This is a genomic window from Archangium sp. (genome assembly GCF_057119385.1).
Genome location: NZ_DBNGVP010000192.1, coordinates 1 through 53,043, shown reverse-complemented (window position 1 = coordinate 53,043; position 53,043 = coordinate 1). Strand labels below are relative to the sequence as shown.

Sequence of the window (53,043 nt, the reverse complement as noted above, 5' to 3'; positions counted from 1 at the left end):
TCACCCAGAAAGCGCTGGCCTCGTTTCCACTCGTGCTCGGCTCGCTCGACGACCTGCCCACCTTCGAGCTGGGGAGCGAAGGCGGGACGGCATACCTGGTGAACGTGTCCTCCGGGCTGGTGCCCACCAAGCGGGTGGCGTCAGAGGCGTGGGACGCCAAGGAGGGAGTGAGCCTGGAAGCAGAGCCCGCGCTGCCCCAGGAGGCAGCAGGGGCCTCCCAACGCATGGCCCTGTACTTCGAGCCGGTGAAGCACAGCTTCCAGGCCCGCTACGGCTCCTCGACGGAACCGGGCACACGCAGCCGCGCCTTCCACCCGCTGGAGTGGGTGCGCGTGGAAGTCCACGGGCCACAGCCGCGCACCCAACTCATGACGGCCATGGAGTTGGCCCTGCACGCCTCCCTGCCAGACAAAGCGCTTGTCTGGGCGGCGGTCATCCGCATCATCGAGATGCGCACGTTCTACCGCGCCCTGTATGCCTTGACGAAGGCACCGCTACCGCCCGTCTTGCCGGCGACCGCCGCGGAAGGCAGCGCCCTCGCCGCGGCGCAGAGGACGGCGGTACGTCAGTTCGTGGGCCGCACGGCCCTGCTGACGACGCTGGCGGTGGTGGACACCTGGCGCGCGGAGCTGTCGCGGACGGCGGAGGGACGGTCCTTCCTCGCGGTGCATGACCTGGCACTGCTCGCACTGGCCGGGCGAGACATGTCCAAGCTCCTCGACTCGGGCATATGGCGCGAGCTGGCGTACCGGGGCGGGCTGCTGCTCAGTCCGTCTGGCGCACGGGCCTCGGCGGGACTGCGCGAGTCCGTGGAGTCCATACAGGCCCTGGCCAAAACGTTGGAGCGGATGCTCGCCGAGGGCAAGGCCGTTGCGACACCGGACGGACTGCGGTTTTCCCTTCCTGGCGGCGCCGAGGCCTTCAAGCAGGCCTTCTTCGCCATACGCGGAGAAATGGCCGCCGCACGGGCCCTCGGCGGCATTCGCGGCGCGGGGCTCGCGGCAGAGGGAGCCGAGAAGACGCTGGAGGCGTTGAAGCTACTGGCGGCGGAGAGCCAGGAGATGGCGCTCGCCCACGGTGCGGTGGCGCGGCGCGCGGCCGCGCTGCCGGCCGACAAGGCCCAGGCGTACCTCGCCGCCGTGGAATCGCTGCGCGCCGCCACGCGCGCTACGGCGAAGCCTGCGCTGGCGCAGGTGCTGAGGCGCTCCGGGGCCTCGAGCGTGGCGGACCCGCTCGCCTTCCTGAAGGAAGCCGAGTGGCTGGTCAGCCACCCGGAACTTGAAGCCGAGGCCGTGGCTACGCTGGCAAGCAAAGCTTGCAGGGGCAGGGTGGACCTGGGCTGGCTACGCACGACAGGACTGACCCTGGAGGATCTCAACGCCATGGCCAGGGACAGAAATACGCCCTGGAGGCTGTTTCAGCGGGCAGCGGCGGAACCGGGGAACCTGGCGAAGCAACTGCAGGCGCGTGAACAACTCCGAGGCATCGCAGCTGAACTACTGACAGAGCGCAATGCGCAGAAACTCTTCCCGGGCTTCCGGATGACCGGGCGGCAGGTGCCTTTGAAAGGAGGGCACATCATTGATCGCGAGTTGACTTCGATAGACGGCTTGAGACTTCAACACGGGGTAGAAGTCAAAGGATGGAGCGACAACAAGTGGCGTACGGCGCTCGACGCATGGACGGCCAAGCAGCGCGCCAAGACCCTCAACAAAGGGCAGCAAGTGCTGATCGATCAACTCCAGCGCCTTCTCGACCAACTCACCGACGCGGCGAACGCCCCACGAGGGACGCCGTTCCTGGTCAGCACAGACACACTGAGCGGGCCGACGAAGGTCAAGTTGAACAATTTCCTAAAGGAGAAGGCACCAGGAGTTCCGCACATCGAGATAAATGAGGCTCAAATTCTAGAGAAGACAAAACAATGGCGCGCGGCACTCCGGCTGCCAGAGGACTTGTCCGGAGGCAAACCATGAGCCGCATTCCTCTCTGGGCGGTCCTGACTCCCGGCGAGCCGACGCGGCTTGCGAGCCGTGTCCGTATCGCGTTGATGCTGGACGAGGACGAAGCTGACGGGACAGAACCGTCCTTCGAGCTCATCCAGGGCAGCGGCCCCTACCACGCCATCGTGGGATTCAATCTCATGGACGTAGGCGTCGAAACGCAACTCGCCGAGGAAATTTCGCTCGAATGCGATGAGCCCGTTTACTCGATCGATCAGGCTTCCGATGCTTGGACAATCTTCTCATTTCGGAAGGGAGTGGAAGAGGTCGAAGAGGTGAGCCCAGAAGCCCTTGCGAAGTCTCTCGGATGCCCTCTTCCTGGAGGCGCTACGACTTCCGAGGACCCTGCGAGAACTCCGCTGCGAACGGTCGCACTGATAGAGGGAGTCACAACAGAGGAGGCACGACGCGCGTTGGAAGAAGACCATGGCGAACCACTTCCCGCGGGGCACTATCACTTCAAGGACACACCGCAAGGCCTCGTGCTCTCGGGAGGAGCAGGGGGCATGAATTTCGCACACATCACATTGTCGGAACGCTTCCCGCATGCAACTGTATATGGGGTGACCGCATCTCCCGCGCTGGATGAGTTCTCTACAACTGTAATCAAGGGGGGCGAGGGCATTGAAGAATTCTCGCGTCCGCCCCAGGCATTCCCATCATTCCCTGTTGCTAGCACTATCAAGGGAGAGAGTTCACCCGAGCGGATTCTCGCGGCGCTGGGCATCCCAGCCGAGTGGTTCCAGGACGAGTGAGTGGATTGCGCGCCAGAAGCTCGAGGAAACCCAGGTCCGCGTGGGCCACCGCGTCTGGCTGCCCTTCGTCCGCGCCTGGCGCTCCATGCGCTCGCGCCAGTCCCTCCTCGACTCTTCTCTCACCCAGCTCTACCGCTCCGCAGAGCGCCACCGCTCCTGAGCCACCACCTCACGGCTGGTGGACCGTTCCCACCGTCTCGCCCCGCAGGAAGCGCTCCACGGCGTGGAGCACCTCGCGATCGGACGTGAGCGCCACGTGCTCGGCGGCGCTGTCCACGCGCTGATACGTCATGGGCAGCACCGGCACCGCTCGCGCGGACAGCACCGAGCCATCTCCATCCGCTCGCGCCGGGTGCTCCACGTCCAGCTTCCCATCCACCCACCGCATCCCGCTCACCGTCGGCCTCCCCGTCCCCACCACCACCAGCGTCTCGAATGGAGCCGCCGGCAGCCCCGGCTTCGGCCCGAGTGCCTCGTGCAGTTCCCGGTGCGCCTCCAGCATCCGCACCAGCTGCGCCCGGTATGCCTCGTCCTCCCGCAGCGCCGCGTCCGCGAAGGGCCCCCAGCCCTCCTTCCACCAGACCGCTGCATCAAAGGCATCCAACTCGACGGGCCTCCCCTCCGCGTCCACGAAGAAGTCGCTGCGCGTGGACAGCAATTGGAACGCGGACGCGAAGGTGAACAGCGCCTCGGGCGCCAGCAGGGCCCGGTTGCGCAGCGTCTCCGTGCCCACCTGCAGGTCATCGAAGAGCCCCGGGCCTCCCGTGAACGGCGTGCCGAGGATGACCACCCGCTTCACGTGCTCGGCCCCCACCCACGGGCGCTCACCCGTCCGCGCTCCCCCGTGCAGCAGGCAGTGCATCGTCACCAGCCCGCCCATGCTGTGCGCCACGATGTTCACCTTCCGCTTCCCTCCCCCTTCCGCCACCAGTTGCTCGATGCGCTCGCACAGCGCCCCCGCGCTCTCCCGGATGTCCTTCCTCCAGTCGTACGAGAACGGCACGAACCCCGGCAGATGGTCCCTGCCGAACTCCATGAACGAGCGGTACGCATCCACCGACACGAAGAACGCCGACAGCTGCGTCATCGGCCCATCCGGCCGCAGCGGCCCATGGCTCGGCACCGGGCGCTGGCCCGGAAACGGCAACGCCAGCGTGCGCTCCCCTCGCGACAGCGCCTGTCCCACCGTGAGCCAGGCCCGCTCGGGCTCGGGGCCCTCGGTGACGAGGAAGCTGCCCCGGTAGCCGGGGACGAGAATCGTCACCTCCTCCCCCGTGGGCGGAGGCACGATGACCCGCGCGGCACCGCATCCAGCGAGGAGCACGCCCCACAGCAGCAACACGACACACGAGCGGTGGACTGTCTTCATGGCGCGCAGCTTCCGGGGGAAGCCCCCCCCTCGCAAGGCTCCTGTCTCCCCGCCCGGCGGCCGGACACACGAGGCTCCCTCCTCCCGCCCTGGCCCGCTGACGCCGCCCGGCACCGTTCGCACCTTCGGGCAAAGGAGAGTCCAATGGCGAACGATCCCCTGGAGAAGATGCACCAGCGCGAGCGTGAGCAGGAGCGGGAGCGGTTGCGCGAGCTGGAGGCGAAGGACCTGGAGGTGGAGTCGAAGCGGGGCCCGCGCCCGCTCGAGGGTTACGCCGGAGGCCACACCACCTGGGCGAGCAAGCAGGACGATGAGGCCGCCGCCGAGGTGCATGCCCACGACGCGGAGGACTCCTGGTCCGAGAGCCAGCAGCAGGTGGCGCGGCTCTCTCCCCGCACCGAGGCCCCCGCCCGCAAGGACGAGGAGCCCCAGCAGTAACCGCCCCCGTCAGGGCACCATCACCTGCTCGGGTGTGAGCATGAAGGTCTCCCGGGGACAAGCCTGCGCATCCCACCTTCACGCCCCCAGCGAGGGAACGGCCCTCCCGGCAGCGCCCGCTCCCTCGCCCGGTACGGTGGGAATTCTGGAAATATCGAATCCTACCGTCTTGCTGAATTCTCAGGGAATGAGTTAGCCACGGGGGAAGCCCTTCACCCCTGGAGGCGAGCCCATGCTCACCCGCCCGTGGTCCCTGTTGCGTCCCCTGCTGTTGCTCACGCTGTTGCCCACGCTCGCCTGGTCCCAGGGCCTGCGCTTCACCACCCTGGACATCGGCCAGGGCGACTCGGCGGTGCTCATCGCGCCCGGCGGGTGCGTGGCGCTCTTCGACGGTGGCCCCACCGGCTCGGGCCCCACCATCAAGGCCTACCTCAAGTCGCTGGGGGTGACGAACATCGACATGGCCTTCGTCTCGCACATGCACGCGGACCACATGGGCGGCATCGACGAGGTGGACGTGGGCACCGACGCCGTCTCCATCGACGCGGTGTACGACCACGGCGGCACCTACAACTCGAGCGCCTATGACGCCTACGCCAGCCACTTCAGCGGCCGGCGCAACACCGTGTACCGCGGGCAGAGCTTCTCGCTGTGCGGCGAGGTGACGCTCACCGTGGTCGCCGCCAACGGCAACGGCGTCTCCAGCACGGACGAGAACACCAAATCCGTCACGGTGAAGATCTCCTACGGCGCCTTCGACGGGCTGGTGGGCGGAGACCTCACCAGCACCCCGGACGTCGAGTCCACCCTCCTCTCCGACGTGGGCGAGCTCGAGCTGTACAAGGTGCACCACCACGGCTCGCGCAACTCGTCCGGCAACCCGCTCCTGGACGTGACCAACCCCACCGTGTCCTTCATCTCCGTGGGCCGCGACAACACCTACGGCCACCCCACCGCCGAGTGCTTGGATCGGCTGACGGCGCACGGCTCGGCCATCTGGCAGACGGAGGACCCGGCCACCAACAGGGTGCTGGGCCACATCCAGCTGAGCTCCTCCACGGGTGACACCTTCACGGTGACGCAGGGCACGCGCAGCGTCTCCTATGCCTCCAAGGGCGTGGGTCCGGACACCCGGCCTCCCTCCGTGCCGGGCGCGCTGGTGGCCAGCGCCACGTCCTCCACGGAGATCTCCCTGTCGTGGAATCGCTCCACCGACGACGTGGGCGTGACGGGCTACCGGGTGTACCGGAGCACCAACGGCGGCGCCTACGCGCTGGCCGGGACGTCCACCACCACCGGCTTCGCGGACCTGGGCCTGACGGCCGGCGTCACCTACGGGTACCAGGTGACGGCCGTGGACGCGGCGGGCAACGAGTCCTCGCCGGCCAGCGCCTCCACGCGCACGCCCGCGCCCGGCATCACCGTCACCGGCCCCAACGGCGGCGAGAGCCTGGCCGGCGGCGGCGCCAGGGCCATCACCTGGACGTCCCAGGACATCTCCAACGTGAAGCTCGAGTACACGCTCGACAACGGCGGCTCCTGGCAGGTCATCGCCAGCAGCGTGGCCGCGTCCACCGGCAGCTACTCGTGGACGGTGCCCAACTCGTCCAGCACGGCGGCCCGGGTGCGCGTCACGGATGCCTTCGGCTCCGCCTCGGACATGAGCGATGGCACCTTCACCATCACCGCCGTCGCCACGCCCGCCAGGGTCATCCTCAACGAGATGCTCGCCAACGAGCCCGGCAGCGACACCGACGGGGAGTTCGTGGAGCTGGTGAACGTGGGCAGCGCGTCCATCGACATCAGCGGGTGGACCATCTCGGATGCCACCTCCGTGCGGCACACCTTCGCCGCGGGCACGGTGCTCGGCGCGGGCAAGGCCATCGTGGTGTTCGGCGGGGCCACCGCGATTCCCTCGGGGACTCCCAACGCCGTGGCCGCCTCCAGCGGCGCGCTCAGCCTCAACAACAGCAGCGACACCGTGACGGTGAGGAACGCCGCGAAGACGAGCATCGACTCGTTCAGCTACACGAGCAGCCTGGCCAGCCAGGACGGCGTGTCCATGAACCGCAACCCCGATGCGAGCCCCACCGGCGGCTTCGTGCTCCACACGAGCCTCTCCACCCGGAGCGCGTCACCGGGCCTGCGCGTCAACGGCAGCGCCTTCTGACCCCAGCTCCAGCACCGCCGCGCCTCGCACGCGCCCTTCCCGCAGTGCCGCCAGCGCCTCGTTGGCGGCCTCCAGCGGGAAGGGCTGTACCTCCGTGTGCACCGGCACCCGCGGGGCCAGCGCGAGGAAGTCCAACCCGTCCTGCCGCGTGAGGTTCGCCACCGAGCGCACGGTGCGCTCGCCCCACAGCAGGGAGTAGGGAAACGCGGGGATGTCGCTCATGTGGATGCCCCCGCACACCACCGTGCCTCCCTTCACCACCGCCGCCAGCGCCACCGGCACCAGGCTCCCCACCGGCGCGAAGAGGATGGCCGCGTCCAGTGGCTCGGGCGGCAGCACGTCCGAGTCCCCCGCCCACTCGGCCCCCAGCCGCAGCGCGAAGTCCTGCGCGGCCACGTCTCCCGGCCTCGTGAAGCCGAACACCCGCCTCCCCTGGTACCTCGCCACCTGGATGAGCACGTGCGCCGCCGCGCCGAAGCCGTACAGGCCCAGCCGCCCGGCGTCCCCCGCCATCCGCAGGCAGCGGTAGCCGATGAGTCCCGCGCACATCAGCGGCGCCGCCTGCAACGGTGGGTAACCCGGTGGAATCGGGAAACAGAAACGGTGGTCCGCCACGGTGTACTCCGCGTAACCGCCGTCGATCTGATAGCCCGTGAAGCGCGCGTTGTCGCAGAGGTTCTCCCGGCCCGTGAGGCAGTAGCGGCACGTGCCGTCACTCCACCCCAGCCACGGCACCCCCACCCGCGTCCCCGGCGCGAAGATGCCCGCACGCTCGCCCGCCTTCACCACCGTGCCGATGATCTCATGCCCCAACACCAGCGGCAGCTTCGGCCTCGTCAGCTCCCCGTCCGTCACGTGCAGGTCCGTCCGGCACACCGCGCACGCGTGCACCTTCAGCAGCAGCTGCTCGGGACCCGGCTCCGGGATGGGCCGATCCTCCAGCCGCAACGGCTCTCCCGGCGCATGCAGCACCATCGCTCGCATGGGACCTTCCCACCCGGGGCTCTCGTTCTCTGGGTTCTCGTTCTGGGCTCTCGAAGAGGAGCGCGTCCGGCACGGGCTCGCCTGCCCCACACCCACCATCCGGTACCCACCCCGTCCCGCACCGGACATCAACTGATCGTCCCGTGCCGGGCACGCATCTGGAACCTGGGGACGGTTTCTCCGGTGGGAACCCCCTCCACAGAGGCACGGCCGAGGGGCGGAGATCCAACCCGGGGCTCGCTTCCTTCCTCACGGTGGGGAGCACGGGGACGGATACCCTCACCCCGTCCCTCTCCCGGAGGGAGAGGGGAGATTGGCTCAGATCTGCAGGCCCGCGATCAGGCCCGGCCACGTCTGGACTCGCACCCGCTCCGAGTCGTAGACCGCGCCCAGCTTGAAGCGGTCCACGCCCCGCACCTCTTCATCCACGAAGGACACGAGCGTGTTCGCCGTCAGTCCTCCGAAGATCGCGAAGTGGCGGTACGGCTGCCAGCCCGCCATGACTCCCGCGCACACCGAGACCTGGAGCTTCATCGCCTGACCCTTCCTGGAAATCACAGCCATCGGCGACTGAAACACCGGCACCCCGCACACCTGTCACCTGCTCCCTTCATCCCCCATGCTGACGCGCACCATTCGATGGGCCACGGGCCCCGCCACCCGCAACCCCCGCCACCTCGAGGACAACCTGCGCGCGGGCTCCGGGCGCCTGCCCGACGAGAAGACCCGGGCCCGCAGGGTGCAATACCTCGGCCCGTAGCCGCGCTCAGGCTTCTTCGATCTGCGGCTCGTACACGAGCTCGCCCTGGAGCGTGAAGACGAGGCCGGTGCCCAGCTCGCCCTCCTCGTCGTCACGGCCCACCTCGAGCTGCTGCGTGTCCTCGTCCCACTGGCCCGCGTAGTACTCGCCGCCCGCCGCCATCCACGCCCTGTCTTCCGCCACGAGCGTCTCCACCGTCTCGCCCTTGTCGCTGGTGGCCAGGTAGACGCTCCACTCCACGCCATCCTCCTTCAGGTGCGACACCACGTCGGCGAGCTCCTCGTCCTTGGGCGTGCCCCCCTCCTGCGCCGGCGTCACCTTCCACTTGCGCTCGTCCGCCTTGGGCTTCTGCGCCAGCCAGCCGCGCACCAGCGCCCGCATGGCCTCCTCGGCCTTCTCCTGCAGCCCCTTCATGTTCCCCGGCAGCCCCACCTCGTCCAGCGCCATCAGCGCCGTCTCCAGCTGGATCGCCTTCAGGGCCCACTCGTTCATCGCCGTATGCAGCATCGCCGTCCATCTCCTCGGGCCAGGTGCGGCCCGCACTTCCATCCCGGGGCACGTCCCGCGGGCAGGGCGCTGCCCCCTATCACGTTCCCTCCCCACGTGGGGCCCCTCCTCCGCCTCCGACTCCCGTCCAGATGCCCTGTCCACCCGCCAACGCCAACACCGGCCAACGGAGCGCGTCCGCCGAGGCTCTCGCCAAGAAGCCGGGCACTGCGCACCTTTACGGACATCCGCTGCGCGTGGGGCGGAGGGAGGGGCGCATGCTGGGGGGCGAGCGACAGGAATGGAGCCTCGGTGCGCTGGCCATGCCCCAGGCAGCGCGGGTGTTGGCGGTGCTGCACCCGGTGTGCGCCGTGTTGGGCGTGGCCCTGCTCGCGGTGCTCGTGCAGCGCGCGGGCGCCGAGGAGCTGGGACGATTGATGGCGCATGCGGCGCCGTGGCTGCCCCTGGTGCTGCTGCTGGAGGTGGCGCGCCTGTCCCTGGACGCGGTGGCCACGCGGGCGGCGTACGGCGGCCGGGCGCGGGAGGTGCCCTGGCGCTGCCTGCTCCGCGCGCAGCTCATCGGCACGGCGGTGGCCAGTGTGGCGCCCGCGGGACGCGCCTCGGGCGAGGCGGCGAAGGCGGCGCTGCTCAGCCCATACACGGGCGGGGCCACGGCCCTGGCGGCGGCGGCCACCTCGCAGGCGGCCTCGCTGGTGGCCGGAGGCCTCCTCTGCCTCGCCTGTACCTTCGCGGCGTACCTGCGCACGGGGGCCTCGTGGCTGACGCTCGTGCTCGGCGTGCACGCGCTGGGGCTGCTGCTCGTGGGCCTGGGCATGCACGCGGGGATGCACGGCCGCGCGCTGCCGCCCCTCGGGCCCCTCGTGGCCTCGCTCCTCGGCCGGACGCTGCAGGCCGTGCAGTACGGCACCCTGGCCCTGGCCGTGGGCATCGACACCACCACGGTGGAGGCGCTCCTCGCCGAGGGGCTCCACCTGGTGTCCCTGGTGGTGGGCGCCCTGGTGCCCGGAGAGTTCGGCGTGCGCGAGGGTGCCTTCGCGCTCTCGGCCGGGGCCTTCGGCACCACCCCGGCCCGGGCCATGTCCGTCGCGCTGCTCGCCCACGGCACGCAGGGCGTGTTCGTCCTGCTCGGCTCGCTCACCCCCCTGGTGTGGAAGGTGCATCCCCCTTCCTGGGCCCCCCATGCTCGTTAGGGCTCCAAGGGAAGACAGCGGCGTCCCCCGGCTGGAGGGCGCAGGGACTGCACGGCCCGGGGTGCGTCCGCGCATGAATTGCGCCCAACACTCGCCGCGCCCGGGTGCAGCGGTTGGCACGCATCTTCCAGTAAGTCATGAGCATGAAAGGAGGCCTTCCCATGATGGTGGAAACAGTGCCTGGCCCGGCGGACGTGACGACACAACCGCTGGCTCCCCGCCTCGAGCTCCAGGGAGCCTTCGATGTCCGGGCGGCCCGGAGCGCCCTGGAGACGCTCCGGCGGTATACCGGCACGGAGGCGGTGCTCGTGGACTTCAGCAAGGTGAATTCCTTCCAGGACTGCGCCCTGGACCTCTTCACCCGGGAGCTGAGCCAGTTGCCGGAGCTCCGCCTCCAGACGCGGGGACTGCCCGGCCACCCGGCGCGCATCCTCCAGTACCTGCGCATCGACCCGCGCACCCTCGCGCCGCTGAGGATGAGCCGCCGCCTCCCCGTGGTCCGCTCGCCCTGGGACGACCACGACTTCGACGACTGAGCACGAGGGGGTAGACTGCCCCCCCTCGTGACCAGAGCCCTGCTCCTCGGCCTCGTCCTCGTCTGTCTCCCCACCTTCGCGCAGGAGGCGCCCCCCGCCGAGCCCCAGGGACTCGCGGCGGTGCGGGCCCGCGGCGAGCTGCTGTGGGGCGCGGATGCCCAGGGCGGTGCCCCCTACGTCTTCCAGGACCCCATGGACCCCAACCGCCTCGTCGGTTTCGAGGTGGACCTGGCGGAGGCGCTCGCCGCGAAGCTGGGCGTGCGCGCGCGGCCGGTGCTCGGCCCGCTGGCGCGCGACGGCACGCTGCGGCGCATCTACGAGCGGTGGGGCCTGTGGAACGCCGAGACGGCGCAGTTGCTGGGTGACGCGGACCCGAGCCCCCGGGGCGTGCCGGAGCAGTACGAGGCCTGGCGCGCGGCGGTGGGCCGGGTGCCACCCGTCCTCGAGCGCGTGAGGGAGCGCTACCCGGCCACGCTGTCGCTGTTCGCCCGCGGGGCGGTGATGACGCTGGGCGTGTCGCTGCTGTCCATGGCCCTGGCGGTGGCCGCGGGCGTGGTGCTCGCGCTCACCCGCGTCTACGGCCCCCTGCCGCTGCGCTGGCTGGCCACCGCCTATATCGAGGTGGTGCGCGGCACGCCGCTGCTGGTGCAGCTCACCCTGGTGTACTTCGGGCTGCCGCAGCTGGGCCTGCGCCTGGAGCCCTTCACCGCGGGCGTGCTGACGCTGGGGCTCAACTACGCGGCGGCCGAGGCGGAGAACTACCGGGCGGGGCTCGCCAGCGTGCCCGCGGGCCAGCACGAGGCGGCGCGGGTGCTCGGCCTGTCGCGCTGGCAGACGCTGCGGCACGTCGTCATGCCCCAGGCCGTGCGCATCTCCCTGCCCCCCATGACGAATGACTTCATCGCGCTGCTCAAGGACAGCTCCCTCGTGTCCCTGGTGACGCTCACCGAGCTCACCCGCACCTATCTCAACCTCGCCAACGCCATGAGGGACCACCTGGGCCTGGGCCTGCTGGTGGCCGCGCTGTACCTGCTGCTCGGCCTGCCCTTCGCGCGGCTGGCGCGCACGGTGGAGGCGCGGCTCGGCCGGCACCTGAAGGAGGTGCCGAGATGATACGGGTCGAGGACCCGAGACCGTGCTCGTGCTGGACCACGGCCACCTCGTCGAGCAGGGCCCGCCCGCACAGGTGTTGGACGCGCCGCTCCACGAGGCCACGCGCCGGCTGCTCGCCCAGGCGCATGACTGAGGGCGCCCCACCCGTCACCATCCAAGCCGAAAAATTACCCTAGAATCGAACTACGAGTAAAACTAGAATTCTCTTGGAATTCGGTGCAGCCTCCCGCCGCCTTCTCGAAGGCACTGACTCCGGAGGTGCTCACCACGGCCTCCCCCCTCCAGGTCTCACACGATGAGCCCGCCTGGAGGCTCCACCCCCTTCCCTGAATGGGAGCAACACGCATGAGCTCGCAATCGCTGTTCCGCGCTCTGGCCGCTGCTGGTCTGTCGCTCGCCGTCGTCGCCTGCGGTCCCCAGGAGGAGCTGTCCTCCCACGAGATGAACCCGGCCGCCATCGGGGCGCCGCTCGCCAGGCAGCGGCTGAGCCCGGTCGAGGCGCGCGCCGCGGCGGCCGCCGCCATCTCCGGCGTCATCACCACGGATGAGGTGCTCGGCATCTCCTACGTCCGTCCGCACGGGGTCCGCCCCGCGATCGTCGCCGACGAGGTGCCCGCCTACGAGGTGTCCGTGACGTGGGCCGACAGCACCGGCGTGCCCGTGCGGGAGCTCGTCTACGTGGACCTGTTCGACGGCTCCGTGCTGCTCCGGGTGCCGCTCGACTGAGGGAGTCCCGCCCCCAGGGGGAGGGGGAGGGCATGGCGCCCGCTCCCCCGCCTGGGGCCGGGGCACACCGGGGGGCGATCGCGCTCCGGTCCCGGTTGCAACGGCTGCGCACCGTACTCAATGACGAGGGAGGCCGCTCATCCTGGAGCGGCCCCCGGGAGACGGAATGCGGCAGCGGATCGACGACTACGCGTTGCTGGGGGACTGCCACTCCGCCGCCCTGGTGGGCCGGGATGGCTCCATCGACTGGGCCTGCTTCCCCCGGTTCGACTCGCCCGCCGTCTTCTGCCGCCTCCTGGACGTGGGCCGGGGCGGCTCCTTCCGGGTGAGCCCCGAGGGCCCCTGCCAGTCCACCCGCCGCTACATCGACGACACCAACGTGCTCGTCACCACCTTCACCACGCCGGGCGGGGTGCTGGAGGTGACGGACTGCATGCCCGTGCGCACCGGCATGTCCCACAGCCCCCGCGCGGGGACGCGGCATGCGCTGCTGCGGCGGCTGCGCTGCATCGGCGGCGAGGTGCGGGCCCGCGTGGTGGTGGCGCCGCGCTTCGAGTACGGCGCCTTCGTGCCACGCATCCGCCTCACCTCGCCCCAGACGGCGGAGCTGGTGGGCGGCGCGGACGCGCTCTGGGTGACGGCCACGCGTCCGCTGGTGGCCCACGAGAATGCCGTGCGCGCGCACTGGCCCATGCGGGCCGGGGACGAGGCCTGGGTGGAGACGGCCTGGACGCCCTCGCTCGTCGAGCGCGGCCCGGCGGAGATGCCGGACCTGGCGGCCATGCGCCGCCGGCTGGAGCAGACGGTGGCCTTCTGGCGCGAGTGGATTTCCCACTGCGCCTACGAGGGCGAGTACTCGCACGCGGTGCGGCGCTCGGCGCTGGTGCTCAAGGCGCTCACGTACGCGCCCTCGGGCGCCATCGTCGCGGCCCCCACCACCTCCCTGCCCGAGGAGCCGGGCGGCGTGCGCAACTGGGACTACCGCTACACCTGGCTGCGGGACACCACGCTCACGCTCATCTCGCTGATGCTGCTGGGCTACCAGGAGGAGACGCTCGCCTTCGAGCACTGGCTGGCGCGCACCAGCGCGGGCCGGGCCGAGGACGTTCAAATCATGTACAGCATCCGCGGCCACCGGCTGCTGCCCGAGGTGGAGCTGGCGCACCTGGCGGGCCACCGGGGCTCGAGGCCCGTGCGCGCCGGCAACGGGGCGGTGAAGCAGCTGCAGCTCGACGTCTTCGGGGAGATGCTGGAGGGCGCGTGGCTCTTCTCGAAGATGGGCCGGAGCATGCCGCAGCGCAACTGGGAGTTCCTGCGCGGGCTGGTGGACAACGTGTGCGAGCGCTGGCGCCAGCCGGACCAGGGCCTCTGGGAGGTGCGCGACGAGCCCCGGCACTTCATCCACTCGAAGCTCTTGTGCTGGGTGGCGTTGGACCGGGCCATCCGCATCGCCCGCTCGCGGCGGCTACCGGCTCCGGTGGGGCGCTGGGTGCGCGAGCGCGCGGCCGTGCGCGAGTACCTGCTGAAGGAGGGCGCGCGCCAGGGGTGGTTCCCCCAGTCGGTGGGCTCACAGGTGCCGGATGCGTCGGTGCTGCAGCTGCCGGCGCTGGGCTTCCTCCCGTCGGCCCACCCGCTGGTGAGCCGCACGGTGGAGGTGGTGCGCCAGCGGCTGGAGCGGGGCGGGCTGCTCTACCGCTACCACTCACCGGACGGGCTGAGCGGCGGCGAGGGCACCTTCCTGCTGTGCTCCTTCTGGCTGCATGACGTGCTGGTGCACTCGGGCCGGACGCAGGAGGCGGAGGAGCTGCTGCGCTACCTGCTGAGCCTGGCCAACGACGTGGGCCTCTACGCCGAGGAGGCGGTGCCGGGCACGGGCGAGGCCATGGGCAACTTCCCGCAGGCCTTCACGCACATGGCCCTGGTGGCCTCGTGCGCGCAGCTGTCCGCGGGCCGGAGCTTCCAGCTGCCGAGGGCGGGCGCGTACGACTACGCGGACTTCGCGCTCACGTACCACCTCGGCCGGCGCTCCGTGTTCATGTCCCACTTCTCGTGGGAGGCCGTGCAGTGAGCGCCAGCCGCTAGTACTGCAGGCGCGGGTCGTAGCGGGGCGCCAGCAGCGAGGCCACCACCAGCTCCGTCACGTCCTTGCCCCCGTGCAGGTTGGTGGAGAGGCACAGCGGCGTGTAGATGAAGCCCCACGGAATGCCCCACCAGCCGAGGAACAGCGACAGCAGCGTGTAGCCGAGGCTCAAGCCGAACGTGCCCTGTCCGGCCCGGACGAAGTACACGTCCGAGGAGCGCCTCATGGTGGTGACGAAGAAGGAGACGCAGTACTCGAACACGACGAATCGTCCACCGCGTCGCAGCTCTTCCTGCACCTGCGCCGTGGACAGGCCCTCCATTCCCAGAATGCCAGTCATACAGGCCCCCTGTCCGGAAACAGCGGCCAAGGCCGCGAAGAACAGAAAGACAGCCTACATGGCACATGCCCCGCTGCACAGCGACGCGGAGAGGGGAGAAGCGGGACCACACGAGAAAAACCAAGCATTCAATACGCTACGTATCCCAAACAGCGGGAAACGCTCGCACGCGTGAAGATCCCTACTCTCGCAGTCCAAATCCCCCCCCTGCACGGGCCATGGATGTCTTGTGGATGTTGTCTGGGAGGCAACAGGCGGGGATGTTGCCTGGGAGGCAACACGCGATGCGGGGCATACGCATGGTGCGCTTGAGGAGCAACCCGCCCCGCGGGCTCCCCTGCCGTGAGGCCAGGAGGGCGGACCAGGCGCTCCTGTCAGGCCCTCCGTCCCTGCTTACCGTGAGCACACGGGAGGCAGGAATGGCCACGAAGAAGACGGACAAGAAGGACCCGGTGGTGCACCTGGGCGAGCTCATCCACGGCATCAAGGTCGCGATGATGACGACGGTGGAGGAGGACGGGACGCTGCGCAGCCGGCCCATGTGGACACATGACCGGGACTTCGACGGGCAGCTGTGGTTCTTCACCCGGGAGCACTCGCCCAAGGTGGACGAGGTGGAGCGGGACAGCCACGTGAGCCTGTCCTACTCGGACACGGCGAAGGACCGGTACGTGTCCGTGAGCGGCGTGGCCCGGCTGGTGCGCGACAAGGAGAAGGCGCGCGAGCTGTGGAATCCCACGCTGAAGGCCTGGTTCCCGGAGGGGCTGGATGATCCCGAGCTCGCGCTGCTGTGCGTGACGGTGAACAAGGCCGAGTTCTGGGACACGCCGAACAAGCGCATGGTGCAGCTCGTGGGCTTCGTGAAGGGCGTGCTCACCGGCGAGACGTACCGCCCCGGCGAGAACGAGAAGGTGAACCTCGACGAGTCCGGCGCGGCGATGCACTGAGGGCCCGCGTGCGGCTATGCTGCGCGCCCCATGACTTCCCCCTTCGCCGAGCACTTCCCCGCCTTGCGGTCGGGTTTCGCCTACCTCGACAACGCCGCCGGGGCCCAGGTGCCCTCGCACACCATCGACGCCATGACGCGGTTCCTCACCCAGGGGAGCTGCAACGTGGGCCAGCCCTACCCGGCCTCCGTGCGCGCCACCGAGGTGAAGGCCCAGGCTCGCGCCGCCACCGCCGAGTTCCTCAACTGTCTGCCCGAGGAGGTGATGCTCGGCACCAGCGCCACCGCCCTCACCTTCCAGCTCTCGCGCGCCTTCTCCCGCATCTTCCAGCCCGGGGACGAGGTCATCATTTCGGAGCTCGAGCACGAGTCCAACGCCAGCCCCTGGCGCTGGCTGGAGGCCCAGGGCGCGGTGGTGAAGCCGTGGAAGGCCCGCTGGCCCGAGGGCCGCCTGGAGCTGGCGGATCTCCGCCCGCTGCTCACCGCGCGCACCCGGCTCGTCGCGGTGACGGCCGCCGCCAACTCGGTGGGCACCGCGCCGGACGTGACGGCCGCGGCCACCCTCGCCCATTCCGTGGGCGCCTGGCTGATCGTCGACGCGGTGCACGCCAGCCCGCACCTGCTGCCCGACGTGAAGGCCTGGGGCGCGGACTTCGCCACCTTCTCGCCCTACAAGGTCTTCGGCCCCCACATGGGCTGCCTGTACGTGCGCCACGAGCTGCTGCCCCGCCTGCCCGCGGACAAGCTGTGGTTCGTCCCCGAGGACAGCCCCCAGAAGTTCGAGCCCGGTACCGCCAACCACGAGGGCCTCGCCGGCTGGCTGGGCTCGCTGCGCTACGTGCGCGAGGTGCTCGGCGGCGGACAGCCCGGGCGCGCGGGGCTGGAGCAGGCCTTCCGCCGCATCGAGTCCCTGGAGCGTCCGCTGCTGGAGTCCGCGCTGGAGCGGCTGCGCGCCCACGAGCGCGTGCGCCTCTACGGCATCCCCGAGCCCAAGGGCCGCGTGGCCACCTTCTGTTTCAACGTGCAGGGCGTCCCGCCGCGCGCCGTGGCCGAGCACCTCGCCCGCAACGGGGTGGGCGTCGCCGCGGGCCACTACTACGCCACGCTCGCCATGCAGGCACTGGGCCTCATGCCCGAGGGCGCGGTGCGCGTCTCGCTGCTGCACTACAACACGCTGGCCGAGGTGGACCGGCTCATGACCAGCCTGGACGCGCTCCCCTGAGCGCCACTTCCCACGCAGGAGGACACGAATGCAACCCGAGGAGCTGCGACACCTGAGACACTCCATCGACCTGGCCCGCAAGGCCCGCGAGCGGGGGAACCATCCCTTCGGCGCGGTGCTGGTGGACAGGAACGGGCGTGTCCTCCTGGAGGGGGAGAACACCGTGGTGACGGAGCGGGACTGCACCGGCCACGCGGAGTCCAACCTCATGCGCGAGGCCACCCAGCACTACTCCCCCGAGCAGCTCGCCGGCAGCACGCTCTACGCCAGCACCGAGCCGTGTGCCATGTGCGCGGGCGCCATCTTCTGGGGTGGCGTGCGGCGGGTCGTCTTCGCGTTCTCCTCCGAGCAGCTGGGCCAGCTCAACAGGCCGACCGAGCCCACCCTGCGCCTGTCCTGCCGCGAGGTCTTCGCCCGCGGCTCCGCGCCTACCGAGGTGGTGGGCCCGGTGGAGTTGCCGGAGGCCCGTGCGGTGCACGAGGGCTTCTGGTCGTAGGCTCACGCCCGGGCAGCGGCGCGAATCCCAGCCGGAAGGCCCAGGCTGGGAGGGCCGTCGCCGCGAGGCCCGCGCCGGTGCCGTACAGCAGCTCATCCAGTGGCACGCCGAGGAAGTGGCCGCGCAGCAGCAGGCTCGGCCGCCACGTGCGCTCGAAGACACCGGGCACCAGCCCCTCGAAGAGCAGGCACAGCCCCAGGTAGATGAGGCACGAGAGCGCCGCTCCCAGGAGACTCGGAAGCACCAGGTCCGGACGCGCCACCAGCACGCCCAGGGTGCCCACCCCCATCGCCGCCACCGCCGCGTAGAGGATGGGCACGCCCACCGCGAGCAGCAGCCCCGTCAGCGCCAGCATGCCCGCGATGGCCCCCAACACCCGGAACCAGGGCCGCGTGCCGCTCCCCCGGGGCACCACGGTTTGGCGGAACGCCACCGCGTAGGCACACGAGGAGAAGGCCCCGAGCCCCACGACGAAGAGCACGTCCTCCACGCCGAAGCCGATGCGGTCCGCCAGGTCGAACAGGAAGCGCGGCGTCCAGTACGCCGGATAGAACAGCCACTCGGTGGCCGCGAATGGGAGCGAGGCCAGCATCGTCCTGCGCATCAGCCAGCGCAGGTCCGCGCGCACGAGCCAGAAGACGGCGCCCGGCACCAGGAACAACAGCGCCATCACCAGGAACTCATACGTCATGGCGGACTCAGGTTCTCACGAGGGCGAGGAGGGGAAGCGCGACCGTGGCCAGCGTGGCGGTGATGGCGGCGGCGACGCGGACCTGCACACGGCGGGAGCCGGGCGGCGAGGGACGCACCAGGAGCACCACGAGCGAGGCCCCCGCCGGCACCAGCCACTCCAGGCCCACGCTCAGACCCAGGACCCCGAGACCCCACGGCGCGAGCGCCACGGTGAGGCCGTTGAGCAACACGATGACCCGGGCGGCCCGCTCGACGCCCACGCGCGCTGGCAGCGTGAGCTTGCCGCTCTCCCGATCCGAGGGCTCGTCGGGGAGCGCGGTGGCGATGGAACAGGCGAGATGCGTGGGCAGCAGCAACGCGACGAGCGCCCACGGAAAACGCCCCGGATCCCCGCCCTGCGCGACATAGCCATAGAGCGGCAGCACCCCGGCGACCCCCACCATCTGCAGCAGCTCGCCCCCGCCCCGGTACGAGAGCCGGAAGGGCGGATAGCTGTAGGCCCACAAGAGCCCCAACGCCGCCACCGCCAGCGGCACCAGCAGCGGTGCGCCCCGGAGCACCGCCAGCCCCACGGACAGGGCCAGCAGCAGGAACGCGCACACGACGGCGCCGAGCCCGAGCGCACGCGGCGGGAGCCGGCCCTCGACGAGCACGCGGGAGCCCCCGGAGAAGAGGGTGGCCGTCTGGTTGCGGCGATCCGTCTCCTGGTCCGCCCAGTCGTTGGCGTAGACGATGAAGAGCTGGTCGAGCACCCCGAAGAGCTGCACGGCCACCAGCGTCCCCACGTCCAACGCCCCGCCACGCAGGTGCACCGCGACGAATTGCCCGAGCAGCAAGGGGAGCGCGAGGTACGACTGCGAGGGCAGCCGCGACGCCTGGAGCCAGGCCCGGAGCGTGCCCCACCCGTCCTTCACGAGGAGGCCTCGCGCACCAGCCCGAGCCGCCGGGCGGCCTCGGTGCGCAGGTCGGTGAAGGGCAGGTCCCAGCGGCAGTCCCCATCGAAGCGCCAGGCCTTCACGGGGATGAAGTCCGCCTGGGCGAGCACCTGATGCAGGTGCGCCTCCTCGCGAGGCTCCCGGCAGAAGCCGAAGGGGTTGCGGAACTCCTGGCCCTGGAGCTTGCCGTACTTGTCATCGTTCTCGGCGATGAGCTCCACGAGCGTCTGGAGCCGGCCCTCGAGGTAGTCGAAGAACGCCAGGTCGAAGGGGCCGATGGTGGCGCGCTTCTCCGGCTGGCGCACCACCCAGCGGGCCCAGTCGTAGCCGTACAGGAAGTCATGGGCGTAGCGGAAGCGCAGCTCCGACTTGTTGCCGAAGCCCCGGCACACCGTCACCACCCGGCGCGAGAAGCCGAGCACCGCCTCGGGCCCTCCGGCGTTCCACATGCGGCAGGCCAGGAAGTCCAGGTCCCAGAAGATGTTCTCCGGGAAGTCCTCCGCGAGCGCCCGCACCACGTGGCCCAACCCCTGGGCGAAGGCCCGGGCCTTGTCCTCCCCGGCGTTGCCCTCCACCAGGCGTGCCGCCAACTCCACGGGCAGCAGCGCGCGCGGCCGGCGCGTGTCCAGCGAGGCCGCCTCTCCCAGCAGGGGGGACAGGGGCTCCAGCCCGGCGAGGATGTCTTCTGGAAGTCTTCTCACTTCCACCCTCCCAACCCCACGGCGAGCACCCCTGCCGACAGCGTGAACGTTCCCCACCAGATGGCACGGTGGAGCTCCGCCTTGTATGCCGATTGCGCAACGAAGGCATTCGTCACCGCGGACGGGCTCCTCCTCACCAGACGCACGGTGAAAGGTAATGCGAACCCCACGGCCGGCACCACTGCCACGAGCGGGGGGGCGTCCTCGGCCAGACAGGACACCGCGAGCCAGAGGAGCAGCCCCGTCCCCAGGGACACCTCCGCGCCCCGGCGGACGGCCGCGTTGCCCCACAGGGTGGTGAAGGTGCGCTTGCCTCCCGCGCGATCACTCTCCTCGTCGGACAGTCCGCTGGCCAGGGCGCTCGACAGGGACAGCGCCAGCAGGCCCGGCGCCAGCCACACCCACCCCGCGGGAGCCCACTGGCCGCACTGCGCATACACATGCAACGTGGGAAGCACGCCGCCCACCCCCACCATCTCCAGCAGCTCGCCCCCGCCCCGGTAGTTGAGCCGCAGCGGTGGCAGCGTATAGGCGGCGAACATGAGCAGGCCCAGCGCGGCGAGCGGCAACAACAACGGCCGCCCCAGCACGAGGCCCGCGCCCCACGCCAACACCAGCGCCACCGCCCCGGCCCCGAGGCCCGCGGCGAGCAACGCCCCGGCGGGGAGGATTCCGTCGGGAATCGTCTTCGGCGAGCAGCCCTGGGGGAACATGCGGCGCTTGAGGGTGTCCACCTCGCGGTCTCCCCAGTCGTTGAGCAGCACGATGAAGGAGACGTCCGCCACCATCCACAGCACGCCGAACCCGAGCGCCCCCCACGACAGGTGGCCGGCGGCGGCGGCACCCACGGCCTGGCCGAACAACGCGGGCACGAGCACCTTCGGCCAGCTCGCTGGCTTGAGGGCGTACCACCACCGCGCCGAGGGGCTCATCGACTCCACATGCACCCGCTTCACCTCCCGTTGGCAACCTCTAACACGGCCAACCTCCCCAATCAGGTCGGTCGAGCTGTCCCGACCCTGAAGTCAGCGGGTGAGCGCGGTGGCGATGACGTTGAGAACCTTGAGCTGGGCCGGGGACAGGTTGCGCAACGAGCGCGACAGCCGCCGCAGATCCGGGGAGCGCTCCTCCTTGGCGGGCAGCGAGTCCACCCAGGCCGTCACCTCCGTGTGACTCAGGCTCAACAGCGTGTCGGAGGGAATCTTCAGGACGATGCTCAGCCGTCGGAGGGTGGGGACGCTGGGCATCATCCCCCCGCGCTCGATGCGGCCATAGACACCCGGGGCCAGCCCCACCTTCTCGGCCGCCTCCGCCTGGGTGAGCCCCGCGCGCACCCGGGCGGCACGCGCCGCGGCCCCCAGGGCGAGGGCCAGCTTGTCATCCATGCGCTGCTGCGAGGGGGGCGGGGGGGTACGTTTCGAGACCATGGTGCGTGACGTCCAAAGAGACGTTGGAGGACATTACCCGAGAGGCCAACCCAAGCCTAGGGACTTGCTTCATGGGTCGTGCAAGCCCCCCCAACCAGGGGCGTCCCCTCTCTTCCGCGCGGATGGAGAGCGTCCAGGAGGGCAGGCGCCTCCTGCGGGGCACGGGCTCGCGTGCCCACGTTCCAGCTTCAAGCAGCCCACACCCCTGAAAGACGACGTGCGCGACGAGGACGAGGGCGTCCTCCAGCCGGGCGTGAACGACGAGGGGCTCGACCACAACGAGGGCCAGGTGGACGAGGACACGATTTCCCCGCCGGGCGCGCGCCCACAGCCCGAGGAGTCGCTAACCCGCGGGACGCCTCCCGGGCTCCGTCGTCCCCACGTCGGAGCCCGGAGGCCGGGTGATGCGCAGGATGAGCTCGCGCCGGTACCGGGCCATGTCCAACCGGCGCTCGAGCGCGGTGCGCTCCTGACGGACCTCGCGCGGCTGGGTGAGGGCGCGGGCCGAGAGCGCCAGGAGCCGCTCGTTGATGGCGCGCAGCTCCTCGTCGATCAGCACGGGCTGGATGTGACGCGGCACCCGGTCGCGGCCGAGCGCGACGTAGTGGTTGTTCTCGATCCACACCGGCAGCACGGACACGCCCTCGAGCGACACGGGCGCGCCCGGCTGGGGACGGGTGAGCGAGAAGCGCAGCAGCACGGAGTCGCGCTTGCTGCCATCCGCCTCCCCCGCCCGGCGGTGGACGTAGTGCCGGTCCTGGTTGGCGATGAGGTTGCCCAGCGAGAAGGCCACGAGCGTGTCCCGTCCGGAGGAGGTGCGGTACGACTCGACGGGCTGGAGCACGTGGGGATGGTGGCCGACGATGGCGAGCGCGCCGGCCTCCAGCAGGGCGCGGGCCAGCTTGCGGTCCTCGGGGTGGGGCGAGTGCGAGTACTCGGTGCCCCAGTGGATGGCGACGATGAGCGCGTCACAGCGCCGGGCCGCGGCGCGCACCAGCGCCACGGCCGACTCGGGGGACTGCCAGTTCCCGCTCACCTGGCCGCGGTAGGGCACGTAGGCGACGTGGGGCGAGGTCTCCGGCGCCTCGGGATTGCGGGCGCCGTTGAGCCACCGGGTGAAGGACAGGAAACCGATGCGCATCCCCCGCTTCTCCACGATGAGGGGCTCCCACGCGGCGGCCTCCGAGGGGCCCGTGCCCACGCTCTTCAGGCCCGCCTCGGCCAGGTGCTTCCACGTGGCCTCGGCCCCGGCGCGGCGCTGGTCGAAGACATGGTTGTTGGCGGTGGACACCACATCCACCCCGGCGGAGGCCAGCGCGTGCAGCATGGCGGGCGGCGCGTCGAAGAGCAGGGGCGCGGTGCGGGCGAGCGGATTGCCGGTACTGGGCGTCTCCAGGTTCACCATGGCGACGTCCGCCGAGCGCATCACGTCGGCGAGGGGCCCGAAGACATGATCCCACCCCTCGTGGTTGATGGAGCGGGCGGGGCCGGCATCGCCGGAGTCGGCGCGGGCGTGGTCCGCCGCGGCCTCCTTCACCTCACCATGGGGAATGACATCTCCCCCGAAGACGAGCTCCACGCGCTCGGGGGGAGCGGCGTGGAGCAGGGAAACGAGCAGGAGCGCCTGGGCAAGCACGCTCGCATGCTACCCAGGCCATTGGCCCGGAGGACAGACCCCCCTCCCGGGAGGGCCTCCCTTCACGAGGAGCCGGGGGCCGGCTTCCGGGCGGAGGAGGCCTTGAACGAGGGGCGCGGGGAGCGGAGGGCGCGGGTGAAGGGGTGCTTGGGCTCTCGCAGGAACCAGGGCGCGCTGATGACCACGATCTGCGGCCCGCCCCGGAACAGCAGCATCATCTTCAGCAGGGTGGCCGTGTGGCTGTGCAGCAGGTAGTGGTACCAGCGGTGCTCGATCAACTCCGGCACCAGCACGGCGATGAACCGGTCCGGATGGGCGGCGGCGAGCTTGCGGACGTAGCCGAGGAGCGGATCCACCACCTGGCGGTACGTCGACCGGAGCACGACCAGCTCGGGCACCGGGAGCCCCGCCTCCTTGAGAGGAGCCTCCACCCGGCGCTTCCAACTGGCACGCAGCTCCCCGCCCTCCTCGGGCTGCGCGCGCACCTGGACGGCGTGGACGTCGGGGGAGATGGTGAGCGCGAACTGGAGGCCCTTCTCGGCCACGAGATCCAACCGCTTGAGGGGAACCACCACCAGCGGCGCGGCGGCACGGACCACCCGCATGGGCCGCTCGGTCTCGATGGCCTTCTCCACCGTGTCGTAGTGGCGGCGCGTGGTGCGGAACAGGAGGAAGGCCAGGGGGATGAACAGGAAGGACATCCAGGCCCCCTCGGCGAACTTCGACACTGCCACGACGCAAAGCGTGAGCCCCGTGGCCGTTCCGCCAATCGCATTCACCACCAGGAAGTGCCTCGCGCGCGGCTCCTGGCTCTTGCGCCAGCGGGCCACCATGCCGAACTGCGAGAAGGTGAAGGCCGCGAAGGCGCCCACGGCGAACAGCGGGATGAGGTGGTCCGTCACCCCTCCGAAGGCCACCAGCAGGGCCGCGGCCATGAGCGAGAGGACGATGACGCCCGTCGAGAACACCAGCCGGGGACCGGCATGGGCGAAGGCCGTGGGGAGGTGGCCATCGAGCGCCAGCATGCGGCACAACCGGGGGAAGTCCGCGAAGCTCGTGTTGGCGGACAGGCACAGCACGGTGAGGATGGAGGCGATGGTGACGGAGTAGAACACCCCGCGTCCCGCCACGGCGCCCACGAGCTGGGACAACACGCTCTGGAAGCCCGCCTGGCCCGGAGGGGTCGCGCCGATGCCGTAGGCATGGCACAGCACCGCCACCCCGCCGAGCAGCACCACCAGGATGCCGACGATCCCCGCGAGGGTCCGCTGGGCCCCCCGGACACGGGGCTGCCGGAAGACGGGCACGCCATCGCTGACCGCCTCCACGCCCGTCATCGCGGTACACCCGCTCGCGAAGGCGCGCATCAGCAGCCAGAGGCTCACCGCGGCTGTACCGGCCGGCAGGTGGGGCGGGGGCACCACGGGGACCGGATGTCCCCCGGAGCTCACGAACTTCACCACGCCCACCAGCAAGGTCACGCCCAGACAGGCGACGAACAGGTACGTGGGGAGCGTGAAGAGCATGCCCGCGGTGCGGATGCCGCGCAGGTTCACCAGGGTGAGCAACGCGAGCAGCCCCAGGCACAGCGGGAGCATGTGGGGGAGGAGCCTGGGGAGGGCGGACACCAGCGCCCCCACACCCGCGGAGATGGCCACCGCCACGTTGAGCACGTAGTCGAGCGCCAGCGCGGCGGCGGCGAGCAGCGCCGGCTTCGTTCCGAGGTTGTCGCGGGTCACCAGGTAGGAGCCGCCCCCTCCCGGGTAGGCGGCGATCGTCTGCCGGTAGGAGAACTGAACGATGAGCAGCAGCACCGCGATGATGGCGATGATGGGGCCGAGGTAATGGCTCCCGCCCGCCCCCAGGACGAGCAGCACGGTGAGCGCGGCTTCCGGTCCGTATGCCGCCGAGGCGAGTGCATCCAGCCCCAGCACGGGTATTCCCGTCAGGGGACCAATCTTCTCCTCCTCGGCCTCGTCATTCGGGATGGGCTTTCCGAAGAGCACCTCTCTCAGGGACATACCGGAACCTAGTAACGGGGCAGGCGGGGGGAGATGGGACCCCGGAACCCAGGACCCGTGCCGTCGGCCCGGGAGCATGGGTAGCCGTCTCCAGGGCGGGCGGACGAGGGACGGCTCCCGAGCGTGGAGGCCCGGGAGGGGAATGGCTTGCGACGCTCCGGAGGCATTCACACGCTCCTGAGAGGGGAAGGGGAAGGGCCGTGCTGTCACCGCGTCTGTCGAAGCTGTGGAACTCGATCAAGGCGAGTCTCTGGTTCCAGCCCGTGCTGTTCGTGACGCTGGGCCTGGTGCTGGGCGTGGTGCTGCCGATGCTGGACCGGAGCTGGCCGTCGCTGGGCCCTGGACTGCGCGCCCAGTGGTGGGGCGACTATGTCCCCTCCACACCGTCCACCAGCCGGGAGGTGCTGCTGAGCATGGCGGCGACGCTCGTCACCGTCATGACGGTGACGGCCTCCATGACCATGGTGGCGGTGCAACTGGCCTCCACGCAGTACACGCCGCGGCTGCTGGGGCGATTCATGGCGGACCACGGCACGCAGCGGGTGCTCGGCACCTACCTGCTCACCGTGGTGTACCTGTTGCTGCTGCTCGGGCTGGTGGGCACCCAGGCGGAGGAGCAGCAGAGCACACCGCTGCCCGTCCTATCGCTCGGAGTGGCACTGGCCCTCACCCTGCTCTGCCTGTTGCTGCTGCCCCACTTCCTCCACCATGCCGCCCGCTCCGTCGAGGCGAGCACCCTCATCGTCAACATTGGCCGGGAGATCATCCAGGAGCTGGAGCGGTTGGACTTCAAGAAGACGCGGGAGCTGGGCGAGGCGCTGCCCGGCCCCGAGCAGGAGGCCACCGTCATCACCGCGCGCGAGACGGGCTACGTGCAGTTGGTGGACCATGAGCGGCTGCTCTCGGCCCTGCCGCGAGGCGTGCACACCGTGCGGCTCGAGGTGCGCACCGGGGACTTCCTCATACCGGGGCTGCCGCTGATGGCGCTCTGGCCGCGGGTGGCCTTGAGTGAGCAGCAACAGCGGCGGCTGCACGGTGCGCTCGCCGTGGGGCGCACCCGGACCACGCAGCAGGACGTGCTCTATGGGGTGCGGCAGTTGGTGGACATGGCGCTCAAGGCCCTCTCGCCCGCCATCAACGACGTCACCACCGCGGTGATGGTGATCAACGAGCTGGGAGCGGTGGGCCGCGTGGTGGCGAGCAAGGGACGGCTCGGCCAGGGCTGGTGGATGGAGTGGCACCAGGCGGTGACGCTGCTGCGGCCCGGCTTCGGGCTCGTGCCCTTCCTGCAGGACGCGTTCGGGGAGATTCCGCTCGCCGCGGAGGCACAGCCGCGGGTGCTGGTCCGCATCCTGGAGGTGCTCGCGGAGCTCGCCAGCGTGGAGCCGGACACGGCGATGCGCGGGGCGCTCGTGCAGACGGGGCGGGCGGTGTACGAGGCCTCCCGGCTCGCCGAGCAGCGCGAGCGGGACGTGCGGTTCATCGAGGAGCGCTGGGACCAGCTGCGCAAGAAGGCCACCCAGCCGGCCACCCTCCCCTGCGAGACCGTGCACTGAGCGGAGCCGGGCCCGAGTGCCTTGACCCGGCTCGCGCTTCCGCCAGACTCGCCCGCGCGGTTTTCCTCGCACGGCATCTCACCACCAACATCATCACAGGGCACATGAATCACCGCTCCTCCACCCCCCGGCACGGGCCCGCTTTCCGGCGGAAGTACGGAGCCGTGCTCGCCAGCGTGCTGCTCCTGGCCAGCCAGGCCTCCGCGCAGTCCCTCGACTCGGCCTCGAGCGCCTGCCGGACCCAACCGGCCCTGTGCGCCCGCGTGGCTGGAGAGGAGACCGTGATACCGCAGGCCGCGCAGCGCCTCGCCGAGTTCGGCGCCTCCGTCACCGCGACCGCGGTGGTGTGGAATGAAGCGCACAAGGAGGCCATCGAGCAGAAACTGACCTGGTGCGCCAACATGGCCCGCGAGAAGGTGCTCCGCCAGCACATGGGCGGCAGGAGCCCCACCCCGGCGGAGTGCCGCGAGACGAAGGAGTTCGGAGGCAAGGTGAGGACGCGGGCCATGTTCCTCGGCGAGGAGATGCACAAGGTCGCGCTCGCGTGTGCGGAGATGGAGTTGGGCGCGCTGCGTCCAGGCGGATTCAGCCGGGAGCCGCGTTACCGCTACAACACGGACACCCGGCAGCGCGAGTTGATCAGCCCGGAGAAGGAGGAGGCGCTACTGGAGGAGGGCTGCTACAGCGAGCTGCGCGGCACCATCAAGCCAGACATCGTCATCCACGCGGGCAATCCGCTCTTGCCCCTGTTCGTCTATGACTTCAAGTTTCCTTGCGTGAGTAGCGAGAGCAGAAAGAGAAATGGTTGGTGCCAATACACCCAGGGGCCTTATGCGGGCCGTTACCAAGACGAAGTGTACAAGGAAATCCTGGGCCCATTCGTACGCGCGATCAAACCCTGGCTGGGAGTCACACCTTGAGCTCTCATTACCCGCGCATCCGCATCTGCGCGCCGAACGGGCACCTCCTGGTCCGTGAAGGCTTGAGCCTCTGCTTCTACATCCGCCGTGCCCATCAGGAGATAGCACGAGCCGTCCTCACCTCCTTGGACACCTATCTGCACGCGATAGAGCCAGAGACGCTTGGCTGGTATGTGGATGTCGATGGAGAGGAGCAAGCTCTTGATGACGCCGGGTGGAAGCACATCCGGCGAGAGCTCACCGAGGGGACGTGGCCGAACATCCAGCTGGCACAAGCATCCGGAGAGCCGCAACGTTACGATTTCGACTACTTCGGCAAACCATTGGGAGATCCACGCCTGGAGGACGATCCGGACGCATCTTCCGCACTGAGCATCTCGCTCCCCACCGAGTACCTGGAAGAACACGGCCCGGGCCACGTGCGTGAACTGGCACTGAAGTTGGCCGCTCCTCTGCCTTTCCACTTCGGACAGGTGGGTCTCGCCTTCAACGGCCAGCTAGACCTGATCGGTATCTCGCGGCAAATCCGCGCGCGGTGCTTCCGCTACCCAGGCATGGACATCCCGGATACGAGCTGGCATTCGTGGAAACTCGGCTTCCGGGTTCGTGGCCCTTCCTGGCTCACCTTCCTGGGCCAGCCCATCCTGGGCGAGCTGGGCGGCGCGTCGGGTCTGCGCTCACGCCTGTCCTCACCAGGCACCACCGTCCAGGAGCTGGAAGGGGAGCGCGCCGTCGTCACCCTGGGCCCCTGGCCCGAAGCGGGAGACACCGAGCAGGGCCAGACGCTCCCCGCCTACCGGGAGTTGGCGCGCGTCCTGGAGCCGTGGCTCTACCATGAGCGGTTCCCAGAGCCCTGGCCCTATCCCGAGCAGAGCAATTGGGAGCCCGACTTCTCGCCAGAGGACAATCGCCGCTGGGAGCGCCGCTTCCTGGATTGAAGGACCCCGCAACGCGCCGCCGCCTCGGGCATCCTGGAGGGCATGTCCAACCGACTCCTTTCCCTCACCGCGGCCGTGCTCGTGCTGGGCACCGCCGCCGTCTCCGCGGAGCGTGCGATGTCCTTCCATGACCTGCAGTCCAAGCGGCTCAACGGCCAGCCCGTCAACCTCTCCGAGTACAAGGGCAAGGTGGTGCTCGTGGTGAACACCGCCTCCGAGTGCGGCTACACCCCCCAGTACGCGGGCCTCGAGAAGCTCTGGGGCCAGTACAAGGACAAGGGCGTGGTGGTGCTCGGCATCCCCTCCAATGACTTCGGCGGCCAGGAGCCCGGCACCTCCGAGCAGATCGCGAAGTTCTGCGAGCTCCGCTACAAGGTCACCTTCCCCATGCTCGAGAAGGTGAAGACCAAGGGCGAGGGCCAGTCCCCCATCTACGAGTTCCTCGCGCGCAAGCACGGCGAGCCCAAGTGGAACTTCCACAAGTACGTGGTGGGCAAGGACGGCCAGGTGCGCGCCGCCTTCTCCAGCTCCGTGACGCCGGAGAGCACCGAGCTCAAGGGCGCCCTCGACAAGGCCCTCGCCGAGTAGTCCGGGCACCGGCCCATTCCACTTGTCACCGGTGACAAGTGAAACGGGGCGGGTCCATTCCACTTGTCACCGGTGACAAGTGAAACGAGGCGGGTCCATTCCACTCGTCACCGGTGACCAGTGAAACGGGGCGGGGTCTCAGGTGGATGTGGCCAGGCAGCCACAGCCCCTGGAGCCCCGCCCTCAGTGTTTCCGGGCACTTGGCTCATCCCGGGCGCTGGCCCGCGGGCTGCAATACCTCGGCGCGTACCCACCCCGTCCGAGGAATTCCATGCGAGCCGCACTCGTCGCGCTCTTCGTCTGTCTTCTGTCCGTCCCCGCCTCCGCTCAGGAGCGGGACGCCGCGGAGACCCCCTGCCCCGCCCCCGTCTCGCCCCTGAGCTCCGGGGCCATCACCCAGGGCACGCTGGTGGCGAAGCTCCGCCGCCACGCCTCCGCCCAGGGCTGCCCCGAGTCCCAGCCACAGCACTTCAGCCTCAAGCACACGGACGTCGACGCCGAGGTGAGTGGATTCCTCGCCAGCGTCACCGTCACCCAGGTCTTCGAGAACCCCTACGCCGAGCCGCTCGAGGCCCTCTACGTCTTCCCGTTGCCGGAGAAGGCCGCCGTGGACGCCATGGAGCTGGTCATCGGCCAGCGCGTCATCCGCGGCGTCATCCAGACGCGCGAGCAGGCGCGTGACACCTACGAGCGCGCCCGCGCCGAGGGCAAGACGGCCGCGCTGCTCGACCAGGAGCGTCCCAACCTCTTCACCCAGTCGGTGGCCAACATCCTCCCCGGCGAGGAGCTCCGCGTGCGCATCCACTATGTGGAGCGGCTCGTCTACGAGGACGGCAAGTACAGCTTCAACTTTCCCATGACGGTGGGCCCGCGTTACATCGGCGGCGAGCCCCTGGCCTTCCGCCAGGGCGAGGGCACCGCGCCGGACACCACCACCGTCCCCGACGCGAGCCGCATCACCCCGCCGGTGCTGCCTCCCGAGGTGCGCAGCGGCCGGGACATCCGCCTCCACGTGCGCCTGGACGCGGGCGTGCCCGTGCACGAGCTGCGCTCCACCTCGCACCGTGTGACGGCGACGCGCGAGGGCCCGAGCCGCGCCCGCGTGGAGCTGGCCCCGGACGACCGCATCCCCAACAAGACCTTCACGCTGGAGTACCGCGTGGCCGATGCGCTCATCCGCCCGGCCGTGCTGGTGCACCGCGAGCCCGGTGCCGATGAGGGCTACTTCCTCGTGCTGCTCAACCCGCAGCTGGCGCCGAAGCAGGAGGAGGTGGTGCCGCGCGAGCTTTACCTGGTGCTCGACACCTCGTGCTCGCAGTCCGGCCCGCCCATCGAGAAGTCCAAGGCCCTCACCGCCGAGGTGCTGCGCCACCTGCACCCCGAGGACACCTTCCAGGTGCTCAACTTCGACACGCAGGTGACGAAGTTCGCCCCCGCCGCGGTGCCGGCCTCGCCGGAGAACGTGGCGCGCGCCCTGCCCTACGTGGCCAACTTCTGGGGCGGTGGTGGCACGGACGTCCGCGTGGCGGCCCAGGAGGCCATGGTGCCCGCCAACGACCCGGCCCGCCTGCGCATGGTGCTGCTCATGACGGACGGCTTCATCGGCAACGATGACGAGGTGCTCGGCACGCTCCAGCGGCACCTGCGCGAGGAGACGCGCGTCTTCAGCGTGGGCGTGGGCAACGACGTCAACCGCTACCTCGTCACGAAGATGGGCGAGGTGGGGCGCGGCGCCTCCACCTTCGTCAACCTGAAGCGTCCCGAGGACGAGGTGGCCCGCGAGTTCGAGTCGCGCATCCGCGGCCCGGTGCTGACGTCGGTGCGCGTGGGGACGGATGGCCTGCCGGTGTCGGACGTCTACCCGCGCACCCTGCCGGACCTCTTCAGCGGCCAGCCGCTGTTCCTCATTGGCAAATTCCACGGCACGGGCCAGGGCCTGCTGCGCATCACCGGCCGCGTGCGTGGACAGGAGCGCCACTTCGAGGTGCCCCTCACCTTCCCCGAGTCCGCGCCGGAGCACGCGTCCCTGCGCAGCCTCTGGGCGCGCCAGCGGATTGAAGAGCTGACGGTGGAGAACTACCGCGGCGAGAAGCCCGAGGTCGTCCAGGCCATCACCGCCACGGCGCTCCAGTACGGGCTGATGAGCAAGTACACCTCCTTCGTGGCGGTGGAGGAGGTGGCGCGCACGAAGCCCGGCGGCGACTCGGTGCGCGAGCTGGTGCCGGTGGAGCTGCCCGAGGGCACCTCGTACGCGGCCGTCTCGGGTGAGCTGAGCCGCGAGGAGATTCCGCCGGGAGACCCCATCATCTCCGTGGTGGCGCCGAGGAACGCGCGCCGGGTGACGGCCTACTTCCCCTTCGGCCTGGTGAAGCCGCTCACCTTCGACACGGTGTCGGGTTACTGGCGGGGCCGCTTCCTGGTGCCGCTCTGGGTGGAGGACGGGTACTACGACGTGCTGGTGGCGGTGGAGATGCCGGACGGCACGGTGCGCCGGCGCGAGGTGCGCTACCGGCTGGACTCGAAGGGCAACGACTTCGAGGTGACGCTGTCCTCGCGGCTGCTGGCGCCCGGCCAGACGCTGCGGCTGGAGGTGGACGCGGTGGAGGCCACCCAGGAGGTCAGCGTGTACGGCGAGCCCTTCGGTGACGCGCAGCACCTGCTGGAGACGCGCGATGGCCTGCGCTTCACCCGCGAGCTGAGGGTGCCCGCCGGCACGGAGCCCGGGGAGTACGAGCTGGTGCTCGTGGCCCGGGACGCGGCGGGCAACCGGTTCGAGCGCCGCGAGAAGGTCCGCGTCGCCCTCACCGTCGAGGAGTAGCACCGCCGCTCAGTGCACCGGCTCCACCGCCTGCACGTCGACGAGGATTTCGTTGCGGCGCAGGAAGGGGGGCATGAAGGGCGAGTTGTACTGGGCGAGCACCGGCTCGCCCACGGGGCTCAGGCCCTGTGCGCGCAGGTCCTCCAGCAGCCGCGCCTGCTCGGCCTTCGCCACGGACTCGGGGGCCGAGCCGGAGAAGCTCCGGACGGCCACGCGTCTGCCCGGTACCGTCTCCAGGCGCACCCGCGCGTCCACCGGCTCCGGCAGCGTCTCCAGCGTGTACTCCGAGGGCATCACGAAGGTGATGCGCCACACCTGGCCGCTGCGCTGCATGCCCACCGGGGCCGTCATGGCGATGCGCTCGCTCTCCCCGGAGCCGCTGGCGCGCTGCACGCCCACCGGCGCCGTCATGGAGATGGACTGCTTGCTCCGGTTGCCTCCGAAGATGTAGCCCGCGATCCGCCGGAAGCCCTCGTTGAGGCTCGCGTCGAACTCGCCCTCCACCTCCGTCACCGCCACGAGGGAGGGCACGTACTCGCGCAGCTCCACGCCCTGCTTCACGCTCAGCACCCGGTACCCGGGCTCCTCGAGGTTCCTCTCCTGGAGCAACCGCCAGCCCGCCCACCCCAGCGCGCCCGCCAGCACCGTCCCGGAAGCCCACAACACCGTCCGCGTCTGCTTGTTCATGCGGAGGAGGTAGTCACTCCCTCTGATTCCAGAGCCCTGCCCTCGCGGACATGGCGGCGTCGGCCATTCGCCACTCCCCCGGCCACCCGGTGCTGGCGCCCGGCCACACTCCGAGGCCCGAGGGAGACGCAGCCCAGGAATTCCGAGCGGTTACGCGCTGGCCCGGGCTTCGCAATGCAGCCAGGCATGCTGCTCTCCACCCTGACCGCCGCCCTGCTCTCCGCCACCGTCACCAACACCGAGCTGGTGCATGACCTCGCCACGTACAACGGCCACGTGGTGGCCTGCACCGAGGGCGGCCTGGAGCTCTTCCACCGCTCGGGCCGAGCGGTGCGCACGCTGACGGTGGAGGACGGCCTGCCGAGCCACTTCTGCCGCGCGCTGGAGGTGGCGGGGGACGAGCTCTTCGCGGCCACGGACGAGGGCGTGGTGGCGGTGGACAAGCGCTGGCGCGTGCAGCCGGTGGTGGGGGCGAAGTGGCACGCGCTGCCGGCCGAGGGCGGGATGAACGCGGAGCTCTACCGCGCGGCGCTGGGCTGGCTCTCGGAGCGGCTGCCCGCGGGCCCCACGTACACGGCCTTCACCGAGGGCTACCTGGGCACGGCGGACGGGCGGGTGATGGCGCCGGGCTCGGGGCGCATGTGGACGGTGCCGGGGCCGGTGCGGATGCTGGAGGAGACGGACGGCGCGCTGCGCGTGGGCACCACCGAGGGCGCCTTCACCCTGGGAGCCGAGGGGCTCGTGTCGCTGCCCGTGCCCGCGGGCCCGCTCGCGTATGCGAAGGATGCGAAGGGCGGGACGCGGGTGCTCGGCGCCGAGGGCGAGGCGCGGCGGTGGGGCGAGCGCTCCGGCGAGGCCCGGGCACTACCCCCGGGCACCACGAGCACCGTGGAGCTGAATGGCGTGGCGTGGGCGGGCACGCGGGGCCAGGGCGTCTTCCGGCGTCAGGGCGCGGAGTGGAAGCGGGTGACGCCCACGGGCCAGCTGTGCGGCAACCACATCACCGCGCTGACGAGGCACCAGGGCCTGCGGGTGGTGGGCACCTTCGACAAGGGCGTGTGCTGGGAGCAGCCCGACGGGAAGTGGCGGACGTTCCGCGCGCCCCACCTCCCGAGCAACCACGTGCTGGGCCTGGCCAGCGACGGGCGCAACCTCTACGTGGCCACCATGTACGGACTGGGCCTGTATGACGGGAAGACGTGGACGCCCATGGCGTACGGAGGCCGCAATCCGGTGGCGCTCGGCAAGCTGTCGGTGCTGGCGGCGGTGCCGGACACCGAGGACGGCGTCGCGCTGGTGGATGGGCGGGGCACCTCCTTCGTGAAGCGGGCGAGCCAGCCGCTCGAGCTGGCGAAGCGGCTGCCGCTGCCCGAGGGTTGGAGCACGCATGTCTCGGGGGCGCACGGCGCCGGGCGCTACCTCTGGGTGGCGAGCGAGGACCGGGGCCTCTTGCGCTGGGACGGCACGCAGTGGACGCGCTTCCACGACGGCAAGCACCTCACGGACAACTGGGTGACGGCGCTCTCGGCGGACGCGGAGGGGCGCGCGGTGGTGGGCACATGCCAGGACGGCTTCAGCTACTTCGACGGCGAGCGCTGGGCGCGGGTGCGCGACGCGGAGGGCCTGCCGAGCCGCTACGTGGTGTCGGCGGCGCTGGTGCCGGGTGGCGCGCTGCTCGGCACGCTGCTGGGCGCGGCGCACTACGACGCGCGGAGCGGCACGGTGCGCCCGCTGCCGAGGCTCGCGGATCCACGCGTGTACGCCCTGCTGGTGGAGGAGGGCACGGTCCTCTTCGGCACGGAGGGTGGCCTCTCCCAGCTGGACTGGAGCGCCCCGGCCGCCCTCACCCGGCGCTGAGCGGCCCCCCTCCGCCCCGGGCCCTCGGGTGCGGGCTCAGCCGGCCTTGAGGACACTGGCCGGCTGGGACGCGCCCTGCGACTCGCCGGAGGAGCCGGACGAGAGCACGAGCACGGCCGACTGGCTCAGCGCCGCCTGCCCCAGGGTGTTGAGCTGCTGCTGGTTGGCCACCGCGTTCTGGAACGCCAGGCCGAGCGCCTGCGCCGCCGCCTCGTAGACGGTGGCCAGGGCCCGCGCGCGCGCCTCGTCGGGGTGGGCCGAGGGCGCGCCGGACTCCGGAGCCCGCTCCGCCGGAGCCACGGACTGCGCGGGCTCGATGGGGGGAAGGGAGGCGGACTTCGACTCGGGCGCGGGGCCGCGCACGGACTCACTGGCCACGCGCGCATCCACCACGAGCTGCAGGATGCTCCGCTGCTGCTGCGCGGAGACCTCGTTGAGCTTCGCCAGCACATCGGCCACCGCCGTCCCGAGCCGCACCAACTCCGCCTCGGCGCCGAGCGTCGCCAGAATCACCTTGTCGCCATCCGCCATCATGTTCCTCCTGGGAATGCGGGGCACCGCGGTGCCACCACCTCCCCGGGAGTAAAGCCCTCCAGCCCGGCGCCGTCGAGCGGCCTTTCATGGCACACTGCGCCTTGCCCCCATGCGACTGAGCCACGTGCAGGCGTTGCTGGACACCTCCTTCCAGGGCATGGAGGAGGGCGCCGCCCGGATGTACGAGCCCGAGGACCCGCGCTTCGACGAGCGCCTGAGCGCCGTGTGGCTGGAGTACCGCTGGTACGTGCACGAGCGGGGGCTCGCCGAGGTCTTCGTGAAGTGGAAGCGGGTGCAGAAGGAGGCCTGCGCGCGGGAAGAAGTGTCCGTGCTGCGTCTGCACCTGCTCGGGCACTCGGCGGCGCTGACCACGAGGGCCCGGCGGGTGCTGGAAGCGGGCACGCCCTCCGCGGGGCGGCTGCTGGAGCTGCTCGGCGAGGACGGGGTGAAGCGCGAGTGCAGCGCGGCGGGGCCCACCGGCATCACGCTCGAGCACTGGCCCCACCCGGCACCTCGACCGCTGCTGCCCGAGGAGACCTTCCAGGCGCTCTCCGCGGTGCTGCTGCACCCCGAGTCCTCCTTCGAGGAGCGGCACGAGGCGGTGGACCGGCTGTGCCGCGAGCGCAGCCCGCGCGTGGTGCACACACTGCTGGCCGCGCTGGAGGTGGGCCCCTCGCTGTCCGCCCTGCGCCGGCTCTCCGAGTGGTGCGAGCCCGGCGCCCTGCCCCACCTGGAGCGGGCGCTCGCGGCCGTGGCCCCGGACAACCCCGCCGACCTCTGGACACTCACCGCGCTGCAGCGACGGTTGCAGGCCTGGACGCGCATGTTCCAGGGTATGTAGCGCGCATGCGAATCCTCCACACCATGCTGCGCGTGGGCGACCTGGACAAGTCGCTCGACTTCTACACCCGCGTCCTCGGAATGCAGTTGCTGCGCCGCAAGGACTACCCGGACGGCAAGTTCACCCTGGCCTTCGTGGGCTACGGCCCCGAGGACACCCACCCGGCCCTCGAGCTCACGCACAACTGGGACACCTCGAAGTACGAGCTGGGCAATGCCTACGGCCACATCGCCCTGGGCGTGAAGGACATCCACGCCACCTGCGACACCATCCGCGAGGCCGGCGGCAAGGTGGTGCGCGAGCCGGGCCCCATGAAGCACGGCACCACCGTCATCGCCTTCGTCGAGGATCCGGATGGCTACCGGGTGGAGCTCATCCAGCAGGGCTCCTGAGCCCTACGGCAGCCGCCGCTCCAGCAGGTTCCACCGCTCCTCCACCCACCGGCGCAGGTACTCCACCTCCTGCTCATGGGTGGTGAAGTCGGTGCGATCGCTCCAGCGCTCGAAGGTGCGGTACTGCTGGAGCCAGCGCGCCTCGTCCCGCAGGGCCACGGGGTGGATTTCCCGCACGTAGCCGTCGAGGAGCTTCAGCACCTCCTCCTTCGACAGTGGGCCGCGCAGCAGCGAGCGGTAGCGCTCGCGCATGGGCCCGGAGATGGAGGGCTCCTCCAGCATGCGGGCGAAGAGCCGGTTGCCCCCGGAGAAGTCCAGCAGGACCGTGGGCCCGATGCGGCGCGTGTCCCAATTCTGGCCGAAGCTCGCGTCGAGGTCCCACGGAATGAAGCGCCAGGGCGCCCGCTTCGCGGGATCATAGGAGTGGTAGGCGTTCTTCGCGCCCGAGTCCGTGCCGAGGATGGCCGTATTGAAGATCCACCAGTCCTCGTAGTCCCGCGTGTTCAGCCGCGAGCCCCACTGCGTGCGGAACGTCTCCCGGTCCGAGTCCGCGATGAAGGCGGTGAGCGCGTTGAGCGTGTCATAGGCACCCACCCATCCATCCTTGGGCGTGCCCTCCTTCTTCTCGAAGCCCAGCTCCAGCGGCTGCTTGGGCGCGCCACTCTTGTCGAGCCGCGAGAAGTTCGCGTCCGCCTCCACCGCCTTGAAGAGATCTCCATCGTCGGAGAGGCCGTGACGCTCCAGGAGGTGCTCGTCCACGTGGTCCGCCACGGTGAAGAGGCCCCAGAAGCGCCCGTTCACGTAGAGCACCGCGCTGTACGTCTTCACCTGCACGTGGTCCGGCGACATCCGGTTCCACAAGTCGAAGGCGAGCCTCGGCCGCAGGTACGAGTTGTCATTGAAGCTGGTGATGAGCACCAGGTTGCGCCGGCCGGTGAAACCGCCCGCGAGCTCCGGCTCGTTGAACGGGTCTTCCTTGTCGAATTTGAAGGTGTAGTTGCGCTTGGGGAAGATGCTGGAGGTGGCGCCGCGGTACTTGGCCTCGGCGGTGTAGCGGTGCCCGCGGTAGACGAGTTGCACCGGACGGTAGCCGCCCGCCGTGAGCGTGCCCTCGAAGGAGAGGTGGAACACCGGCAGCCCATACTCCTCGGTGTACGTGACGGGGTTGAGCTCCCGCACGTTGCCCGGGGCCAGCCAGTTGTCGGCCACGCCCACCTTCACCACACCCGTTTCGCCCGTGCTGTGCTCGGTGACGGTGAGCAGCCACACGTCCGCCTGGGCCTTGCCCGGTGTCCACCGGAAGGTGCCACTCGCCTCGTCCAGGCTCGCCCCGGCCGGCAGGGGCGACACGCTGAAGCGCAGCCCTGGTGCCGAGTAGCCGGTGCCGCAGCGGAACGTCACCGTCAGGGGCTCGCCCTCCTGGAGCCCGTGGGGACCGTCTCCCGTGGGCGCGCAGAGGGTGGGCTTTGGAGCCGGTGGGACCGGAGCCGGCTCGGGTGTGCCCGCGTCCGGTGAAGCCGGAGGCGCCGGGTCATCCGGAGGTGGAGCGGGCGGCGTTCCGTCCGAGGGCACGGGCGAAGCCGACTCCCCGGGAGAGACCGTGTCCCCGCCCGTTCCGAGCGAGCCGTCCCCGTCCCGCGACGACTCGCACCCCACACCTCCGAGACACGCCACCAGCACCAGCGCGCACCGGCCCCACCACCCGCTGCCCCTCATGTCCCCCTCCCCGCCGTGGAGGGAGGAGTAATCATTCCGGCACGGAAGAGGTACCCGGGCGGGAGCTGGACCAGCGGCCCCTCGGCTGCCTCCCTGCCCTCCGCCAGACCGTGACGCTCAGCCCTTCACCCGCAGGACATCCACCGAGACCTCCAGCGAGTCCATGCGGAAGTACGGGCGGCCGTCGTAGTCGAGCGTCTCCACGCGATCCACGGTGACGATGTACTCGAGCGGCCCCACTCGCGTGCGCCGGGAGACTCCAGCCTTCAGCTCCGCGGCCGTGAAGGAGATCTGCCCCTTCTCCTCCTCGACATGTCCGGAGTCCAGCGTCGACCGGCCGCTCACCCGGAGGATGAGGTCCGGGGCACCCGAGCCCCCCTCGAAGTTGTACGCCTGGCCCTCCCAGCCGAAGAAGTAGGCGTGGCCGAGCACCCCCTCCCCATCGGGCGCCTGGACGATGAGCGTCTTCCCCGTGCAGCAGAATGGCCCCACGGGGGCGTTGTTGTTGGGAACGCCGTCCTGCGGCAGCCGGTAGGAGCCCACCAGGCGCGTCTGCTCCTCGAGGGTGAGCCCTCCGCCACCACAGCCAGCGCCCAGGACCGCCACCACAGCCAATGCCATCCAGCACAGCTTCTTGAATCCACGCATGGGTTCCCCCTCCGCGCTCTCGCGCAATGGACGAGGCCCCGTGCAATGCACGCGCCACGCTTGCCTGCTCGGGTGCACGAGAGGGGCGTGGCGCGCGACAACGACAGACTGACTGCGATACGTCCCGGGACGCGGGACAGACTGTCAGGACAGGCCGACCCGCCCGGTCACCGTGTCCACCCCGGGCACGCCGGGCTCCCGTTGAGCTACAGGCCCATCTGGAAGGAGCCCTCGGCCACGAGCAGCACCTCCACCGCGGGGTTCGCCTTCGCGCCGAACACGGCCAGCGCGCTGGCCTGCGCCCGCACCGCCGTCTCATAGGCCTGGTAGGCCTCGGCCGTCTTCGTGGCCAGCATCGAGACATTCACCGCGTCCGCCGACACCGCCGAGGAGACCGCCGCGTCCAGCGTCGTGTCCAGCGCCGCCGCCGCCGTCACCGTGGCCTGCACCGCCAGGCCCAGCGTGAGCTGGGTGGTCGCGTTCACCCCGAGGTAGCGGCCCAGCACCGAGGCCTGGAGATCGGCGCTGCCCGACACGCTCGACTCGAAGCTGGCGAAGGCATTGGCCGCCATGGCCGCGCTCGTGGAGGCGCGCACCTGGGTGCGCAGCGTGGTGCTGGCCGTCAGCGCCTGCTGCTTCACGTCATCCACCGCGCCACCCGCCGAGAGGAGGGCCGACAGCGCCGCGCCCGAGGCCCGCGCCTCCACGCCCGCCGAGGCCCGCAGCGCCGCGTCCACCAGCGGCCGCGCGTCCTCCGCCGGCAGCCGCGCCTTCACCGTGGCGCGGAAGGAAGCGCTCGCCGCGCGCTCGGCCCGAGCCTGCTGCTCCACCTTGGCGCCCAGCCGCTCGGCCGCCGCGCGCAGCTCCGCGTGGAACGCATCGTAGAGCTCGTTCACCGGGCCGCCGCCCTCCAGCCCCGCGCTCAGCGCCGCCGCCGCCGCGAGCTCCTGCTCGAAGAGGGCCGTCTGGCTCGTCTGCACCCCGGCCTTGGCGTACATCTCCAGCTCCGCCTGCTGCGCCGCGCGCACCGCGTCCGCCAGTGCCTTCACGCGGGAGCGGAAGGCCTCGGTGGTGGAGGCGCCCTGCCGCGCCGCCGCCGCCATGTGGGCGGTGATGCGGGCGCGCACGTCCACCATGTCCACCGACTCCGACTGCGACTTGTCCGCCATCATCCGCAGGAAGACCTCGGCCTCGAGCGAGGTCTCCGAGTCCATGGGCGCGGCGACCACGTCCTTGCCCTCGGCGGTCGCCTCGAGCAGCGCCGAGGCCACCACCTGGCCCGAGGCATCCACCGCCTCCAGCACCAGCTGCTCCTCACCCGCGGGGACGTCCAGCGTGTAGTAGCCCCGGGCCTCCAGCGTGCCCTCGGCCAGCACCGTCGTCCTGCCATCCGGCCCCACGGAGCTGGCGCGCACCTTCGTCGTCGCCGACACCGTGCCCGAGCCTCCGATTGAAGCGGCTCCAGCCACGATTGCCTGCGGCTGCGTCCCCTCACCGTCCGTCACCCGGCCCTTCACCTGCACCGTGTTGCCACACCCCGTGCCCAGTCCCAGCACCACCAGCGCGGCAAAGAGGTTGCGAAGCGTCGTCGTCTTCAAGGTCGTCTCCTCACGCACAAGGCGCCACCTCCGGCCATCCGGCCAGGTTCCGGAAGCGCGCTCTGGCTCTGTTTGACGGGAGGGCCGCGGATTGGATCAACCGCCTCCGCTTTCGCGGGTGGGCGTAGGTCCGACAGACGCGGACAGCCTCCGTGAGGAGCGGTGAAGCCTACACCCGGACGGTGACGGGCTCCCAGCCGAGCAGGACGTACTGGAGGAGCTCGACGCCGAGCAGTTCCGGGTAGCGCTGCAACCAGGAGGTCCGCTCCGGGGTGACGGGCTCTCCGTTCCAGATCAGCCGCCCGCCGGCACGCGCCCTCAGCCGCACGGCCACCTCGAAGATGGAGTGCGCCGTCTGTGCGAAGGGGGCCTCCCCCCATTGCGGCCAGATGAGCACCTCCTGCGGGTTGTTGAGGAGGAACCACGTCACCGGGGCCTGGGTGGCGCGATCGAACCAGACCGCCTGCGGCCCGCGGATCTCCACGTCCTGGCCTTCCGGTGGCTCCGCCAGCAACTCCGCCAGCGGGGGCGGCTTCGGGTGCTCGAGCCGCAACATCAGCAGGTTGGGGGCCTCGTCCTGCTGGCCCGCGGGGAACTCGAGCGGCATCTGGAGGTTCGTGTGGAGCTGCTCGCGGTTCTGCTGCCAGGCGCGCGCCAGGTCCCGCGAGTACGAGCCCTGCACATCCAGCAGCTCGCGATGGGACTCGACCGTCACCTCACGGCCCCGCACACCCTCGAAGGCATTCAGTCCCAGCTCCTCGTTCACCAGGGCCGCGAACGACAGCAGCTCGAACACGTTGGCCATGAAGAAGGGACTGGTGACACTCACCGAGAGATGGAGGGTGCCCGCCTGGGGGCCATTGTTGGGCCGCAGCCCCGCCCACAGCAGCGGGGCCAGCGCGAGCGACTCCCCCGCGCGGAACACCCAGGTGGAACCATCGGGCCGGAGCGCGGCTCGCATGGGGCGCGAGCGCGCGAGCAGGTCCAGGCAGGCACGCAGGTTCTCGAGGGTCAGCTGGTCCGGAGCACCGGCCCGGACGTCCTCGATGCGGCGGTGCGACGTCAACCAGACGGAGAAGGGCATGGGTAGAGTCCTCGAGGGAGGAAACTACCGCCCCCGGGCCAGGAGTCCAGGAGCTCTGCCCGGCTCAGCCACCAATGTTGCGCAGGACACTCGTGGCCTGCTCGTGGTCCCCCTTCATCATCCTGGTGATCCACTCCCCCAACTGCTGCTCCTGCGACATCTTGAACTGCGCCTCGAGGAAGGGCTTCATCTCGGCCGGAGCCTTGTCCAGCACCTCCTGCTGGGCAGTGGAGAGCTTGGACAACGCGGTGGTGACGCTCTCGGGGAGTGCGCTGACCTTCATGCTTCGTTATCGCGCCCCCGCGCCGGAAGTTGCTTCAGGGGTCATCGCGCCAGTTTCCGGTACTCCTCCGCCAGCGCCTCCGGGGTCTCCGCGAGCCGCGCCGCCACCCGGGTGGCCTCGGCCGGCGGCAGCCTGCCCAGCACGCTCCGCTCCAGGTGCTGGTCGATGAAGCCCTGGTCGTGCCGCACCTTCACGTCCGCCACCTGCCCCTTCCCGTCCACCACCGGCACCAGCCTCGGTGAAATCAGCAGCACGTCCGCCGGCACCTCCACCGCTCGCACCCGCGCCACCACCTCGTCGCGCAGCTTCGGGTCGAACCGGATTCCCTTCTCCTGCACCAGCTTCCGGATGCCCTCGTAGTCCCCCGTGGCCTTGATGACCATCAGCTTCGAGAGCAGCTCACCCACCGCCGCGCGCATCTTCCCGTAGTCCTCCACCACCCAGTACGTGCGTCCCGGCTTCCCCTCCCCGCCACCCTCCACCACCTGCTTCACCGCGCCCTTCTCCATCAGGAAGTTCACCGTCATGTGGTGGCCTCGCTGGTGGTCCTCCTCGAAGGTGTCTCCCTCCGGCACCTGATTCAGGTTGGTGAGCCCCTCCACCAGGTAGTCCCGGTACATCTGCTCGGCGATGCGCTCGTGCTCCGGCGACAGCGAGGCCAGCGACGGGTCGAAGACGTGCCACAGCGCCACCAGGTCCGCGCGCGCCTCCTCCAGCGTGTTGTCGTACTCCTTCAGGTAGCGCGAGGGCCCTCCCTCCAGCTTCGGATCCACCTGCCCCGAGGCGTGTCCCATCACCTCGTGGAACGCCACCAGCCACTTGCGCGCCGTGACCGTGTACTGGCGAGACCTCGCCGCCTCCTCGGGCGTCCGGGAGAACTCGATGGCCAGCGGCAGCCGCTTCATCGCCGCCGCGGCCTCCATCACGTTGGCCACCAGCACGCTCTTGCTGCCGTACTTCTCGCGGATGTGCTGCTCGTTGGGCAGGTTGATGCCGGCCGGCGGCCCCGGAGGGCTCGTCACCAGGCTGATGGCCTTGGCCACCGGCGTCGCCACCTTCTTGCGCTTGTACTTGTCCGGCCAGGGCATTCCGTTCTCGAAGGCCTGTGCCCGCCGGGCGATGAGCTCCATCACCTGGTTCTCCCGCGCATCGCGGTAGTTGATGAGCGCCTCCCACTGGCCCTTCTGGCCCCGCGCGTCCACGTACGTCTCGATGAAGCCGAGGTTGGCGTCCACCGTGGGGTTCGCCTTCAGCCAGGCGATGTTGTACGCGTCCCAGTCCTTCAGGTCCCCCGTCTCGAAGTAGCGCACCAGCTTCTCGAGCGCCGCCTTCTGCTCCTTGGGCGCGGACTTCGCCGCCTCGCGCAGGTGGGCGCTGACGCGCGAGAGCTCCGCCGCGTACAGGCCCCGCGGCACCTTCCCGTCGGGCGTCCCCGTGCGGAACACCTGCTCCACCAACTTCCCGTCCACCTTCACCACGCGCGAGTTGAGCGGATTCTTCTCCTGGAAGCCCTCCAGGTCCTTCAACGTCACGCCCCGGCCATACGCCGTGTTCGCCGAGGCCGTGAGGATGTCCTGCCCCGGCGGCGGCGCCTTCGAGGTGAGCTGCGGCTCGAAGCCCGCGTCGAAGAGCGAGGGCCTCAGGCCTCCCAGCCACGTCTTCAGCGCCGCCTCGTCCTTCACGCCCAGCGGGGCTCCGGCCTTCAGCGCCCGCAGCGCCGCGGCCTCCAGCTCGGCCGGGGTGAAGGCGGGGACGAACTTCTGGCCCGTCGTCTGATCATGGTTGCCCGTCTGGCCGTAGAAGCGCGCCAGGTAGTCCGCGAGCTTCGCGTCGAACGAGCCCGGCTCCGCATGGCCCTCGCGGCCGAAGAGGTACACGCCCTCCAGCAGCCGCTTGAGCGCCACCGTGTCCCAGCCGAGCTGGTCATAGGCGATCTCCTCGCCCGCGTGCGCCGCGAGCGACAGGTACCAGGCCACGCGCTTCTCGTCCCGGGAGAGCGCGGACACACCCGGCGCGTATATCCGGGCGATGGCGTCATGGCCGAGCCGCTCCACGAAGAACGACGGGGCGGCCTCGGCGGGAGGCGTGCTCGGGGCGGGAGTCCGTGCGGGCTGCGGATTGGCGGCCAGTGCCGCCGCCAGGAAGAGGGCTTTCATGGAGGCTCCGGGAAACGTTCAACGGGCGGCATGGGTTGGCACCCGGGGACATCCGCCACCCGCGGTGGCCCGTGCATACCATCTACCGGGCATGACCACTCCTCCTCCACCCGTCCGGGATTTCGCTCCGGTGAACGGGGCACGCCTGCACTACGAGCTCCAGGGCGATGGCTTCCCGGTCGTGTTGCTCCACGGCGGCCTGCTCGACCTGCGCCTGTGGGACGGACAGGTGGGGCCGCTGGCCCGGCACTTCACCACCCTGCGTTATGACCAGCGGGGCTTCGGCTGGACGGTCGCTCCCGAGGGACAGCCCTACGCGCCCCACGAGGATCTCCGCGCCCTGCTCGACCACTTCTCGATGGACCGGACCCACGTCGTCGGCCAGTCGTTCGGCGGACGCGTCGCGCTCGACTTCGCCCTGGCCTTTCCCGAGCGTGTCTCCTGTCTCGTCCTCGTCGCGCCCGAGTGGACGCTCGACCACATGCGAGGCCTGGCGGAAGTCCACCTCCCCCACTTCCTGGAGCCCCCGGCCTTCACCCGGCTGGAGCAGCTCCTCGTGCCCACGCTCGTCGTGGTGGGGGACAAGGCGAGCCCCGCCCTGCGGAGCAACGCGGAGCTGCTCGCGCGGCGCGTGCCCGCCCTCACCCGCGTCACCCTCCCCGGCGTGGGACACCTGCCCAACCTCGAGCGCCCCGAGGACTTCAACCGCGTCCTCCTCGGCTTCCTCCTCGCGCAGGCCTCCACGCACGTCGGCGAAGCGCCCCTCGGGTAGCGCTGTCCGCCCGGTGACGCAGTGGGTCAAAGCACCCGGGTGGGCGCCACGCGGGCCGAGGCCAGCACCTGGATTCCCGCGTCCGGCTTCCACTCCACCAGCGACACCTCGGCGCCGCCCGCCGCATGCGGGCCACACAGCACCGCGTTGAAGCGCGACTCCAGCCGGGCCAGCACCTGCCGCCCGGCATCCAGCCCGGGGTTGTTCCGCAGCTCCTGGAGGAACTCCGTCCACACGGACTCGGGGGCGTCCGCCGCCGGCAGCCGCATCAGCCAGATCCACGTGCCCGAGTTCGCGTACAGCACGTCCTCGGCCCGCTGCCAGCGCGCCGCGTGGGTGTGGCCGAAGATGACGGCGTCCGCCGTGTACTTCCTCGCCAGCCGGCGCGCCTCCTCCAGCTCGGGCTCCGTGGGCGCCAGGTCGAAGTACCGCTCGCCCTGCGCCCCCGCGAGCGCCCGGTGCAGCCGCGCGTAGGCGCGCAGCGCGTGGAGGCCCAGCTTCGTCCGGGCGCTCTCCTGCTCGGATGCGTCCCCGCCGAAGCTGAGCGGCCCGTCCGACAGCAACTCCTCCAGCGCCAGCTCCTCCTGCTCCGTGAGGCCCGCGGCCTTCACCCGCTCGGCCAGGCCCAGCTCCGGCTCGGACGGCTCGTCCTCCGGGTTGAACGTCACGGGCGCCAGGCCCCGGCGTAGGAGCTGCCACAGGAGGTTGAGCGAGGAGCGCTGGAACACGAGCTTCACCGCGCCCGGGTTGACGGCGAGCGCGGCCATCACCGCGCCGCGCATGTCCGGCACGAGCAGATCCGCGAAGCGCATGCCGTACTCGCGCTTGAGCGGATTGAGCAGCTTCTTCACCAGCAGCGAGCCGACGGCATAGGTGAAGCCGGACGCGTCCGTGACACCCGGGCCGGGCAGCCGCGCGTAGTCCACCTTGTTCCAGGCGTCGTTCTGCTCGCCGTGCGCCAGCAGCACGCGCGCGCCGCCCACCTCGAGCACCCGGGGCGCGTCTCCGGACTCGAACACCAGACGCCGCGCCACCTCGGGAGGCTGGCCGAGCGCCTGGCGGAACACCTCCCGCACCTCGGGCAGCGCCAGCTCCACGTCGTGGTTGCCCAGGCGCACCACCCCTTCGCCTCCGGCGGCCAGCACCCGTCCCAGTGCGCGGAACACCTGGGACGTGGGCGCCGAGTCCACCATCGCCCGGGCCTGCGCCACGGCCCGCTCCACCGTCAGCTCCAGCGGATCCTCGTTCATGAGGAAGTCCACCGAGTCGCCGTTGAACACCACGCGGGTGGGCTCTCGGGTGAACTGCTCCAGGAAGGCGGGCAGCGCCTCGGCGCCCGCGAAGATGTCGTAACCCTGGCCGTTGCCCAGGTGCAGATCACTCACGATGACGGTACGCATGTCACGCCCCCCTCACTGCGGAATGCTCGAAGGATAACGCACCTCGGGGTGAATCCCCCTCACCCGGAGCGCTTGGAGCACGGAGCAATCCCGGCCCATTTCACGGGGCTCCGGGGCCTCCCCTATCATCCACCCACCGCGGGTCCGACGCCTCGGAGCCCGACCTCCGCCGCGGCCCTCCACCACAGGAGCCACCCCATGCCTTCCTTCCCCAGACGCCTCGCAGGTTTCCGCCTCTCCACGCTCGCCCTGGCCGGAGGTCTCGCCAGCGGCGTGCTCGCCTGCTCGGGCCCCCAGGGTCCCGAGGGCGCCGAGGGGCCCGCCGGTCCTCAGGGCACTCCGGGCAGGGACGGCGTTCCCATTCCGGTGCGCCTGCTCGACGACAAGGTCGGCCGCTGGCTCCCGGAGAACCGCACCCGCATCAACACGATGATCTCCACGCTGGGCATCGCCAGCCCCACGTTCGATCCGAAGAACCGCCCCGTGGCCGTGTTCGACTGGGACAACACCATCGTGAAGAACGACCTGGGCGACGCCACGTTCTTCTGGATGCTCAAGCACGACAAGGTGCTCCAGCCCGCGGACAAGGACTGGAGCACCACCAGCCGCCACCTGACGCTCGAGGCCCGCGCGGCCCTCAACGACGCGTGTGACACCGCCGCCGATCCCGGCGAGCCCCTCGAGACGGCCATCTACTCCGGCTGCGCGGACGAGCTCGTCAGCATCTACAACCGGGGCCAGACGCGCGCGGGCCAGGCCGCGTGGAGCCACCCCATCACCCTGACGCTCAACACCGCGTATGCCTGGGTGGCGCAGCTGCAGGCCGGCTACACCCCCGAGGAGATTCGCGGCTTCGCCCGCTCGGCCTACGCGGAGAACGCCTTCAACCCGCCGGGCACCACGCAGGTGGTGGGCACCACGACGGGGCTCGCCTACCACGTGCAGGTGTACGAGGAGATGGTGGACCTCATCGAGACGCTGCAGGTCAACGGCTTCGACGTCTGGGTGGCCACCGCCTCGCCCCAGTTCGTCATCGACGCCATCTCCGAGGAGCTCACCGGCATCAAGCCCCACCGGGTGATTGGCATCCGGAGCCTGACGGACGCGCGGGGCCGCGTGACGGCGCACTTCCAGGGCTGCGGCGGCGTGGCCGATGGCGCGGACACGCTCATCACCTATGACCAGGGCAAGCGCTGTTGGATCAACAAGCTCATCTTCCGCCAGCCCCCGGAGCGGCAGCTGACGCGCCAGGCGGAGGCGAGCGCGCGCCAGGTGTTCGCGGCGGGAGACTCGGACACGGACCTCGCCTTCGTGCAGGACGCGACGCACCTCAAGCTGGCCATCAACCGCAACAAGGTGCAGCTCATGTGCAACGCGTACGCGAACCACCAGGGCTCGTGGCTGGTGCAGCCCATGTTCGTCCAGCCTCGCGCCCAGCAGACGGCCAGCTACCCGTGCACCACCGCCCTGGACGCGGCCGGACAGCCCATCACCGACGAGGCCGGCAACCGCTTCCCCCAGGACTACGCGGACAGCGTCTACGCGCTGCCTTGACGCACTCCCTGGAGCTCAGGCGACGAGGCCGTCCAGGTCCTCGGGCAGCGCCAGGTGGCGGCGCACCACGGCCGAGAGCGCCGAGCTGGAGATGGGCTTGCGCACGAACTCGGAGGCGCCCGCCTCCAGCGCCCGCCGCTCGAGGTCCGGCGCCTTGCCACCGGTGAGCAGCAGGAGGGGAACGCGGCTCACCTCGGGCCGCATGTCGGCGCGCACCTGGCGCACGAAGTCCAGGCCACTCATCCCCGGCATGTTGAAGTCCGCGATGACCAGGTCCACGGGGCTCGCGCCCAGCAGCCGCAGCCCCCGGTCTCCCCGGTCCGCGTCGAGGAAGTCCAGCTTCAGCTTCATCAAGTAGACCTTGAGGATGTGCCGGATGGTGTCGCTGTCATCGACGATGAGCACGGTGCGCGGCATGGAGCCCCCCACGAGCAGAATCCTGGAAGACTCCACGTCTGTCGAACCGGGGGCACGCGGCGGTGTTCAGCAAGCGACGGCCCCGGAGTACCTCAGGCGACGAGGTGCTCCCTCAGTCGCGCTGCTTGAGCTCGGCGTAGCGCCGGGCCTTGCCGAGCGCCGCCTTCAGCTCCTCGGCGTTGTGGCGGTGGTAGTAGGCGGGCAGGTCGGGCTGGAAGCGCCAACCCTCGGAGAGCGGGCCCACGTCGACCACGTCGAAGCCGAAGGTGTCGATCAACGCGGCCACGGTCTTCTTCGCCTGGGCGTCGTCCCCGGCGATGGGCAGGGCGCGGCGCTCCTTCGAGCCGGCGGGCTGCCGCTGCTCCTCGAGGTGCTTGAAGTAGATGACGTTGAAGGCCTTGACCACCTGGGACTTCGGCAGGTGGGCCTGGAGCAGCTCGCTGCTGGTGGTGGTCTCCGCGTCGAGCTCGGGGATGCGGCCATCGCGGCCGGGGTAGTAGTTGTTGGTGTCGATGACGAGCTTGCCCGCGAGGGGCGCGACGGGGACGGACTTGTAGGCCTTGAGAGGAATGGTCACCACGACGAGGTCCCCGGCGGCGGCGGCCTGCTCGGGCGTGGCCGCGCGGGCCTTGGGGCCGAGCTCGGCGATGAGGCTGGAGAGGGACTCCGGGCCTCGTGAGTTGCTGAGCACCACGTCATACCCGGCGGCGATCGCGAGCTTCGCCAGGGTGCTCCCGATGTGTCCCGCGCCAATGAATCCAAGGGTTGCCATGTGAGGGTCCTCTCCTGCGCCAGTTCGCCGCGTTTGTAGTGAAGAAGCGGAGCGCCACGCCAGGAGTGTTCCGGCGTGTGCCACGGGCAGGACGTCCCCCCTGCTCGCGAACAAACAGCCCTACCTTGATTTTCCTGGAAAACTCTATTTCATGAAGCGCGGTGCCGGGATGGACGGCGGCACACGAACGACGCAACAGGGAGGAACAAGACGATGATGAAGCGCGCGATGCGGTGGACCGTGGTGGCGGTGGCGATGGCGCTGGGTGGCTGTGGCGGGTCGGAGACGGAGGAGACGGGCGCGCCGGAGCAGGTGGCGAGCCAGGAGTCCACGGGAGGCACGGTGCAGGCCATGTCGTGTCCGGCCACCAGCGACGTGAAGACCCCGACGAGCTGCATGAACTACGACGAGTGGAAGAAGTACTCCATCGCGTACTGCCAGAGCTTCGGAAGCCGGTGCGTGGCCAGCTCGACGAGCCCGTACAACTCCTGCGGCGGGGACCTGTACGGCTCGGCCACCATCACCTGCATCTCCTACTGAACGCGGGCCGGGCAGGCAGGCAGACAGGCAGCACCTCGCAAGGGGGCTTCCGAGTCCTCCCCGGAAGCCGCACCGTTGCGCTTCAGGAGCGCGAGGCTCATGGAGCGGGAGGACACGGAACTGGAGGACCTGGGAGCCACGAAAGTGCCCCTCGTCTCGGCCGAGCCCCAGCAGCGGGTGCGGCGGACACCCCGGACGCGTCCGCCCTCGCGGCTGCCGAAGCCGGACTCCCGGAGCATCGACGAGCGAATGGAGGCCGGGAGGGCCCTGCGCAAGCGCTGTCCCCGGAGTGCCCACGGCCGATGGAAGCCCTTCCGGGGGAGGGAGCCGCTCGCGCAGCTGAAGCGCTCGGATGCCACGCGGTTGCCCTGGCTGGTGCCGGTGCGCCATGAGCGCATGGCGGAGTCGAGCTTCGCCTTCCTGCGCGGCACGCCCTTCGTGATGGCGGGGGACCTGGCGCACACGCCGGTGAGTGGCTTGCGGTGCCAGCTGAGCGGGGACGCGCACCTGGCCAACTTCGGGCTGTTCGCCACGCCGGAGCGCCACCTCATCTTCGACCTCAACGACTTCGACGAGACATTGCCGGGGCCCTTCGAGTGGGACGTGAAGCGCCTGGCGGCGAGCTGCGTGGTGGCGGCGAGGTGCAACGGCTTCGGCCCGGGCTGCGCGAGGAAGGCGGCGCGGAGGGCGGTGAAGGCCTACCGGCGGATGATGCGGCGGCTGGCGGGGGCGGGGCTGCTGGAGGTGTGGTCCCTGCGCGTGGAGGCGGCGGAGCTGGCGCACGCCTCGCGGCGGACGGCGCCGGTGGCGGCCGAGGCCGCGGAGAAGGCGCGGCGCCACACCAGTGCCCACGCGGTGGAGAAGCTCACCGAGGAGCACGAGGGACGTCGTCACCTCGCGTACCAACCGCCCCTGCTCTTCCCGCTGTCGGCGGTGAAGCTGGGCATCTCGCGGGGGGAGCTGCACCGGCGGATGAAGCGGCTGACGGAGGGCTACCTGGCCTCACTGGACGGGGCGGTGAGAGACCTGTGCCTGCGCTACAAGCGATTGGAGTGGGGTTTCAAGGTGGTGGGAGTGGGAAGCGTGGGGATGCAGGCCTACGTGGTGCTGTGCCAGGGCAACGGCGCGGCGGACCCATTGGTGCTGCAGGTGAAGGAGGCGCAGGCGTCGGTGCTCGAGCCACACCTGGGGCCGAGCGGAGCGAAGAGCGCGGGCGAGCGCGTGGTGGTGGGCCAGCGGCGGATGCAGGCCTTCTCGGACCTGTTCCTCGGGTGGACGGAGGTGGAGGGGATGGGAGCCTTCTACGTCCGGCAACTGCGCGACATGAAGGGCTCGCTGGACGTGGAGAAGATGACGGCGGGCGCGTTCCTGGACTACGCGGACGCCTGTGGCGCCACACTGGCCCGGGCGCACGCGCGCACCGGGGATGCGGCCACCATCGCCGGCTATCTCGGGAGCCGCTCCTGCTTCGACGAAGCCATGGCCGACTTCGCCGTCCGTTACGCGGACCAGATGGACGAGGACTCCGCATGCTTCCTCGAGGCCCACGCCCGCGAGGCGGAACGGGGGCTCGTGCACTGACGTACCGAGCCCCCGGGCTCCTCGCCGCGCTCAGCCTCTGTATTGGGCTTGCTTCAACCAAGCCAATCCGGTGAACGGTTACTGCGACGACAGCCCTGGCTCCGAGGTCTCCTCGGGCCGGGGTTTTTCTTCCTCACGCCTCCGAGCGCCCACCGATCTCCGGGAATCGCTCGTAGGCCCGTTTGAGCGCCTCCAGGTGCGCGGGGTTGTCCAGGTCGAGCGGCGCATCGGTGAGGCTCACCACCCACCCGCCCGACGCCGTCCGCCGGGCCCGCGCCAGCAGCTCGGCATCGCGCGCAGGATCCGGAAAGCCGATGGCCTCCGCAGCGGTGGCGGACCAGTAGTTTATCCACCCAATGTACCTGGGAACATTGGGCGAGCGGATATTCCATGGGAGCTTGAGCATCGGCAGCCCGTGAGGAGGACGTTCCGGTCCCCCAGACTTCGGGCCCGTCTGCGCCGCGATGACCTGCCTCACGGGGCTTGGCGCCACGGATCCCCACCGGGCGCGCACGCCCTCCGCGACGTTCTCCAACATGTCCACTGCCGCAGCGACAACGGGCTCATCCTGCGGCAGCGCCGCGTAGACCAGCAGCAGTGGCTCACCGCCCGGACTGTCACTCTCGCGCTCTCTCCGCCCAGTCACCGTCACCGGGAATCTCTCGTCCCCATTACACAGCAACCCGAACTCGCCGGCCGCCGCTGTCTCAGCCAGCCACGCCTCGCGCTGCGGAAGCGCAATGGGCCGCCCCGCTTTCGAAACCCGCCACGCCAATCGCAACCCGGGGAGTGCCCGCTCCATCCCCTCAACGGCCGCGAGCGGGCGCCCGTCGTCGCCCGTGAGCGCTGGTGCGAAGACGTGCAGATGGAGACTGGCTCGAGTGGTCATCATTTGCACCCCGTGACGACGATGTCGAAAGTGTCGTCTCTATCTAGAAGCGCTGCCTTGTGGGCTTCGCTGATTACTCCAACCTTGAAGGCATATCCACAGGACCGCGCAATCGCCCGATACTCCTTGAACTCCTCAATCTCCCTCTCAACCGTGATCCTCCGAAGGAAGTCGTTGTACCCGTCGAAGTACTCGACCTTGATTTCCCACAGCACCCGCACTCCCACCTGAAGCGCGTCGAAGTTCTTGCCATCTACCTCTGCATCCATCCCGGGCCAGCGGTTGGGCGGATACCCGTCGGCGCACGTGTTGTGCGCCTTGTTACCGCCCTTATGAGGCACCGGGATGGCCTCGCACTTGCGCTCGCGCTCCCTGTCTGTGGGCTCGGGGGCCGGCCCTGGCGGCCGGTCCTCTCCCTCGGGCTTCCTCTTGGGCCGCCGCTTCTTCTTGAGCTCCGGCGGAGCGGGCTTCGTCTCCGTCACCGGCCGCGCTTCCGGCACGGGCCGTGTCTCGGGCACGGGCAGCGTTGGCGGCGGCCGCACCTGGGGACGGCCCCGCTTCTCGTACGCCTCCAGCGCCTCTGAAATGGCGAAGCCCACCACCACCACGCCCACGACGACCACCGCGCCCACGGCCAGCTCGGGCGCCGCCAGGACACAGAGCCCGATGCCCAAGGCCCCGGCGCCGGCGGAGGCGACCGAGCACCGCCCCGTGGTGTCCCTGAACCGCACCCGCTCGTGGTCGAGCGCGTGGTAGCACCGCTCCACCAGGTCGGCCTATGGCTGGCCCGCCTCCTCAACGACGCACCGGCCCCCGTCCGTCCAGGGCAGCTTCGCCGCACGCTGGAGGTGGGTGACCACCAGATCCTCGCGCGGCGCCTCGGCCGCCACCTGGGGACCACCCGCGCGGCGCCAGCTGCGCCTGCCGGTGAGCGTCCCGCCCATGGGGTAGCTCGTCGCGCACGCCGCCTGCAGCCCGAGAACCACCAGCACCAACGCACGCGAGGCAAGCCACGGCCTACCCCGCGAGCGCCGCCGGGACTCGAGCTGCTTTCCGCCGCCCTCCCCCACTGTAGGACTCGGGTGCTTCTCAAACATGCCGTTGGCCTTTCCCCCAGGTACAGGAGTCCTGAAGGATAGGATGCGGGATGGCCAACCATGCAGAGGGGGTGGCCCGCAGAGGCCCGGACTTGCGGCCTCTTCTGTCGTGCCCCCCTCTACGTGAGCCGAAATCGGCCTACCTCGCGGGGCGGCCGGGCGACCCACCTCGAAACGTGACGCGAAGTGTTGCGCGCTGGTCTCGCGGTGCGTATCTGCTGAACAGCAGTTTGAGCCTGCCCCGGTTTTGTGGACACACCTCATAAGTCGGCTACACGGGAGGTAGTGTTCATGGAGCGAAGGAAGAGGCGGAGTTTCACCCCGGAGTACAGGGCCGATGCGGTCCGACTGGTGCGC

At 70.4% G+C, this 53,043-nt stretch carries 51 protein-coding genes; 25 read left to right on the top strand and 26 right to left on the bottom strand.

The genetic code is table 11. The annotated features are described in order from the left end of the window. The coding region (locus tag AC16DP_RS45255) for a hypothetical protein (protein ID WP_483957074.1) at positions 1–1,976 on the top strand (1,976 nt) is incomplete at its 5' end. Next, positions 1,973–2,758 (top strand): hypothetical protein, encoded by a 786-nt coding sequence (locus tag AC16DP_RS45250; RefSeq protein WP_329726919.1) that lies wholly within the window; start codon positions 1,973–1,975, stop codon positions 2,756–2,758. The genes AC16DP_RS45255 and AC16DP_RS45250, both read left to right, overlap by 4 nt. Before the next feature lie 169 nt (positions 2,759–2,927). On the opposite strand, the gene AC16DP_RS45245 is transcribed toward AC16DP_RS45250, so the two are convergent. Continuing rightward, positions 2,928–4,127, bottom strand: a complete 1,200-nt coding sequence (locus AC16DP_RS45245) for a lipase family alpha/beta hydrolase (RefSeq protein ID WP_329726918.1) — start codon at positions 4,125–4,127, stop codon at positions 2,928–2,930. Positions 4,128–4,271: 144 nt separating this feature from the next. On the opposite strand from AC16DP_RS45245, the gene AC16DP_RS45240 reads away from it, so the two are divergent. Continuing rightward, positions 4,272–4,565: a hypothetical protein gene (locus AC16DP_RS45240; protein WP_329726917.1), complete on the top strand. Its 294-nt coding sequence runs from the start codon at positions 4,272–4,274 to the stop codon at positions 4,563–4,565. A 232-nt stretch (positions 4,566–4,797) separates the two neighbouring features. Beyond that, complete coding sequence (locus tag AC16DP_RS45235; protein WP_329726916.1) at positions 4,798–6,735, top strand: lamin tail domain-containing protein; 1,938 nt, start codon at positions 4,798–4,800, stop codon at positions 6,733–6,735. Here AC16DP_RS45235 and AC16DP_RS45230 read toward each other — a convergent pair. Both AC16DP_RS45230 and AC16DP_RS45225 read right to left on the bottom strand, forming a co-directional pair. Next, complete coding sequence (locus AC16DP_RS45230) at positions 6,700–7,719, bottom strand: zinc-dependent alcohol dehydrogenase family protein (protein WP_329726915.1); 1,020 nt, start codon at positions 7,717–7,719, stop codon at positions 6,700–6,702. The two genes, AC16DP_RS45235 and AC16DP_RS45230, sit on opposite strands and share 36 nt — an antisense overlap. A gap of 318 nt (positions 7,720–8,037) precedes the next feature. After that, entirely contained in the window at positions 8,038–8,253 is a 216-nt protein-coding gene (locus AC16DP_RS45225) for a hypothetical protein (protein WP_329726914.1), read from the bottom strand. Positions 8,254–8,338: 85 nt separating this feature from the next. On the opposite strand from AC16DP_RS45225, the gene AC16DP_RS45220 reads away from it, so the two are divergent. Continuing rightward, positions 8,339–8,479, top strand: coding sequence for a hypothetical protein (locus tag AC16DP_RS45220; RefSeq protein WP_329726913.1), 141 nt, complete (start codon positions 8,339–8,341; stop codon positions 8,477–8,479). A gap of 6 nt (positions 8,480–8,485) precedes the next feature. Here AC16DP_RS45220 and AC16DP_RS45215 read toward each other — a convergent pair whose 3' ends face one another. Beyond that, the gene (locus AC16DP_RS45215; RefSeq protein ID WP_329726912.1) at positions 8,486–8,986 is read right to left on the bottom strand and encodes a hypothetical protein; all 501 of its coding nucleotides are present in this window, start codon (positions 8,984–8,986) and stop codon (positions 8,486–8,488) included. A gap of 257 nt (positions 8,987–9,243) precedes the next feature. On the opposite strand from AC16DP_RS45215, the gene AC16DP_RS45210 reads away from it, so the two are divergent. The 5 genes from AC16DP_RS45210 to AC16DP_RS45190 all read left to right on the top strand — a co-directional run bounded on the left by AC16DP_RS45210 (position 9,244) and on the right by AC16DP_RS45190 (position 14,619). Beyond that, entirely contained in the window at positions 9,244–10,176 is a 933-nt protein-coding gene (locus AC16DP_RS45210) for a lysylphosphatidylglycerol synthase domain-containing protein (RefSeq protein WP_329726911.1), read from the top strand. Positions 10,177–10,337: 161 nt separating this feature from the next. Continuing rightward, positions 10,338–10,712, top strand: a complete 375-nt coding sequence (locus AC16DP_RS45205) for an STAS domain-containing protein (RefSeq protein WP_329726910.1) — start codon at positions 10,338–10,340, stop codon at positions 10,710–10,712. Positions 10,713–10,739: 27 nt separating this feature from the next. Continuing rightward, positions 10,740–11,825: an ABC transporter permease subunit gene (locus tag AC16DP_RS45200; protein ID WP_329726909.1), complete on the top strand. Its 1,086-nt coding sequence runs from the start codon at positions 10,740–10,742 to the stop codon at positions 11,823–11,825. A 345-nt stretch (positions 11,826–12,170) separates the two neighbouring features. Then, entirely contained in the window at positions 12,171–12,551 is a 381-nt protein-coding gene (locus AC16DP_RS45195) for a hypothetical protein (protein ID WP_329726908.1), read from the top strand. A 166-nt stretch (positions 12,552–12,717) separates the two neighbouring features. Beyond that, positions 12,718–14,619 carry a glycoside hydrolase family 15 protein gene (locus tag AC16DP_RS45190; protein WP_329726907.1) on the top strand — a complete coding sequence of 634 codons (1,902 nt, stop codon included), beginning with the start codon at positions 12,718–12,720 and terminating at the stop codon, positions 14,617–14,619. Positions 14,620–14,629: 10 nt separating this feature from the next. On the opposite strand, the gene AC16DP_RS45185 is transcribed toward AC16DP_RS45190, so the two are convergent. Then, the gene (locus tag AC16DP_RS45185; RefSeq protein ID WP_329726906.1) at positions 14,630–14,971 is read right to left on the bottom strand and encodes a hypothetical protein; all 342 of its coding nucleotides are present in this window, start codon (positions 14,969–14,971) and stop codon (positions 14,630–14,632) included. Positions 14,972–15,390: 419 nt separating this feature from the next. Between AC16DP_RS45185 and AC16DP_RS45180 the strand changes: the two genes are divergently transcribed. The 3 genes from AC16DP_RS45180 to AC16DP_RS45170 are packed head-to-tail and all read left to right on the top strand — an operon-like array spanning position 15,391 to position 17,635. After that, positions 15,391–15,918 (top strand): pyridoxamine 5'-phosphate oxidase family protein, encoded by a 528-nt coding sequence (locus AC16DP_RS45180; RefSeq protein WP_329726905.1) that lies wholly within the window; start codon positions 15,391–15,393, stop codon positions 15,916–15,918. 30 nt (positions 15,919–15,948) lie between these two features. After that, on the top strand, positions 15,949–17,139 hold the full coding sequence (locus AC16DP_RS45175) for a cysteine desulfurase-like protein (RefSeq protein WP_329726904.1): 1,191 nt from the start codon (positions 15,949–15,951) through the stop codon (positions 17,137–17,139). 28 nt (positions 17,140–17,167) lie between these two features. Beyond that, positions 17,168–17,635, top strand: a complete 468-nt coding sequence (locus AC16DP_RS45170; protein WP_329726903.1) for a nucleoside deaminase — start codon at positions 17,168–17,170, stop codon at positions 17,633–17,635. Here the strand turns inward: AC16DP_RS45170 and AC16DP_RS45165 are convergent. From AC16DP_RS45165 to AC16DP_RS45135, 7 genes are all read right to left on the bottom strand, one after another. Then, positions 17,568–18,326: a lycopene cyclase domain-containing protein gene (locus AC16DP_RS45165; protein ID WP_329726902.1), complete on the bottom strand. Its 759-nt coding sequence runs from the start codon at positions 18,324–18,326 to the stop codon at positions 17,568–17,570. The genes AC16DP_RS45170 and AC16DP_RS45165 overlap by 68 nt on opposite strands. A gap of 7 nt (positions 18,327–18,333) precedes the next feature. Next, entirely contained in the window at positions 18,334–19,242 is a 909-nt protein-coding gene (locus tag AC16DP_RS45160; protein ID WP_329726901.1) for a prenyltransferase, read from the bottom strand. Continuing rightward, the gene (locus AC16DP_RS45155) at positions 19,239–19,964 is read right to left on the bottom strand and encodes a ferrochelatase (protein WP_329726900.1); all 726 of its coding nucleotides are present in this window, start codon (positions 19,962–19,964) and stop codon (positions 19,239–19,241) included. Before AC16DP_RS45155 ends, AC16DP_RS45160 begins: the two co-directional genes overlap by 4 nt. Further along, complete coding sequence (locus AC16DP_RS45150; RefSeq protein WP_329726899.1) at positions 19,961–20,920, bottom strand: prenyltransferase; 960 nt, start codon at positions 20,918–20,920, stop codon at positions 19,961–19,963. The genes AC16DP_RS45155 and AC16DP_RS45150 overlap by 4 nt, the downstream gene beginning before the upstream one ends. Before the next feature lie 69 nt (positions 20,921–20,989). Next, entirely contained in the window at positions 20,990–21,391 is a 402-nt protein-coding gene (locus AC16DP_RS45145) for a helix-turn-helix transcriptional regulator (RefSeq protein WP_329726898.1), read from the bottom strand. A 343-nt stretch (positions 21,392–21,734) separates the two neighbouring features. Continuing rightward, positions 21,735–23,027, bottom strand: a complete 1,293-nt coding sequence (locus tag AC16DP_RS45140; protein WP_329726897.1) for a CapA family protein — start codon at positions 23,025–23,027, stop codon at positions 21,735–21,737. A 62-nt stretch (positions 23,028–23,089) separates the two neighbouring features. Next, the gene (locus AC16DP_RS45135; protein WP_329726896.1) at positions 23,090–25,048 is read right to left on the bottom strand and encodes an APC family permease; all 1,959 of its coding nucleotides are present in this window, start codon (positions 25,046–25,048) and stop codon (positions 23,090–23,092) included. Between the two features lie 200 nt (positions 25,049–25,248). Between AC16DP_RS45135 and AC16DP_RS45130 the strand changes: the two genes are divergently transcribed. From AC16DP_RS45130 to AC16DP_RS45110, 5 genes are all read left to right on the top strand, one after another. After that, positions 25,249–26,604 (top strand): DUF2254 domain-containing protein, encoded by a 1,356-nt coding sequence (locus AC16DP_RS45130; protein ID WP_329726895.1) that lies wholly within the window; start codon positions 25,249–25,251, stop codon positions 26,602–26,604. Between the two features lie 164 nt (positions 26,605–26,768). Then, the gene (locus AC16DP_RS45125; protein WP_329726894.1) at positions 26,769–27,524 is read left to right on the top strand and encodes a hypothetical protein; all 756 of its coding nucleotides are present in this window, start codon (positions 26,769–26,771) and stop codon (positions 27,522–27,524) included. Between the two features lie 125 nt (positions 27,525–27,649). Further along, positions 27,650–28,462 (top strand): DUF3396 domain-containing protein, encoded by an 813-nt coding sequence (locus AC16DP_RS45120; RefSeq protein ID WP_483957073.1) that lies wholly within the window; start codon positions 27,650–27,652, stop codon positions 28,460–28,462. Positions 28,463–28,504: 42 nt separating this feature from the next. Beyond that, positions 28,505–29,050, top strand: coding sequence for a glutathione peroxidase (locus AC16DP_RS45115; protein WP_329726892.1), 546 nt, complete (start codon positions 28,505–28,507; stop codon positions 29,048–29,050). Between the two features lie 271 nt (positions 29,051–29,321). Then, on the top strand, positions 29,322–31,868 hold the full coding sequence (locus tag AC16DP_RS45110) for a VIT domain-containing protein (protein WP_329726891.1): 2,547 nt from the start codon (positions 29,322–29,324) through the stop codon (positions 31,866–31,868). Between the two features lie 9 nt (positions 31,869–31,877). Here AC16DP_RS45110 and AC16DP_RS45105 read toward each other — a convergent pair whose 3' ends face one another. Continuing rightward, positions 31,878–32,555 (bottom strand): SOUL family heme-binding protein, encoded by a 678-nt coding sequence (locus AC16DP_RS45105; protein WP_329726890.1) that lies wholly within the window; start codon positions 32,553–32,555, stop codon positions 31,878–31,880. Between the two features lie 186 nt (positions 32,556–32,741). Here AC16DP_RS45105 and AC16DP_RS45100 point away from each other — a divergent pair, with 186 nt between their 5' ends. Next, positions 32,742–34,412, top strand: coding sequence for a ligand-binding sensor domain-containing protein (locus AC16DP_RS45100; RefSeq protein WP_329726889.1), 1,671 nt, complete (start codon positions 32,742–32,744; stop codon positions 34,410–34,412). Between the two features lie 36 nt (positions 34,413–34,448). Here the strand turns inward: AC16DP_RS45100 and AC16DP_RS45095 are convergent, their stop codons facing one another. Then, positions 34,449–34,946, bottom strand: coding sequence for a RebB family R body protein (locus AC16DP_RS45095; RefSeq protein ID WP_329726888.1), 498 nt, complete (start codon positions 34,944–34,946; stop codon positions 34,449–34,451). Between the two features lie 109 nt (positions 34,947–35,055). Between AC16DP_RS45095 and AC16DP_RS45090 the strand changes: the two genes are divergently transcribed. After that, on the top strand, positions 35,056–35,787 hold the full coding sequence (locus AC16DP_RS45090) for a hypothetical protein (protein ID WP_329726887.1): 732 nt from the start codon (positions 35,056–35,058) through the stop codon (positions 35,785–35,787). A 5-nt stretch (positions 35,788–35,792) separates the two neighbouring features. Next, a complete protein-coding gene (gene gloA / locus AC16DP_RS45085) occupies positions 35,793–36,179 on the top strand; it encodes a lactoylglutathione lyase (RefSeq protein ID WP_329726886.1) in 387 nt (128 codons plus the stop codon). 3 nt (positions 36,180–36,182) lie between these two features. On the opposite strand, the gene AC16DP_RS45080 is transcribed toward gloA, so the two are convergent. The 6 genes from AC16DP_RS45080 to AC16DP_RS45055 form a co-directional block, all read right to left on the bottom strand. After that, positions 36,183–37,895 (bottom strand): CotH kinase family protein, encoded by a 1,713-nt coding sequence (locus AC16DP_RS45080; RefSeq protein ID WP_329726885.1) that lies wholly within the window; start codon positions 37,893–37,895, stop codon positions 36,183–36,185. Between the two features lie 117 nt (positions 37,896–38,012). After that, the gene (locus AC16DP_RS45075; RefSeq protein ID WP_329726884.1) at positions 38,013–38,543 is read right to left on the bottom strand and encodes a hypothetical protein; all 531 of its coding nucleotides are present in this window, start codon (positions 38,541–38,543) and stop codon (positions 38,013–38,015) included. A gap of 206 nt (positions 38,544–38,749) precedes the next feature. Further along, positions 38,750–40,141: a hypothetical protein gene (locus AC16DP_RS45070; protein ID WP_329726883.1), complete on the bottom strand. Its 1,392-nt coding sequence runs from the start codon at positions 40,139–40,141 to the stop codon at positions 38,750–38,752. Positions 40,142–40,310: 169 nt separating this feature from the next. Continuing rightward, entirely contained in the window at positions 40,311–41,225 is a 915-nt protein-coding gene (locus tag AC16DP_RS45065) for a hypothetical protein (RefSeq protein WP_329726882.1), read from the bottom strand. Between the two features lie 64 nt (positions 41,226–41,289). Beyond that, on the bottom strand, positions 41,290–41,508 hold the full coding sequence (locus AC16DP_RS45060) for a hypothetical protein (RefSeq protein ID WP_329726881.1): 219 nt from the start codon (positions 41,506–41,508) through the stop codon (positions 41,290–41,292). Positions 41,509–41,549: 41 nt separating this feature from the next. After that, entirely contained in the window at positions 41,550–43,664 is a 2,115-nt protein-coding gene (locus AC16DP_RS45055) for a dipeptidyl-peptidase 3 family protein (RefSeq protein WP_329726880.1), read from the bottom strand. A 130-nt stretch (positions 43,665–43,794) separates the two neighbouring features. Between AC16DP_RS45055 and AC16DP_RS45050 the strand changes: the two genes are divergently transcribed. Then, positions 43,795–44,436: an alpha/beta fold hydrolase gene (locus AC16DP_RS45050; RefSeq protein ID WP_329726879.1), complete on the top strand. Its 642-nt coding sequence runs from the start codon at positions 43,795–43,797 to the stop codon at positions 44,434–44,436. 26 nt (positions 44,437–44,462) lie between these two features. Here AC16DP_RS45050 and AC16DP_RS45045 read toward each other — a convergent pair whose 3' ends face one another. Further along, complete coding sequence (locus AC16DP_RS45045) at positions 44,463–45,836, bottom strand: metallophosphoesterase (RefSeq protein ID WP_329726878.1); 1,374 nt, start codon at positions 45,834–45,836, stop codon at positions 44,463–44,465. Positions 45,837–46,034: 198 nt separating this feature from the next. Here AC16DP_RS45045 and AC16DP_RS45040 point away from each other — a divergent pair, with 198 nt between their 5' ends. Further along, positions 46,035–47,390 (top strand): haloacid dehalogenase-like hydrolase, encoded by a 1,356-nt coding sequence (locus AC16DP_RS45040; protein WP_329726877.1) that lies wholly within the window; start codon positions 46,035–46,037, stop codon positions 47,388–47,390. Between the two features lie 15 nt (positions 47,391–47,405). On the opposite strand, the gene AC16DP_RS45035 is transcribed toward AC16DP_RS45040, so the two are convergent. Together AC16DP_RS45035 and AC16DP_RS45030 are read right to left on the bottom strand one after the other, a co-directional pair. Beyond that, positions 47,406–47,807 (bottom strand): response regulator, encoded by a 402-nt coding sequence (locus AC16DP_RS45035; RefSeq protein ID WP_329726876.1) that lies wholly within the window; start codon positions 47,805–47,807, stop codon positions 47,406–47,408. Positions 47,808–47,919: 112 nt separating this feature from the next. Further along, complete coding sequence (locus AC16DP_RS45030; RefSeq protein ID WP_329726875.1) at positions 47,920–48,663, bottom strand: NADPH-dependent F420 reductase; 744 nt, start codon at positions 48,661–48,663, stop codon at positions 47,920–47,922. Between the two features lie 129 nt (positions 48,664–48,792). Here AC16DP_RS45030 and AC16DP_RS45025 point away from each other — a divergent pair, with 129 nt between their 5' ends. Both AC16DP_RS45025 and AC16DP_RS45020 read left to right on the top strand, forming a co-directional pair. After that, positions 48,793–49,119, top strand: coding sequence for a hypothetical protein (locus AC16DP_RS45025; protein WP_329726874.1), 327 nt, complete (start codon positions 48,793–48,795; stop codon positions 49,117–49,119). A gap of 99 nt (positions 49,120–49,218) precedes the next feature. Then, positions 49,219–50,700: a DUF2252 domain-containing protein gene (locus AC16DP_RS45020; protein WP_329726873.1), complete on the top strand. Its 1,482-nt coding sequence runs from the start codon at positions 49,219–49,221 to the stop codon at positions 50,698–50,700. 133 nt (positions 50,701–50,833) lie between these two features. On the opposite strand, the gene AC16DP_RS45015 is transcribed toward AC16DP_RS45020, so the two are convergent. From AC16DP_RS45015 to AC16DP_RS45005, 3 genes are read right to left on the bottom strand one after another with little or no spacing between them, the layout of a single operon-like run. Beyond that, positions 50,834–51,589 carry a DUF5953 family protein gene (locus tag AC16DP_RS45015; RefSeq protein ID WP_329726921.1) on the bottom strand — a complete coding sequence of 252 codons (756 nt, stop codon included), beginning with the start codon at positions 51,587–51,589 and terminating at the stop codon, positions 50,834–50,836. Beyond that, positions 51,589–52,356 (bottom strand): DUF6310 domain-containing protein, encoded by a 768-nt coding sequence (locus tag AC16DP_RS45010; RefSeq protein WP_329726872.1) that lies wholly within the window; start codon positions 52,354–52,356, stop codon positions 51,589–51,591. The genes AC16DP_RS45015 and AC16DP_RS45010 overlap by 1 nt, the downstream gene beginning before the upstream one ends. A gap of 9 nt (positions 52,357–52,365) precedes the next feature. Further along, a complete protein-coding gene (locus tag AC16DP_RS45005; protein WP_329726871.1) occupies positions 52,366–52,686 on the bottom strand; it encodes a hypothetical protein in 321 nt (106 codons plus the stop codon). Positions 52,687–53,043 lie beyond the last annotated feature (357 nt).

What these genes read in the sequence shown, in the direction of transcription:
- AC16DP_RS45060 (WP_329726881.1), bottom strand. Translation starts at nt 41,508, where the DNA reads ATGAAGGTCAGCGCACTCCCCGAGAGCGTCACCACCGCGTTGTCCAAG.
- AC16DP_RS45250 (WP_329726919.1), top strand. Translation starts at nt 1,973, where the DNA reads ATGAGCCGCATTCCTCTCTGGGCGGTCCTGACTCCCGGCGAGCCGACG.
- AC16DP_RS45230 (WP_329726915.1), bottom strand. Translation starts at nt 7,719, where the DNA reads ATGCGAGCGATGGTGCTGCATGCGCCGGGAGAGCCGTTGCGGCTGGAG.
- AC16DP_RS45195 (WP_329726908.1), top strand. Translation starts at nt 12,171, where the DNA reads ATGAGCTCGCAATCGCTGTTCCGCGCTCTGGCCGCTGCTGGTCTGTCG.
- AC16DP_RS45005 (WP_329726871.1), bottom strand. Translation starts at nt 52,686, where the DNA reads ATGTTTGAGAAGCACCCGAGTCCTACAGTGGGGGAGGGCGGCGGAAAG.
- AC16DP_RS45025 (WP_329726874.1), top strand. Translation starts at nt 48,793, where the DNA reads ATGATGAAGCGCGCGATGCGGTGGACCGTGGTGGCGGTGGCGATGGCG.
- AC16DP_RS45015 (WP_329726921.1), bottom strand. Translation starts at nt 51,589, where the DNA reads ATGACCACTCGAGCCAGTCTCCATCTGCACGTCTTCGCACCAGCGCTC.
- AC16DP_RS45190 (WP_329726907.1), top strand. Translation starts at nt 12,718, where the DNA reads ATGCGGCAGCGGATCGACGACTACGCGTTGCTGGGGGACTGCCACTCC.
- AC16DP_RS45215 (WP_329726912.1), bottom strand. Translation starts at nt 8,986, where the DNA reads ATGCTGCATACGGCGATGAACGAGTGGGCCCTGAAGGCGATCCAGCTG.
- AC16DP_RS45180 (WP_329726905.1), top strand. Translation starts at nt 15,391, where the DNA reads ATGGCCACGAAGAAGACGGACAAGAAGGACCCGGTGGTGCACCTGGGC.
- AC16DP_RS45165 (WP_329726902.1), bottom strand. Translation starts at nt 18,326, where the DNA reads ATGACGTATGAGTTCCTGGTGATGGCGCTGTTGTTCCTGGTGCCGGGC.
- AC16DP_RS45240 (WP_329726917.1), top strand. Translation starts at nt 4,272, where the DNA reads ATGGCGAACGATCCCCTGGAGAAGATGCACCAGCGCGAGCGTGAGCAG.
- AC16DP_RS45100 (WP_329726889.1), top strand. Translation starts at nt 32,742, where the DNA reads ATGCTGCTCTCCACCCTGACCGCCGCCCTGCTCTCCGCCACCGTCACC.
- AC16DP_RS45095 (WP_329726888.1), bottom strand. Translation starts at nt 34,946, where the DNA reads ATGATGGCGGATGGCGACAAGGTGATTCTGGCGACGCTCGGCGCCGAG.
- AC16DP_RS45065 (WP_329726882.1), bottom strand. Translation starts at nt 41,225, where the DNA reads ATGCCCTTCTCCGTCTGGTTGACGTCGCACCGCCGCATCGAGGACGTC.
- AC16DP_RS45135 (WP_329726896.1), bottom strand. Translation starts at nt 25,048, where the DNA reads ATGTCCCTGAGAGAGGTGCTCTTCGGAAAGCCCATCCCGAATGACGAG.
- AC16DP_RS45075 (WP_329726884.1), bottom strand. Translation starts at nt 38,543, where the DNA reads ATGCGTGGATTCAAGAAGCTGTGCTGGATGGCATTGGCTGTGGTGGCG.
- AC16DP_RS45035 (WP_329726876.1), bottom strand. Translation starts at nt 47,807, where the DNA reads ATGCCGCGCACCGTGCTCATCGTCGATGACAGCGACACCATCCGGCAC.
- AC16DP_RS45145 (WP_329726898.1), bottom strand. Translation starts at nt 21,391, where the DNA reads ATGGTCTCGAAACGTACCCCCCCGCCCCCCTCGCAGCAGCGCATGGAT.
- AC16DP_RS45090 (WP_329726887.1), top strand. Translation starts at nt 35,056, where the DNA reads ATGCGACTGAGCCACGTGCAGGCGTTGCTGGACACCTCCTTCCAGGGC.
- AC16DP_RS45115 (WP_329726892.1), top strand. Translation starts at nt 28,505, where the DNA reads ATGTCCAACCGACTCCTTTCCCTCACCGCGGCCGTGCTCGTGCTGGGC.
- AC16DP_RS45045 (WP_329726878.1), bottom strand. Translation starts at nt 45,836, where the DNA reads ATGCGTACCGTCATCGTGAGTGATCTGCACCTGGGCAACGGCCAGGGT.
- AC16DP_RS45235 (WP_329726916.1), top strand. Translation starts at nt 4,798, where the DNA reads ATGCTCACCCGCCCGTGGTCCCTGTTGCGTCCCCTGCTGTTGCTCACG.
- AC16DP_RS45080 (WP_329726885.1), bottom strand. Translation starts at nt 37,895, where the DNA reads ATGAGGGGCAGCGGGTGGTGGGGCCGGTGCGCGCTGGTGCTGGTGGCG.
- AC16DP_RS45040 (WP_329726877.1), top strand. Translation starts at nt 46,035, where the DNA reads ATGCCTTCCTTCCCCAGACGCCTCGCAGGTTTCCGCCTCTCCACGCTC.
- AC16DP_RS45055 (WP_329726880.1), bottom strand. Translation starts at nt 43,664, where the DNA reads ATGAAAGCCCTCTTCCTGGCGGCGGCACTGGCCGCCAATCCGCAGCCC.
- AC16DP_RS45245 (WP_329726918.1), bottom strand. Translation starts at nt 4,127, where the DNA reads ATGAAGACAGTCCACCGCTCGTGTGTCGTGTTGCTGCTGTGGGGCGTG.
- AC16DP_RS45210 (WP_329726911.1), top strand. Translation starts at nt 9,244, where the DNA reads ATGCTGGGGGGCGAGCGACAGGAATGGAGCCTCGGTGCGCTGGCCATG.
- AC16DP_RS45170 (WP_329726903.1), top strand. Translation starts at nt 17,168, where the DNA reads ATGCAACCCGAGGAGCTGCGACACCTGAGACACTCCATCGACCTGGCC.
- AC16DP_RS45110 (WP_329726891.1), top strand. Translation starts at nt 29,322, where the DNA reads ATGCGAGCCGCACTCGTCGCGCTCTTCGTCTGTCTTCTGTCCGTCCCC.
- AC16DP_RS45020 (WP_329726873.1), top strand. Translation starts at nt 49,219, where the DNA reads ATGGAGCGGGAGGACACGGAACTGGAGGACCTGGGAGCCACGAAAGTG.
- AC16DP_RS45175 (WP_329726904.1), top strand. Translation starts at nt 15,949, where the DNA reads ATGACTTCCCCCTTCGCCGAGCACTTCCCCGCCTTGCGGTCGGGTTTC.
- gloA (WP_329726886.1), top strand. Translation starts at nt 35,793, where the DNA reads ATGCGAATCCTCCACACCATGCTGCGCGTGGGCGACCTGGACAAGTCG.
- AC16DP_RS45225 (WP_329726914.1), bottom strand. Translation starts at nt 8,253, where the DNA reads ATGAAGCTCCAGGTCTCGGTGTGCGCGGGAGTCATGGCGGGCTGGCAG.
- AC16DP_RS45185 (WP_329726906.1), bottom strand. Translation starts at nt 14,971, where the DNA reads ATGACTGGCATTCTGGGAATGGAGGGCCTGTCCACGGCGCAGGTGCAG.
- AC16DP_RS45105 (WP_329726890.1), bottom strand. Translation starts at nt 32,555, where the DNA reads ATGAACAAGCAGACGCGGACGGTGTTGTGGGCTTCCGGGACGGTGCTG.
- AC16DP_RS45220 (WP_329726913.1), top strand. Translation starts at nt 8,339, where the DNA reads ATGCTGACGCGCACCATTCGATGGGCCACGGGCCCCGCCACCCGCAAC.
- AC16DP_RS45205 (WP_329726910.1), top strand. Translation starts at nt 10,338, where the DNA reads ATGATGGTGGAAACAGTGCCTGGCCCGGCGGACGTGACGACACAACCG.